This is a genomic window from Paenibacillus oryzae, from assembly GCF_001675045.1.
GTDB lineage: Bacteria > Bacillota > Bacilli > Paenibacillales > Paenibacillaceae > Pristimantibacillus > Pristimantibacillus oryzae.
Map to the genome: position 1 here is coordinate 1 of NZ_LYPA01000068.1, position 57,671 is coordinate 57,671.

Below are 57,671 nucleotides of genomic sequence, written 5' to 3' on the forward strand. Positions count from 1 at the left end.
ACATAAGTAGGAGGATGCTAATAATGATGGTTCAAGGAATCCCTTGTCCCATCTGCCTTGGCGAATGCCGAGAGGCTATTTAAATTTTAAGGAGGTTCTTCCATGCCAAAGGTAATCAGCGACACGAAATTTACCGAACTTAAAGAACAACTGAACCAGCTGCTATGTCACTATGGCCCAGAAAAAATGCGACAGGTAATGGAAACTTTCCCTGTTCAAGCACAGTCCACACCGTCAATAGCTCCAGAAGTGCGGGAGATTTCATTTCTCGAAGCCGTTGCTGCTTTCTATCAAAGCAGCAAATTTTCAGGACTAAGCAAGGCCACGCAAACAACCTATCGGTCAGAGATGAAGTTATTCCAGCAGTATGTAAAGGAAAAGTTTGGCGACGATCCGCCGTTTGAAAAGGTATCAAACGGTGAATTCTTGTCCGACTATATTAAGCTTAATGAAGATCCTAATACAAAAGCCAAGAAATCTTCCTTTCTTCGAACCTTTATAAAGACCATATACAAAATATTTTTTGGTCATCAGGATCTCGGGGACTTGAAGACTATACTACGCGTTCGATGGTCAAACGATGACGCACCAAAAGCCTTTACTAAAGTGCAGATTGCGGAAATCTTGCAGATCGCGCAATCTCGTAACCACGATAGCCTTTACACTGCAATTATCTGGACTTTCCTTGGGAGTGGAATTCGCATAAACGAGCTCTGCCATCTAAGGATCGGTGATATCAATCCTGATACTCAAACAATCAAGGTAACACCCAAAGGGGCTGAGAATACCAAGAAAGCCCGAAAAATCAACGAGCTCGCCTTACTGATGCTCACAGAATATATAGAGAAAAAATTCAGTCGGGCTCGCGAGATGATGCCCGATTCCGATTATCAAAGGCTCTATATCTTTTCAAGCACTGCCGGGGATAAACCCATCACCTCTAGAGCCATTCAGCAATTTATGAAACGTATTATTTGCGAGTCTCGGTCGATAAAAGAGGAAAACAAAGATCGTTTGGGTCCTCACTCTTTTCGTCATTCTTTTGCCGTTCAAGGCCTTGAAGCAGGGATCGATATATACACCCTCTCAAAACTTCTAGGTCACGAGTCGATCGATAGCACGATGAAGTACTTGCGGCTTTTTGATGATCAACTTCGTGACGCCATTAACAAACACCCATTTGCCCAAGAGATTATTCAAAAAATTAGAGAAAGGTTGGAGAACAAATGAAACGTTTGTTATTAGATTCCCCTTACTATGCCAACTGGGAAAAACATACCCATCTCAAGGATTCTGCAATTTACGCTTATAGTCGCCAGTTCATGAAATTTGAACAATATCTGAGCTTAGATTTTGAGGAAGAGCTGGATTTCGATAAATTTTATTATGATACTGTATCCGAGACTTATCGTCCGATCGATACTGAATGTATTGACGGTTATATCCAGTTTCTCAAGAATAGGTTTCAGGCAAGCAAGAATACTATCTTCAATAATATTGTTTACCTGAAACATTTTTTCACGTTACTTCACGGTCTTGGTATGATTAAACAAAACCCCATGAAGAATTTCCCGAATCCATATTATGAACGCCGAATAATTGATCGTTCCCTCTCCATAGGTGAATGTCAACGATTATTTCAAGCAGCGCTTAAAGCCGACCCATTTGTCCGGAAGTACTTCATCCTATTTTTGCTAATGACTACGACCGCTCTTCGAAACAGGGAGATCATACAGTTAACGCTTGAACAGATTGATTTTGAGCGTAGGGTTATTATGGTGAATAAAGGGCAGAAAACCACATCCGAAGTCGTTTACATTCCCGATTCCCTCGTTGATGAACTGGAACGTTATATTCATCATCTGGTTGTAGTAGAATGGCTGAAATCTGGACATTCGGAGGTTTTCTTCGAGAATAATCGTCCATTATCCAAGGAAGCATTAAACCGAATCATCAAGAATTTTTGCCTAGATGCCGGAATACAAAAGAAAGTCACAGCCCATAGTTTTCGACATACCACGGCATACTTAATGCAGACCAGCGGGATTGACATCATCGCTATAAAACGACAACTGCGCCATAAGCAGTTATCAACAACTCTGCGATATGTTCCTCCAGTTGACGCTGCGAAGCTGCTGAATGACGTGTGTTCCGATCTTCTTCAATAACAACAAAAAGAACCCGAAAAAAGCAAAGAAAAAATGCTTCATTCGGGTTCATTATTTGAACAAGTATTGTACACAAGAACAGACTAGTCCTGTGGTGTAACTAATCTCCACAAAGGGAATTGGATACCGTTAAGCTCTCGGCTCGTGGATAGGTATCAATCAGCTGTCCCGCGAGGACATAATTTGGGCCAGAGGATAGCCACTCATTAGGCTTCCGTTGGGAACAGAAGCTATAGAAGGAACAAATTTATTATATAGTGGATGTGCTTTGAAATCAATAATAGCCAAGGTCACTGTTGCTCGGCTAGTTCTCGTATCTCATAAAGACTAGCCTCATCCGGAAATTTCATCTCATGTTCCCTTCTTAACTCTCAAAAAAATGACATATTAAATTTATGAACTCTTTTTGTATCTGATCCAGGTCTTCGGAGGCAATATCAATATGAAGAGCTGATATCCGGATCACCTGATCTCCGTTATGTATCAAATAGGTTGCTAGCGGATTCTGGAAATATTTGTTCGCACGGAAAACTGGGTATACCAGAAACAACCTATTGCATTGATAACGGACTGCATAGGCCAACATTTGGTAAACATCCGACTCCGAAAGTCGAGTATTCTCTTCAGAAATGGGATTTTTATATTTCGCGTCTACAATCTTTTCTATCGGCGTTTCTGATCCTGCTCGTCTGCATGCGATTGTAATATCGGGTCTCAGCAACAAAGCATCTTTCTCAGCATCCAAGTAACGTTGTGGCGTCTGATAACGGACCACCCAATCATCCGAAGATAACCCCTTATCCAACCATTGATATAACGAGAATTCAAATAAATCATTTAGTGGGATCAGAAATGTAAAGGTACGCTCGTCACCTGCATGGACCCCAGGTTGTCGGTTAAAGTAAAACATCTTAGCAAGTTCAAACACGGGCCTGTAGTCTTCGTTTAACCGATTAAAACGTACTTTTTGGAATAGCGATTCGGTAAGGCGGAGCGGACGGATATCCTCTAATAGAATAAGCGCATGACTCAAACCGGTTTTATTTTCCTCGCTCTTTGTCAATGTTCTAAGTGAAATCATTGTGGCTTTAATGATTTGATTGAGCAAATTGTCTTCCGTGAATTCCTGATAGCTAACATAATGCTTATGCTTAAATCCCCCATTTCTGAGCAACTGTTGCTGAAATAGGATCCTTCCTCTGATGTAGGGGAGGTTGCCCTCAAAATCTTCATATTGACGATGAATTTGCTTCTGAAAGAGTTCCAAGAACCTCTTAATGAAAATGTTAATGAAAATCTCCAGCAAATCTCCGTTCATAGCCGCTATAAGTTGAGGTTCCGGAATATCTTTGACTGAAAGGAACCCGCTAGATGCCAGCAAACGGAACAGCATCCGAACGGACGAACGTTTTTCCTCTTCGAAGTCTTCAGCAGATGCCGCATCTTCATAAAGTTTGGGCAGAATCTGTAGCTGCAAGGAAGGAGTGGCGATAAATCCAACATACTTCCTTAGCAGCACTCGGTTATCTACACTGAAGCCAATATTTTGCCTTCCCCAAATGGACTCCAACGAAGATAATTCCATCCTATGTTCATTCGAGATTGGTTCCAACGAATACCTGTCTTCAAAGACAGTGATGAGTTTCGCCATCAATCTTCTGTTCCTTTATAGAGGGCCAACAAGGCCTTCTCGAAGTCGGAAACCGTATCTTGATCGGGAGGCTGCGTGCTTAAAACCCGAATACTTCCGGATTTCTCGAAAAACTTGGTTCCAACAACCGACTGAATAGCAGCGACATCGTTGTAGAAATATTCAGCGATTAATGGTAGAACTTTATAATACCAGCACTTAAAAAGATCATCGATCGTTAAAACATCCATCAAATAGGCATGGCCGATCCGATGGTCTCGATCCAGCTTCTCCGATATTTTTTCATTAAGGCTCCGCAATAGACTTGCAAGTTCCACCGCACCCGCTTTTGCTGTATTTTGTTCAAAAACCGCATAATCTGGTTCCATTTCCGCGAATACGAACCGTCTTCTTAGCGCGGTATCCAGCATCGCGATCGATCGATCGGAAGTATTCATCGTACCGATAATATACAGGTTCCTAGGCAACGAGAAAGGCTTTTTGGAATAGGGCAAGATCGTGCTGACCGTTTGCCTTTTGTCCTTTTCAATCAATGTTATCAGTTCGCCAAAGATTTTAGAGATGTTACCTCGGTTGATTTCATCGATGATCAAATAGTATGGTTTTTGCTGATGCTGCTGTGTCTTAACCGTTTTATTCATATCGTTGGAAATACCGATCAATTTCTGAACATCGGACATTTGAATGCGGGGAAGCTCGTATATCGTTTTGAGAGTAAGACTTACTCCGCCGTTCATATCGTAAATATCCGCGGGCTCCGTAAATTCTTTCAGCCATGCAACCGGTCTGACGTGCGGTGCCGCCTGTCCCTTTATGTAAGCATAATCCCCTGTTATTACACCAATATCCCGAATCGTCCGAGGACCATCATAGACAAAAACGATATCTCCTTGTTCCATTTGGTTAATGAGAGTATCTAACGTATTGGCATCCATAGTAGGCTTTTGAGCCCCATCATCCCGCTCATTCTCAAGTAAGGAGTATATTTCGTCATATGACTTGTCGGCTAAGTTGATGTGATCTAGAAAGTCGACCGCTATTTGTTTGCCCTCTTTACATTGGTTGTAAATTTGATCACTGTTGCGACGGCCGAGCGAAACTTTCCAGACCCGGGATCCCGAATGTATGGACTCGGCTCCCATAATACCGGAGGACTCAGATTCTGCTTTGATAATTTGTGCTGATGCGTCTTCCACCATCTTTTTCAGAACGCCAGGCTCCACACGATATCGAATCTCACCGCCTGCTTCTTCTTGCTTCGTGTCTTCTTCCAATTGGGGGCGAATGCCCTCAATAAATTCCTCATACGAGTACGACTGATGGAAAGTGATGAAACGTACCCGCTCTTCCCGTTCAACCTGGGAGAACGGGATATATCGTTTACGTAACGTATACTCAAATGCTTCTATAATATTCTTCGTGGCGAACGTTTTCCCTGTTCCTGGAGGTCCGTATAAAATCAAGTTAGGGTTAAAGTCTAATAACTCAGCATATGTACGGTATTGTTCAAACAATTCCGGCGTTTCCTCAATATCCGAAGTTTCCACGGTTTGCGTTATTGGTGTTTTTCCTTCAGTTCCAACTTCCATATTCGATTTGCTGATCGGCGTCTTTCGGCGGCCAACCAAGACATTATCATAGAGACGAATAGGATTTTCTACAGCAAAATACCCCTGCCTTTCCAATTCACTCAGGACGCTTTTCAAATAGTTACGTTTATTCGGCGCTTCTTCTTCCGCAAATTCAAGCAACTCAAACAATGCATACCTTTCAGTTTTGGAATTTTTGTCATCATACAACTTCTGTAAACTTGCATAAGGTTGGGATTGTCCATTCTTCCACTCCAATATCCCTATTATTCTTGATGTTTCGAGATTGTCGATTACAACCATGATGTCGTTTTCTGCAACTGGCGGGAGTTGAGAACTTAGTGTGACGTAATAACGACGAACCGAAGCAAAAGAGAGCTGATCCCAATTATCCATGGGAAAAGCCAAGGTTGTCTCAATGGGAAAGAATCCGTGACCTGGAGTAGCCTTGTTAATTTTATTAAGTAAGTTGAGGTCCAAATTAAAATATGGACTTTTAATAAATTGCACGACAGGTACAGGATGCGAGAGCCGCTTGATTTCGTCGAATAAAACAACACCCGTATCTGACGGATTAATAGGATTTACTTTTTGCCCATACTCCCTCACTTTCCATAACGCAATTACGTTTGCATTCGTCACCACAAAGACGTAATCCCCAGGTTCAATACCTCCGTACCAGGAACTCTCTTTGGCACCCGCAGCGTAATACTTCTCCTGGATTTGATGCGGTCTCTTACTGTCAAACTTGCCGAAATATACTTTGCTCATATTTGATCTCCTCGATTTCAGTTATCCATTTCTTCTCTTTCAGGGTGTTCGTTTCAAGATGCCACGTTCTGAAACTCGATCCCGCGTTCCACCAATAGTTAGCTAGACGATCGAAATCAACCTCATAATTCGGATGAATAGGATCTCTCTGATGAACTTCCTTGATTAGCTCCCAAGCGCCAAATCGTTCAAAATGTGCTCTTCTTTCCTCAATCTGTTCTTGGGGCATTATCCAATAAAGGGGCCGAAAACTTCTTCCACTTCGTCTTCCAACTCTTCCAGTAACTTAAACCGCGATTTGTATCCGAGTCTTTCCACCAAACCTTTATAGCACCATTCCTGGCTGTCACGCCCTCGTTTGAAACGGGTCCATGCCTCCTCACCGTACTGCTTCATATCCCTCTTAATAGAACGAATATTGTGTAGTTTGTCTGCACAGGATGTCTGCCGAATAGCAAGGTTTTTTTCTGCTCTGTTTTCGATGAGCAACGGCAGCAAATTCAATTGCCTTATCGATTAAATTCATAGGCACTGATTCCTCCCTTTATGTCAAAGCTCGGTTTCTCATGAATTGCCAAAATGAATATTTTTGCAGGTGATTAAGAATCATTAAAGCCCCAGCCTTGTGCAACGGCTCATTCTGCTTCTCACAATGAAACAGCTGTATGCAGGATGGACAGCCTTCCGAACAACCACAGCTGCTAATGATCTGTTGAGCTTTGTCCAAGAGAACCCCAAACTTTTCAGCGACAACCTCGACTATCCCCGAACCGCCTCCTGCTTGGCTGTCATAGAAGAACATTCCGGGCATTCCAAACAAGGCAGAGCCAGAATAAAAAGAGGTGTGCTGAAAATCAGCCATACTGCACCTTACAACCGCCGGTATCGCCGAAGCTATTGCATGTTCAACGGCATGAAGGCTTCCCTCAACCAATGTCTCCAAGTCAATGGATTCGCAATTCTGCACATCCTTGAGCAGACCTCTAAGTTCATCCCTTCCTTGGTGATCCCACATCAGCCAAAACGCCTCGGTTTGGAAACTGACAGGATATGTGTTTGTTAATTGTACGGTTTCGGGAGGCGTTGCGCTGTGATTGAAGATTTTTTTGTAGCCAAATGTGCTTCGTTTTACGATGATGTTGCCAAGATTGGATTTGATCGCCGCGTCACTTCTCAGTGGATTAATTACGTCATGGATTTCAATACTATCGCGAACGATTCCGCGAGTATGATAATCCGTTCTTACCTGCTCCACAACCACTTTGCGTTGCTTACCATTGACCCACTTGACCTTATAGAAGGTACGATTGTCAGGTCCCAGAAATACGGCGTCTACGTGATAATCTCTTATTAAGGAACGCTCTTCGACACTTTGAAACAAGATATCCTCATTCCAGCCGTTCTTGGATACAACCGTATAAGTAGCTCCCATTGTAAATAAAGTTTGATATCTTGGCGTTTCACCATGATACAGGAGTTTTCCTTCGATCTGCTGCCACTGGTCGCTTGCTTCTCCGACTACCCTGCGAAGCGCCGAAGATCGAACGTAATTCATAGCATTCGTCAACGTCCCTCCCAGTTCGTGAGCTGCGTATGCGAGATGCTCCTTTAATAGCTTGGGATTCGTTGTATTGATCGCCGCAGATTCAGGTGAAAGCGTAAAGAATTCTTCAGGGTTGCGTGCAAAGTATTGCTGCAATGGCTCTTCCTGAACCATCATAATCACCACACCGTCTCTGCTGCGCCCCACACGACCAGCCTGCTGCCAAAAGGAGGCCTGAGAACCTGGATACCCCAACAATATACTTACATCCAGACACTTCACATCAATTCCGACCTCTAGGGCGCTAGTAGTGACCACTCCAAGGATCTCGCCTTGCTCAAGTTTTTGTATGGTTCGTTCTTTAACTTCTTGCGTGAGGTACGCATGGTACGGCAGAAAAAAACCATATGGTTCGTCTGGCGAAAGCCCGCCATGATCATGAAGGTGGCTGCGCAATATCATGTTTAATTCACGACTTAATAGCTGGGCTTGCTGGCGATTGCTTGTGAAAATGATACTTCTTGGCCATCTTCCATCCTTGTAGATCGTGCGCAGAATCTCATAGAGATCGGAAACAACAGCCCTTTTCTTCTGCTCATCATCTGACAAGCCCGGATTCCACATCAGTACAGCTTTCTTCTTGACAGGAGCTTGTGCACCTGATATCTCATGAAATCCTTTCATTCCACGCATTCCTGTTAATTCTTCAGCCAGATACTTTGGATTAGCAATGGTAGCCGAGCAGGCAATAAACTGGACGTTCTTATTCCCCAATCTGTCACATAACATCCTTAATCTACGAAGGACCAAAGAAACCTTAGAACCTAACAAGCCTGAGTATTGATGAAGCTCATCAATAACGACAAACCGAAGATTTTGCAGAAAACGCAACAACTGGGGGCCTTTCCCCTTAGATGAACTTGCTCCTTGAAGAATTAAGTGCAAATAGTGAACGTTGGTCAGCCAATAACGTCCTTCAGAGAATACGAAGCTAGACGCCTGATCTTTTCTCATATGCTCTGGAACGTTACGTTGTCCGTGTAGAACCCCAACAGATAGTTGTTGTCCATTAACAGAAAATCTTGAAAACCCATTTAATGAGAAGTGATTTGCTTGTTCCTCTGCGTCATCAGCCCATTTCTGCAGATGGGCGTACTGGTCCTCGACCAAAGCTTTGAACGGTGCCAAATAAAGCGCACACGCATCCGGATCAGATACCAATTTTTCCATGATGGGAACATTGTAAGCCAATGATTTTCCCGATGCGGTTTTCGTACAGAGAACCACATTGCGTCCTTCCCGGATGTTCTGTATACCTTCTCCTTGATGCTCATACAGCTTATTGATCCCCAGAGAATGAAGCTTCCGTTGCAGCCAACTGGGCATAAGGATTTGTTCAGCATAAGCACCTTGATTAGCGTCAATTTGATGCACATGCACTTCGCTTCGGACACGAGTTCCTACTTCAAGCAAGTTCTGGACGAGCACATCACTATCGAATGCTTGTTGCACGGGAAGTCTTCGATCTGCTATCAATTCCATATCTTCCGGTGTTAACATCCCGTCCAAGATTGAACATCCATCATGCGTACAATAAACGCCGGCTTGTTTGTTTACATAGGACTCAAGATCGGGTTCTAGGGAACGCCACTCCGCAATTCGAATCCCGTTTGCCCGTTGATGGATATGACGGTAATAACCTTTCGGATCTGCTTTATAACCGATTTGGACAAAGTCTCCATATGGCCGTAGCCCCCCACAAGAAGAGCAGATTACAGGCATTCTTAATCGTTCCCTTCAATCAGTATCTTCAGCAGCATTTTGGCTCCAGGTTTGAACAATTCAATATTTCCTTTACCAGGGAGCTGCACGCAACTAGGACATCCTTCAGAACAAGGGCAGCTCTCAATAAGCTCAAGCGCTTTTCGCAGCACATGAGGGAGTTTCTCGTAAATCGCCTCGATGGTTCCGAGACCGGACCCGTTCTCGCCATAGAAGCCGATAACAGGTCGATTAGCAAAAGCCGTCATCGCACTCGCCGAAAAACCTGTAAAGTCATTCGCGTCACAAATAATGAGGTCTGGAATAACGGAAGTCATAGCGTGACCTGCGGCGTGAAGAGAGCCTTCGGCCAACAGATCAAGGGATCTGCTTTCATCTACCCACTCCTGAATGTTATTCTTCAACTGGCCCCATTGGGAATCCGTTAATGTAACCCACATTCCTTCGGGAGTAAATCGGGTGACGGACGGATGATCCAATTGAACCTGCTCCGATTCATGCTTCTGTCCGAAGTAAACTTTTTTATAACCGAAGACGCTCCGCTTGATCTCCAGTTCACCATAGGCCATATCGATTCCTTCGATATTTTGCTTCTGGTAAGTCTGCATAATATCAATGGCATCACGATAAGTAGATTGGGTGTAATAGGTTAGTTCTTGAATGGGCAATAGAATGATTTCGCCTTTTCTGCGATTGATAGAGTCTACTCGATAGCCTTTTTCTCCAGGAGTCCAATAGATCGCTCCTTCATGAAAGTCACGAAGAGCACTCCATTCATCCAGACCGTCAACGATCGTTTGATCCTGCCCCCGAATGGTGACGTTGTAGTTTTGCCCGGAGATGGATCGAAGGCTAAACTTATTATCAACGACTTCCTCTTGATTCGCTGATGCGGCAACTTGGAGAACAGTCTCGATATAGTCTTCAACTAACCCGGGGAACATGTTCTGCAAGTCTTCCTTCGTGACTTCTCTCCCGAGCTCTTCTCTCAGTAGAGGAATATGTAAAGCCAACAACTTGTAATTTGTTGGATTAATTCGAACTACTTCCGGAGCCTTGTGAATAAACTCCAGTGGGTTTCGCATGTAATACTGCTGAAGCGGTTCGTCCTGAAGGATCAAGACAGCGACTCCCTCGCCTTTGCGGCCTACGCGCCCAATCTGTTGGGAGAATGCCGCTTTCGATCCGGGATAACCGACAAGAACGGCGAGACTCAGATCACCGATATCAATCCCGACTTCAAGGGCATTGGTCGTAATAATGACATGAATATCGTGGGACTTGAGCCGCTCAATAATCCGTTTTCGGGTATCATTCGGTAGGATTCCAGTATAAAAAGCCGCGAGTTTCTCTCCGTCCACTTTCTCCTTAGGTAGTCGGAGAGGCTGGCGCAATACGTCCTTGATATAACGGGTAAATACCATCGTCTGGCTGCGAGATGGCTGAAAAATGATGCTCTTAATCACCTTCTGATCCACAGTCATAATTTGTTTCGCTATCGTAATCGCATCGGTAGAAGGCGCGCGGCGGACCTGTTCGTCGGCAGACATGCCAGGATTCCAGAGGACGATCCCCTTCTTCTGATGGGCGGAACCATCTGTATTGATGAGGGTAAAGCCACTAAGACCCGTAAGATCCTCTGCTAATCTAGCAGGGTTCTCAATCGTTGCTGAGCTCGTGATAATCTGGATATTGTGAGCATTACCAAGCTCTCGGCAAACCTTAAGCAGACGTCTGAGTACTAATGCGACATGACTTCCAAATGTGCCGCGGTACATATGCATCTCATCAAGCACAATAAATTTGAGGTTCCGCAAATAATTCCGAATGTGATGTGCGGTCGCATACTTCACCTTCTGTACTTGCCCAAGAATGGAGTAATGAATCATATCCGGATTCGTCATCCATATCTGTGCTTTTTCCATGATACGCTGCCGCGGCCCATTCTCGGTATCTCCATCCAGCCGGCCAATATGAATCAGACGATCTCCCAAATGCAACTGGGTTTCAAACCACTCATCCAGGGAAGAAGGATTCTCCGTCAGTTGCAAGCCAAAACGCCTAATTTGATCCAACTGATCATTTGCTAACGCTTTTGTTGGAAATATATATAACGCACGTTCTTCGGGATGGTTATATAAACGACTAAGAATCGGCAGGTTATAGGACAACGTCTTTCCGGATGACGTTGAAGTGACCAAGACAACATTAGAACCAGAATGGACTGCATCGGCCGTTTCTGCTTGGTGTGAATATAACTGCTTAATTCCCATTCGATATAAGGCGTCCTTAACGGGCTCCGGTGTAGAATCAGGAATATCTGCAAAAGTTGCTTCTTTGGCAGGAAGTGTGTGTACAAAAATCTCGGAGGCTTCCTCCTCGGCCAACTTCTTCAGCTTATCCAGTACATCTTCTGAGGAAAATTCATTACTCACTACGCCTGGAATTCGATTGTCCTCACATAGAATAAATTCTTCTTTCTCTAAAGGAACGCTAGCAAAACATGACGGACAATAAGTACCTTCTGCGAATCCTCGGAGGTTATCATTTAAGGGAGTCCAGTCTGAGCTTTTTATTCCCGTTGGCGAATATTCAAGCCATCGTTGCTCCCCGACTTGGCTGATCTTATTCGAAATTTGAATTGCCTTTAACATATTGGTGCATTCCGAGCATTTCAGAAATGCCATACCTAATCCCTCCATCGCTAATGTCTATTGATCATATTTAAACACAATGATTAGACAATAAGTTGTCATCGAATATACGTTCCCATGGAATAAAATCCATTTACTGATAAGGTTCGACAATATAGGCAGTAAGTCCTGTGAAAATGCAAAAAAACCCAAACAAAGCTGTAAAGAAACGTTTGTTTGGGTAAATATCACTGAAAAATTTTTATGAGAAAGACAGAAATGATCATGAAACTTGCGCTTGAGTAATATCATTTGCTTCCTCTATGCCCATCATCATTTTGTAATGTGCATGATGATTTGTAACCTTGAATATTTTCTCGAATATATTAAGGTACCTTGCATTTGTATCTAGCGGATGTTCAATATATATATCATCGCTTGCAAAATGGGATCCATCATTTGCCCAGGATAAAAGCGATTTACATAATACTTTTTCTTCTTCGTCGAATTTATTCAGAATATCAGCTTCACTAATATTACCAAATACTTTAAAATAGTTTTCTATAATTCTACGAATCAAGTTTTGAACCGATGTTGTGGAACTGCTTTGTGTTGCAGTTCTAAGTTCTTGCCACATTAATTCATATGAAGTTTTTATTGGATTTGTATCATAGGGCTGAGCATCTGTAACATTATTAACTTTTCTAATAATCCAGAAGGTTTCATCGTGTAATTTTACGCCTTTTGATCGCCTTTTATCAAAAGCTACTTCCTTATGAAAGTAAACATTATGGGTTAAAACAAATAATTAAACGATATTGTTTCTATTGTTCCTTATATCATCAATAAGTTTCAAGATGAGATTGCTAACGATAAATAGTACATTGCTATCTAAGCTAGAAATTGGATCATCAATCACAACAACTTTGTTCTCTGTAATAAGATCTCTGTTATTGCTTCCATTCAACAGATGCATAAAATATAGGAATGTTACGAATGTCTTTTCTCCTTCACTTAAAGTCTGATTTACATCTTCTCCAGTAGATCGTACCAATCGATAATTTCCCTGGTTTTGTGTATGCGCCAATTTAAAATTTGTAAAATTATATGCTTTTAACAGACGGTTCATCTCATTAACAGATGGAATTACACTAGTGATTTGAGCCTCCAAACCCTCAACTTCTGAAATTAATCTGTTTTTCTCAGATGTTTTTGACGTAATCCTATCTTTTATCCCCGTTATCGCATTCTTAATGTTAAATTCTTTGCGTACGTATTTTTCGTGATTATGCATATTCTCATTTGCTATGAATCTCCATATCTGATCTTTTAGCAGTTGTTCTTCCTGAGTCCGGTTATCAATCAACCTGTTATGTCCATGAATCTCCTGATTTACCCTCTCAATTTCAAGATTGATATTTTTTACAAATTCATCAACAGGAACTAGTGTCATTCCCTTACTCGGTTCTTTTAGTTTTTGTTCAATAAATTCGAGATTGATTTCATTTTTCGATCTTATTAATGCAAACTGTTGATTAATTTTCTCTTTATCGATATACGGTAATTCTTTTAACAATAGATCCTGTATCGAAGTTTCCAGATTCCTATAAGATTCCATATATTGATCAACACAATTTGCTAATCCCTTCATCTCATTTTCATAAGTTTCATTAAAATACTCTTCTAATTGATGTAGAAAACCATCCGGCAATGACTGTTGACAAAAAGGCATTTGCCTTCTGAATTATGTACATGATCATATCCTCTTTTTACCCAATCGCTTATAGCCAGTCTAGAAATGAGTGCGGCGATATCAACCTCCTGCTTACCAACAATTTGATTTTGGAATATCTGACTTGAACAAGCAGCGTTTAGTTCATCATTTTTTATTGATTGTATAGTTTGAATTTTCACTAAACTTCCATTGAATAATTTATTTGAACGAGCACGCAAATTTTCAACATCACATAACATACCTTCAAGTGAATTCGACTGTTTACATTTATTCATAAAGTTAATTTTATTATTTCGAACACCTGAAAAGGCTTGCAAAAACTCGTTATCATATTTTCTTTTCATTTCCCAACAATCATCTATAAATTCATTTTCATTCGAGGTATATTCTTCTTCTTTATTGGATAAGTTAGTGCGCATTCTCCGAATCTCTTCATCTATTTTATCAACTAGCCTCTTCTTTTCAGCAATTTCGTTTTTTATTTCAGTTGACTCCTTACCTAATGTGAAAATACCCTTTATGTTCGAATCCTGATGGAAATTTTCCTCAACGAATTTCTGGTTGTAAACCAATGTTTTTAATGGTTGTGATGCCCAATCAATATTACAATCCGGGAAGTTCTCAAAATTTTGCATAACATTTGATAATGAAGTTTTCCCACTTCCATTGGAACCGTAGAAAAAATTAATCTTCTTTAATCCATTAAGGACAACACCTGTATTATCATAAGTCGCAATCTTCTTAATAGTTATCTCTTTAATCATTACTTTTACACCCCTTAAACGTTAGTTAAAAAAGGCGCAACTAAAATAGATGTCCATTTTAGTTACGCCCAGATGCAAGAAATTAAATTAGTAGTGTCTTGATTCAGTAAAAACTAAGCCCCAACCTCAGTGTTCTTATTAATCGTATCAATGACACCGATAATTGCTCGTGCATCGTCCAGATTATTACTGAACAGATCCGTTATACTGCCAACCGAGCGGAACGGCTCCTCTTGGAGTACAGATTTTTCAATAATACCGTTTTTAACTACATATTCGATAATCAGCTTAACAAACCGAAGTTGATTGACACTCAATCGGTTCTCTTGCAAGAATACCATGAATGCTTCATTCGCAGCCTCGTGATCAAGCCCCACAACCGTTCGCACAAGCTTAGTTATTGGCAAATCTTTATATTCCCGTTCATAATCCTCTTTGGTTCCGAGTTCTCCCCACAGTATATGCTCGAGAGTCTTCAAATCCTGTTTTGTAATCGGCTTGTTGTTGCGCAGTTTATAGATTGCTAGTTGATCCTTATTAGTTTGCAAATATTGGCTAACCTTCTTGCGGTAATTTTGCAGGTCATTGGTATTATAAAAGCCGCGCCTCTCCTCTACAGCAAGCCATTCATCTTTGAAATTCGTATAGTAAATCTGCTGCGTTTCCCTTTCCAGGAACTTAATAAGCTTCCTTAAAGCTTCACGTACTTTCTCCATTTCGAAAATGTCCGCTTCTTCCCAGAATTCTGCCGCTAGGATCTTCTCTATTACTTCTCGCTGAGCGACGATTTGGGGTATCGTACCCAACTTGGAGAGTTTTTCTGCCGTCTCCATGACATTACGAATAGGTTTCACCGATTGTGTTCCCTGAAGCTTAGCCAATTCGATGATCAGCATCATATAGTCAAACCGTTTTGCTAATTCGTCACTGTCTAAAGAAACGATAAGAGGAGCTATATACTCTTTCAAATCCCCCATATCGGTATCGGCCAGGGAGCGCCATGCAGCGTCATTTTTATACTTATGGACATATTGGATGTGCTGCCTGATGCGAAAATGCTCCTCATTTAATGCACACACGCTATCCTTCAACCGATTCACCAATTCCGTACGATGTGCGATATACTCTGGTTCTTGATAACGCAGTTGCTGTAGTTCACGTACAATCTGTGTGCGAACATTGAACAATTTCTCCGATAAGGTCTCGGCAATATTGGTATCCTTCCCTTTTGGATTTGCCCGAAAAAACTCAAAGTTGCGACAAAAATCAAAGATCAAGAATTCCTTTTTGTCCTCACCAATACCATGAAGATCTTTACATAACCGCGTCCCACGACCAACCATCTGCCAAAACTTTGACTTCGAGCGTACTTTCTTGAAAAATACTAAATTGACAACCTCAGGGATGTCTACGCCCGTATCCAGCATATCTACAGAAACAGCTATTTGAGGAAGCTTGCTCCATATGGAAAAATCATCAATCAAAGATTGATAATAATTCGTTTTGATATCAATGACCCGTGCAAAATGCCCCTTCAATGTCGGATACAGGCTATCGAATCGCTCAACGATCGCAACCGCGTGCCGATGGTTTTTGGCAAAAATGATGGTCTTGCCCAGCTTGTCTCCGCCTTCAACCTTCAGACCTCGCTCCATAACTAACTGCAGTACCCGGTCTATCGTATCCTGGTTGAACAACCACTCATTGATCGCTGCACTGTCAATATCCCGCGGTTCCTCTTCTTCATCCTCCAGTAGCACTTCTTCGTATTGCTCTTTTTCCTCATCGGACAGATCATCGTAGCGGATGCCATCGTCCATAATCTTGGTCGTTGTTTCCATGGTACGGTAATCCACCAAGTGTCCTTCCTTAACTGCGTGCTCTAGTTCGTAGGCAAAAGTCGGAACACCATTTTCCAGACGGAACACGTCGTATGTATTTTTGTCAACTTCATCTTTAGGAGTTGCTGTCAACCCTAAGAGGATGGCATCAAAGTAATCGAATATAGCCTTATATTTCTTATAAACGCTTCGATGCGATTCATCAATGATAATCAAATCAAAATGACCAACCGTAAACAGCTTTTTGCCATCCTTTCGCTTGGCCTCATCGATTGCATTCATCATCGTTGGGTAAGTAGAGAAAACAATTCTCGCCGTTTCCGGATTATCCTTGCTGTCCAGCAAGTTGCACAGTGTCATGTCGGGCAAATATTGGCTGAAGCTGTTTTTTGCTTGACGAACAAGCGTTGTACGATCAGCAAGAAACAACACATTCTTCACCCAGTTATTTCGGCTAAGCACATCAACTATAGCACTCGCGGTACGTGTTTTACCGCTGCCTGTCGCCATGACAAGTAAAGCGGTCCTCTGTCCTTTGTTTAATGCATCACAAACCGAGAGGACTGCTTCATGCTGATAAGGACGATTTACAATGGAATTGTTGATTTGTACATCCTGTAGCGGCCTTCGGATCGAGCGCCGGTTCACGAGAAGCTGCAGCTCATCCTGACTGGCGAAACCCGATACTTGCCGACTGGCATAGTGTAGATCATCCCAGAAGGTCGTTATAAAACCGTTCGTATAATAAATGACCGGACGCTGTCCGTACCTTTGCTCCAAACAATCCGCATAAAGCTTTGCTTGCTGCTTGCCTATATTTGGATCAGAACTTGTTCGTTTCGCTTCCACAACGGCAAGGGGCTTCCCGTTCTCGCCGAATAACACATAGTCGGCATGACCGATCCCTTGTCCGTTTGGCATACCTTGGACTTCAAACTCTTCCAATACATTTTGCCGGAATGTCCATCCTGCAAGCTTTAGCTCGAGATCAATATAACGTTTGCGGGTCTCATACTCACTGATTTGATCCAGCGCAAAGTCATACTCCAGGGTGTTCTGAGCTTTGCGTTCTGTCAGCAGCTTCCGAAGCTCTTCGTTTTCTTTAATCAGATCTTCCAGCTTACGATCCTTTGAACCTAAACGGTCGTATAAATCCTGCAGTTCCTGAGGTCTCACTTTCTCTTGGTGCTTGTTCTCTTCCAACAGGAGTTGTTCATCAAAACTTCTCGCGGTATAATCGACCGAATAGCAATAATCAATCCAACAGATGAAGTTATGCAGGTTACGAAGTGACAGAATTGCTTCGCCGCGGCTGATCGTCGCATTCGAATGTACAGCGGCATTGCCTAGCTTCGTGATATATTTCAGCTGAGGTAACATGGATTGATCGATTACGCGGAGAAAAGTTACATCGTGAATCAAGCTTGACAGATTGTCTTGATAGGGAACCTTCAAGTCGCTATCATAGGTAAACAGCCATTTTACAGCAAGCTCCAAAGCCCGTCGGCACAGGATGGCACTGGTCGCCGGACTGACAACCAGTGCTTTCTCCGCCTCTACACATGCACCTGCAAAGCTGGCATATGTTTTATTTGCACTGAGAAATCCAAAATTTGATAATTGTACATCGCTCATCTAAACCACTACACCGTCCTTCACTTTCAATTCGCCCTTAAAGGCTTTTTGAAGCAGTGCTTGGAAGTTGGATTCTAGGTGTTGGAGAGATTTTAATTGTTTCTCTTTTTCTTGTTGTATCTTTTTTAAGTTTGCCTCAAATCTATTCTGCTCCTCAATTGGTGGTAGAATAACATTTAATGATTTTATTGCATTAAAGTTTAAGCCAGATTTAACACCAACTTGGTCTAAGGATGCAAATTGTATTTTCCCCCCCGCACTTTCAAGGTAATGAGCCATATAATAGGGGTTACATCTTTGGTTTAGTCTTAATATGGAAAGGTGTTGGTTAATATGCGCCCCTTTATCAGCTGTATACTCATCTACAACAGCAGTTCGACCTAGGTCAGCAGTAATTGAAAGTAATAAATCTCTATACTTAACTTTTGTTCGCTCTGCTTCTTTAGTATTCGGGGCTTTTACATATGTCATATCATCCAACCACAACCTCCCGTTTTTCACATTCTTTATTGTGATAAAAAGATCTCCTGAACTTGTAAAGTATTGGGCCCATCCCCTCGATCCACTTGTAAGAAAATCAAGTATTGAATCCATTTTTACAACTGTATAATTATGTAGATTCTTAACCGGATCACCAAACATATCCAAAAACACAGCTTGAACCAATTCATCAAGCTTGGATATTGCTTGTTTGCGTTTATCAATTAAAGCTTGGGCTTTATCTAGTAAATATGCAATTTCTTTTTGTTGATCATACGAAGGTAACGGGACTTCAATATCTTCTAAAACTTTCTTATTGATATGCGGAATTGTTGCCCCAGTGCAATTATCTCTTAGATAAGAATTCTTTGATCGAAGAAACATTGCTATATATGGAATATAATTATCGGAATCCCGTGGTCTTAATACAGCTAATGTACTGCCTATAATTCCCGTGAGATTATAGCCAATTGTTCCCGCATTGGCGCCGTCCCATGCAATCAATACATCATTACTTGTTACGTATACGCCATTTTCAATTTTGTTTACCATTTTAATGTTGTTGTCATTTCGTAGGTCTTCAATCTGTATATAACGAACCATCTCGTTCGCAGCATTTGCTTGAGTATCTTCATATTTTTTTCCTTTAGCAATTGTAAATAAATCTCCAATCCTTCTAACTCTCACCCTAGCAGCGCCTCCAGTTCCTCGAGACCTTCTACAATTTCTTCCTCTAGTTGCTTTACCGAAGCCAGAATAGCTTTCGGGTCCTCGTACTTAACTTCCTCATACTCTGTTGCCTTGTAGCGATTAATACTGAGATCATAGGCATTGGAGCGAATCTCATCGACTGGAACCAGGAACGATTTCTCCGTGCGTTTACGCTCCTTCTCAGCTTCCCATTTGCCAAACCGCTCCACAATGTCCGGAATGTCGTTCGCTTCAATCGGATTCCTCTTGTCATCAAGCGAATAACCATCTGCCTTCATGTCATAGAACCAAACGTCATCTGTTCCGCCGGCACCTGTTTTAGTGAAGATCATAATGGCTGTCGACACACCAGCATACGGCTTAAATACCCCGCTGGGCATCGAAATAATTGCTTCAAGTTTGTGATTTTCGACGATCTCCTTACGAATATCTTTATGGGCCGTACTGTTACCGAATAAGACACCGTCCGGCACAATGGAAGCGCAGCGTCCCCCAACTTTGAGCATACGTAGGAACAGAGCAAGGAACAGCAACTCCGTCTTTTTTGTACGGGTCACACGCAATAGATCCGCTGCTACCGCATCCGTATCAAGCGACCCTTTAAACGGCGGATTGGCTAAGATTAGTGTATATTTGTCTTTGTCGGTATTATTTTCATTCAGGGAATCGCGATATTCGATATTCGGGTTATCCACTCCATGAAGCAGCATATTCATGGCCCCGATGCGCAACATCGTACGGTCCATATCGAAACCGTAGAACATGTTATTATTAAAATGCTCCTTCAAAGCCTGAATCAGGAATAGATCGGCATGATGGTCACGCAAATATTCTCCTGCAGCAACTAGAAAACCTGCTGATCCTGCGGCCGGGTCACAAATGATATCTTCCGGTGTCGGCTTCATCAAAGCTACCATCATTTCGATAATGTGTCTTGGTGTACGAAATTGGCCGTTCGTTCCAGCCGTGGCCACTTTGGACAGCAAATACTCGTATAAATCCCCTTTGGTATCCCTATCCTTCATATCAATCGTATCAATGCCCTCGACAATGCGTACAAGCATATTGGGAGTCGGAATCATAAAGATGGCATCGCCCATATATTTGGCATAGGCTGAATCCTTGTCTCCATGTAGTGACTTAATGAACGGAAATACTTCATTGGAAACAACATCATACATACGCTGCGGATCAAGATTCTTAAAGTGATTCCAGCGCAAATACTGTTTATCACTTGGAAATAGTCCGGTAAACGGTACCGACAGCAGCATGGACTCATTTTCCTTACGTATCTCTGCTTCATCCAGACCTTTAATGAATAACATATATGTAAACTGTTCGATTACGCTTAAAGGATTGGTAATGCCACCGGTCCAGAATGTCTCCCAAATCCGGTCTACTTTTTGCCTTAATTCACCTGTAATCATAGCGTTCTCCTCTGTATGTAGATTCTTGTCTAATTATACAACAGACTGCCCTATTGTGACATGTTTCTGCAGACTAATAAAATACAACCCCGCTTCCTTCACCTTATAACCAAAAGTCTGCTCCCATTCCGACGCATAAGTCTGAACCTGCGGCCGGTAGAAGTCAATGAACGACTGCTGCTTTTCTTCTGTTACACTGTCTGTCTTGAAATCAACAATCACCCAGCCATCCTCTTCCTCGAAGAGGAAGTCAATGACCCCACGAACGTAGGCGTGCATAATGGAACCTGTACCTTCCGATGCGGCAGCAACCTCTGATGCTGCACTCCCAGCATGGCTAAATCCCCTGATTAGATCGGCATTCTTTCGAATCATCAGCGGCACCTCGAATAAGCGTCTACGAGCGCGCAGGCTGCGCTGCCAGAGTTCGCTTGAGACTACACTTCTTACAACTCGAACGGCTTCGCTATTGAGCTCCTCAGCCATTCCTTCCTCATCCGCTAAGAAGCGTATGGTGTCCTCAAGCTCCGACTCCGAAAATCCCTTGCCTAGCAGCTCAATGGTACGGTGAACGACGCTCCCGAATGCCCTGCCTTTGCCTTCCGCGGACCATTCCGGCGTATCGCCGCTTGCTTTAGCCAGGCCGGTAACGGATAAGACCGCGTATGTTGGCTCACTTATAGCCTCAACCCTTAGATGTCGATCTTCCGCGACCTTTTGCAAATCTGGACCTTCGGTCAACTCCATCTTCTTCTCTGGGTTCATCGTCAGCACATCTAGCTCGCGTGCGAGATCCATCCCATCTACAAGGGGAGTCCAAGGGCACTTTGTCGGTTGATCGGGATACAGGCTGATGACCAGCATCTGCTTCGGGCGTGTAGCCGCGACATAAAGTAACCGATCTTTCTCTGCATTGGAGAAAGCCCGCTCCCGTTCGTTCATCTCACTCCAGCCCAAAGGCTGAGCGATCACTTCTTTTTTGAATTCTCCGATTGATTTACTTATCGTAAAGTAACCTGAAGCCGAATCGGCGGAACGATCAATATACTGCGTCGCATCATAATCAGATTCCCCACAGGGACAGGCCAAGAACACTAAGGGTGCTTCAAGTCCTTTGGCTTTATGCAGATTCATTATCCGGACAGCCTGGTTGCCGCCAGCGTACAGGCTCGATGTCTCCATCCCTCGATCCGCGAGCATGTGCTCGATCAATCGACACAATTCCGACCAGCTTGAACTCGCTGCAGGATCTCCATGTAACAGCTGCAGCATTCTCACCAATGTCCCCGCACGAACAGAGCCCGCCGGCAGCGTCGACACGTAGGGTAGAATACCGAGATCATCCACGATTTGACTGAACGCGGCGGCCGCGCTTAACGTGCGAACCCACCCTTTATATATCTGAAGCCTTCCAAGCACCATAACCACTGCCTTAGCCTCATCACCGCAGGCCGCAAGCGTCGGTAAGTCAAATAACGAAACCGAATATCCGTCCTGCTTATAGACCCATAATTGCCGATCGCTCAGGCCAAACAGCATGCCACGCATAACCGCGAGCAGAGCCGGTTTATCAGAGGAATCCTCCAAATACCGAGCCAGCTGGTATAATGCCAGCAGCTCCTCATAGACCGTCGTACTGCCCGAAGTATCCGCCGGTACGCCGAACGAATCGAGCTGTTCTGCGTAGAGGTGGATGAACTCCCTCTTTTTCGTCAGAATCAGAAAATCACTCGGAACCGCATTTCGTGTTCCTCCATCGCGATCTACAATCTGTAAATTGCCATTATGACACGCCCACGCTATATATCGTGCGATCTGCTCAGCATCTGCTTGTGCGACGGCAGCTTTGCCTCCCGGCATTTTGGGATAAGGAAGAACGTATATCCCATGCGGCGTTTTACGAGCGCCTTTAGGATCGGTCGCACGTGTCTCCATCTTCACGAACGCAGCTTGTACCTCCGTTTCCGAAGACGGAAATTTACCGACAAACTGACCATTGATGAAATCGCCGATGGAGTGTACCGAACGAAAATTAGCTGTTAAACGACAAACTGCACCACACTCCTGAATGCGAGCCTTGACTTCGTTATAGATCGAAATATCCGCTCTGCGGAAACGATAGATGGACTGTTTCGGATCCCCCACCCTCAGTGCTCCCCGTGAGCAGAAACATCAGCTCCGCTTGAATCGGATCCGTGTCCTGAAATTCATCGACAAGCAGCCGTTGGTATCGTTCGGCGAAGTAAGCTCTTACTTCGCCATTTTCACGTACAAGCTTGGCAGCTTCCATGAGTAAGTCTTGGAAATTCAGTTTTCCCGCTACGTATCGGCGCGCCTTGTTATAATCAAGTACAGGCCGCACGAAGCGGATCAGCTTCGGATATAGATATTCCCGCCATGCTTGAAGGAACGGAAAAAGAACGTTGATCTGCCATTCGGGAAAGAGCTTCTTCATCTCGCCGGCATGTTCTTTGGAGGTCCATCGATTCAGCGTCACGTCGAGCTTGCGGTCAAACTCCTTTGCGATCTCGAGAATTCGCATATCATCCGACAAGTCGATGTAGCGCAGCTTCTGACGCGTCTGCCGGACAAGCTTCTGAACCGCATCCCAGCCTTTCTCAGGCTCCACCGTCGGAATATAGGGCGCTGCAGCATCGAGCAAAGGAAACAGCGTATCCCGAATCCGATCAAAGCTGGGCCGCTCCCGCTCCTCACAAGGCAGTTCAACATCCGTAAACAAAGACACGCGGTCAAAAACATCCCGCAGGGTGTTTACATCCACCCGCAGCGACACTAACTCTTCGAGTTGCAACCGCGCTTCCCCATCCAGCTCGGCCATGTATTCATCCCAACAGCTCGCACGGAAACCCTTATCGCTTTCTTCGTCCATTTCTTCAAATGAAGGGTCCAGCCCTGCCTCAATGGGACGCTCGCGCAATAACGATCCACAGAACGAATGGATGGTTCCGATGAAGATCAGATCCAGATTCCCCAACGCCTCGGATAATCGCTCACGAACGATAGAACCCTCCGATGATCTTCGATAGGCTTTCTCCAGCGCCAGCCGGAAGCGTTTCTTCATCTCGTCTGCAGCTTTGTTGGTGAACGTAATGGCAGCAATTTGGCCGATGTTCACACCGGACTCGATCAATGCCAGAAGTCTACCTACCAAGCTGGTCGTTTTACCCGATCCCGCTCCTGCCTCAATGAGCAAGGTCGTATCTAAATCCGTAAGGATCCGGTCACGGTCAGCTTGGTCTGCCGGTGCCGTAAGGCCGTACGATTCAGTCATGTTCCTCCACCTCCAGCAGCGCACTTAGAATATCCGCATTTACTGACGATTCACGTTTGCCCGCCATCCACTCCGCATGCGATCCGCACACGGCTTGGTAATCACACCATCCACATGTCCTCGATTCCTTAGCTGGGACATAGATCCCTCGATCCCGAGATTCAAGCAGCTTGGCAACAACAGAAGCAAGGTCTTCTCTCCGGTTCTGAAGTCGTGTTACCTTCTCGCCGCGTCCACGCTCCGTTGGAAAATAATATTCCGCCTCCGTCACCTTGGCTTCAGGATCAATCCCCGTCTTGCGAAGCCACTGCTCTACAGCAATGGAATAGATCGCATGCTGCAGCTGTGTTCCGCCGCTGAAATAGGCTGCAGCCTTGTACTTGCTGGTGCTGCCTGTTTTATAGTCGATAATGCGGTACTCGTGAGGTCCGATCCGATCGACCCGGTCTACGAAGCCTCTCAGCTTAAAATTGATGCCGCCGGGCAAGCGAATCTCTATAGGCTCTCCATCCTGTGCCGAGAGTTCTAATTCGAAGAAGCAGGGCTGATCCGTTCTGCCGACTTCATGAAGATAAAAGATTTCCGCATCCCGACGAATTTCCTCACATTCATTGTTGAATACATGCGGATTAGGGGCAGGAATAGTTAGCGCATTTTCCCGTATTACGGCTTCCGCGATCTCGACCAGTCGGCCTTTGTCATGCTGGGCCGGTTTTGTTCCTTTGTCCGTAATGTCCTCCAGATACCGTCTGAAAATATCGTGCAGCAAGGAGCCTCTCTCGCTTGCTTGCAACCAGCGGGTCCGGTCGAATTCCGAGACCTCCTTCGGACGAAGCTTCAAGACATAGTAGAAATAGTATTGCAGCCCGCAGCTCGCATACTTCTCTAACTGACTTACACTAATGGTATCGCGGCATTGAACGTCATCTAAGGTATGAGAACTTGTAGAAGTGTCGCTCTCCACCCAGCCGTCATAGGCTGATAACCGCTCATCTAATCGAGAAGCCTGAGCTTGATGACCCGCGGCAAGAGCAGGGTACGTTTCCATCGCAGCCTGCCATCCATCGTTGAATTTCCCATTTGGTCCCTGGAGCAGCCCCGCCCACGCATCGATTCCGTCAACCGGAGCAGATACACCGGTCGTATGCATGATATCCATCACACGGTAGGGTTCACCTAATGAGTGTTCCAATGCTCCAAAATCAAGTGACGAATCCCCTGTCTGCAGCCGCAGAACTTGAAGCATTTCAAAAGCGGGACCTTGGCTTTTCTGCTCCCCTGTATCATAAGAGGAGTAGCTTAGCCAGATCTCGCCCCGAATTTGAGACAGCCGGGACTCCCGTTCGCTCCTGACATATTTCGCACGTTCCTTGGCAGGCTTCAAGTGCTCAGACAGCGTAATCCGTTCTTGGTCCAGAAGAAGAGGGTCTTGGACCGCAGATATACTCCAGGTTCTCTCATCCATACCCAAGACCCAAGTCCGATCTCTCCCGCTCCACCCGCCGTTCTGTAGCGAGCTAATGTGAATCGTACCCGGTTTCGGTGTTGCCGCGGCGCGAATGCGAATCCCGGCTAACATCTCTTTCACGTACTGGACAGCCAAATCCATTGGCATGGGTTCAGATGGAATTGTGGCGTAATGTTTCGTCAGTTCTTTCAGCGCTGCTCCTACATGAGCGTCCTCCGGTGACCGAACCGGCACATGCTTCTGGACAAAATCCGTTACCCACTCTAACAAGATAAGTGGATTCCATTCATGGCCTTCGGGCAGCCGATCCAACCAATTTTTCACATAAATAAGTAAAGCAGTGCCTTGATCCCGCTCTTCCTCACTTAGTCGTTCTTGACTAAGGATAACAAAATACCGTTCTCTCCCCCAACCAATACCGGACTTCTCCAGCAAGCGAACCCAATCGGTGCGAGACCAGCATTCATCTGAGAACGATATATAGCCATGTCGCAGCATTTCCGCAAGCCTCTTTACCGGGAAACCTTCGACAATCCAATCAAGTATCCCTAAAACCGCTTTCCCCGCATCACAAAATACAAGCGGCAGCCCGTTCGAGAGCGTACATTCGACGCCCAGTGCTTCGGCATGCGAGTGAATAATGGGTGCATAATGCTCATAATCAGACAAAATGATTTCCATCCGATCAAGAGACGCAAGGTCCGATAAGATTCTTCGAAATCCCTCTCTGACCTCCGCTAAGCTTCCGGTTGCGCGGAACATCCTGAATTGATTCTTTGAAAACTCTTCATTTCTATAGAATGGAGCCTCCGAATCCAGGATGCAGAGACGCTCCCCCGACAACTTGTGGATCATGTTCCGCTCCAGCAACGACCAACCTGTTGGCGCAAGCGCCAGATAAACGGTTTCGTCCCTGCCTGGCTTCAAGTATTCAGCCAATCCAGCAGCATCCGTCACGTTATTTTTCCGCAGATATGTCTCATAGGCTGCAAGCAGTCGCTTCAAATATTCGCCTTTATGCAGATTCGTGAAACACTCCGCCTTCACTTTATCCGAACGAAGACCGGCCAAGCGCATATCGGATATAACACGATTCACTTGATTGACGATACCCGGCTTCAGCATGGACTCGTTTATATAAATCATCGGACTCTCAATGGCCAACTGCTTCATCAACTCACGGACAACCCAAACCGACTGCCCTTCATCAAGCAGACTGATATTTCTGCGGAACAGCTCTGACTTGGTATGTGCGGTTACGATTCCGCGAAGAGTCTGCACTTCTACATTAAAAACAGCTCCATAACGCTTGCATAACTGCTCAAGCAGTTGGTGCCCTTGTGCGTAGGATCTGGACAACAACACTTTCGGAGACAATGGAGCCTCGTTGATTTTCTGATACAACCGAGCGATCAGATCCATGTAAAAGCCTCCCTGCGAATTCATTTAATCTCATTTTACAAATTCGAATAGATAGCAGGATGTCAGCGAATGTATGTTCCGAAAAACGAAACACCTCGCTTGGGATCAAGCGAGGTTCGTTAACGCATCTGCAATCAGCCCGTAAATGTAAACTGAATTTACCGATTTACTCGTGACTTCTTGACTTACAGAGGTCCCTTTAAGCCGTACATGATAATAGGGATATATTCTTTCGAATTCTTTGAATGTAATGGTCCGGGGCATTTTCAGAATGGAGCTTGGTCCATTATCCTTTGCTTCACTGATGATAAGTTTAGATCCATCCGTATTGACTCGAAACCACAATGGTGCCCTTTTGTTTTGTGGGGCGATATGTATCTCGGAAGATTGGCTCTGGGCGCGTTCAATAATTCGATTCCATGTTTCAAGTGCTTGCAAGGTCTTCTTCCCCCTACTAAACTTGTCTTGTTTCTCTATGAATGATGAATTTATCCACTTATCTTGGAACCGCAGCAGGAACATCGCTTCTTTTCGTCATAGAGCAAATACTTCTTCATGGCATTTAACACTTACTTATTCTTCAAATTAACTGATTCTCCTTCTAAATTTAGACCAATATTCCCACTTTTCGACACTCCATTAGTCCAATAGGATCTGAATCGTCTGGCTTGGGGAACCATTCATTACTTACGTTTCATCCGGCGATACTTTTCTTGATGAAGCTCCTTACGCTTCTTGCTGGAATACTCGAAATTTACCAGCTGACTGTATAGCTTCGCTGACTCCTCGGCCATGACCGGGCTGCTCATGGTTACGGACATTTGAAGCATTTGATCCGCCTGGCCTTTCAGCAGTTTCTGACCATGTTCCATATCCCCTTGATCAAACGCTACCATGGCTTCTTCAATGACCTTCGCAGATTTGGTCAGCTCAACCTGCTGTACCACTTCGGGGTTTCCGGGCACGTTTAGCAAATTGATATCCGACGTGAAAACAGCCATTACATCAATGGTAATGCTGCAAGCTACAGCGTTCTCCGTGACATCAACGTACTCCCAGGATAATTGGAGCACATTATGCTCACCCTGTGTATGAGGATGAAAAGCCAATTCTACGAGAACGGACTTTACTTCATCCTGATAAAGGTCGCCGGCGTGGATAATGGGATGCCCTTCTTGATCATCCACCGGATACCCATAAAGTCCGACAATTTGTGTTCCACCCGATGGAATCAGCCTTAGCTTGAGATTCTGAGCGACTACGGATAGCAGCCCCTGCAACTCTTGTTGAAAAATCGAAGGAATGTCATCTGCCTTGTCAATATAGTAGAAGTTTCCGCCACCATGCTCCGCAATGCCTTCCATCAATTCTTCATCGAAACCGTCGCCGACGCCCATAGCACTGATCCCGACACCAGAAGAACGGTATTCCTTTGTAATTGCGAACAGCTTCTCACGATCCGTGATCCCTTCGTTGGCATGACCATCTGACAACAGAATTACACGGTACACCATTCCTTCGGCCTTGTTCTTCCGGACATGCTGCGCACCTTCGATCAAGCCTCCGCTGAGATTCGTTGTTCCACCAGCCTCAATTGTATCTATGCGCTGCTTGATCAGATCCTTATGCGTCACTTTTGCAGGCGGTAAAACGGTTCTAACCTGGTCATCAAATGCGACTAGACTGAGTAGATCATTGATATTCATTTGTTCTGCGACAAACCGACACGCTTTTTTGCTGTACATCAGTGGTTCTCCCGACATGGACCCGCTACGGTCCAATACCAGAGAAAGATTGATCGGAGCGCGGTCTTTGGCGGCATTCATCCTTCCAACCCCATGTGCTTCGATGAGGAGATAAATCTTCTCCGCTCCTCCAGTCGGCAAAAACGGCTTACTCCATGAATGGTTAAACAACACAGGTTGATTCATCTTGCATCTCCTTTCTCCGAATAGATTTCATTAACTTCTTTGCTGCGCGGCTGTTTTTGGCAGATACATAATTCCCCCATTTACGAATACCGATATATTCCAGAATTCCAAGGCACGTGATTAAAGTAATGGTATTTGTTTCTTCATCTCGCACATAACGCCAATAGGTCTTATCAAAGTAGACCGCAGGTTTTCCCTTCCACTCCAAAAAACAAAAATCTTTTCTCGATAACTTCCACAATTGATTTTGAAAATGATAGAAGTCGTCTTGACATGTCGCCGCTCTCTCACAATAACGTTCAAAAGCGTGTTTCGTTATGATGAGCTTCATTTGGCCAATGTCCTCCTTCATTTCATCCTTGTACTTGCTATCTTAAACTTTCCCTTGGGCACCTGTTTGTCAGCGAATAGATGTTCGTACAAAGAAACCCCGCTTCATAGCGAAGCGAGGCTGCTCTATTGGTTACTCCTATTGATACATCATGATCCACTGCGACAACTGCTGTTTTAACGATTCCCGGACGGCTTTGGGCTCCACAATTTCCGCCGACGGACCATACTGCAGGATCCATCTCAAAAACTCCTTTTCATTATTGACCGTGACTTCAAAAATAAGGCTGCCGTCCTTCTGGTCCTTCATTCGCGGGTGTACGAAAAGTTCTTCTTCCCTAATATAACGGGCGACTTCAGCATCGAATCGAACTTTGAACGTGACGTTCTTTTCCCCACGATCTATGGACCACGTGTTTTTCAAGTATTTTTTGATATTGAAATCGCCTTTGTCAAACTGCTGCCCGGTAAGCTCCACCTGCTGAAAACGGCTGATCCGAAAGGTCCGAATGTCCTGCGCTAAGTGACAATACCCGATCAAATAAAACCGCTGATCGCGTGGGACGAGAAAATAGGGATCGATTTTGCGTTCCGTCGTTTCATTGCGGTATTGCGTATGGTAGACGACGTCGATTGTTTTATGCTCCAAGATGGCTTGAATGATAGGCTGCAAAAAATTTGGACTTTCTTGACGGTATGCAGGTGTACCCATTTGAATGACACCGACGATATCCTCAATGATACTATTTTGTCGAGATTTCTCTTTAAGATGAGTGCCCATTACCTTATCATATGCTGTGTCGAAGCCTGGAGGCAGCTTATCCTTGTCCAGCATGGAAGGGAGCAGCGAAAACACGAGAGCTTCTTGTTCGGTAAAGTTAAGAGGATACAGGAAGAACTTACCCATAAACCGATATCCGGTTCCCCTGCCTTCTCTGGAAACCGGAGCAATCAGTTCAAGTATATCCATATCTCTATAAATTGTCCGGATATTCACATCACATTTGAAAGCAAGATCTTTTGCCGAGATTCCAGGGTTTGCCTGAATAGCGTTAATGATATTAAAAATGCGGATGACTTTATCAATCATATAATCCCCTCTGTTTTCCATAATAGGTTACACCCATAACAATAGAACAGCACAGTCACCGAACAATCTGATCTTCGTACAAAATCTCCATGGAATTATATCCGTCATGCGATATCTCCCATCTTGGCATATGCAATGTAAATTCTTATCATATTGGGGATTCTACACTTCACCTAGTTCTTCCTGCCTAAGAAGGGAAAATACGCAACCTCCTCTGTCGTTTTAATGGTATATACTTCCTCTATGCTCGGTGTAAGTTCGACAATGACTGTATCCTTCACGACAAATCGCAACGACCATAGATTGTCAGCGAATATACGTTCTGCCAATTAAAAAAAGCACCGCGAAATCTCATCTTGAGATCGCGGTACTGCATTCATTTTAGAAAATGGGCAAACTTATCCGGGGCATTCCGAATGTCTTGAGCCAGCTTCTCGTATTCCGCAGATAATTTGACAGAACGAACTCTTTTGGCGTCTTGATCGCGCGGCTCGATGAAACCTTCTTCTCTCCAATTGCTCACCTTTTCCCTTATTGAACGATCCGACAAGCGCAGCAGGTCTCTCATTTCACTTGTCGTCAAGGTGTCTTGTTTGAAGGTTAGTTGAGCGAACACCATTCTTTGCTGGGGATCTAACTTGCGAATCAGATCCGGTTCGATTTTGGTCATTTGGACGGATTTCTCTGTTACAATGGCAGCGGCTTCTTGAAAAACCTCCGCCAAACCATCAATAAAGAATTCCAGCCAGGGCGTCAAGTCAGCCTCGTTCCGCCCAAAATAATAATTGTGATGGAGACCCAACTGGAGTCGACGATAATACTCAGCTAAGTTGCGGTCGTAGAAATTCTCTAATACGAATAAACCCTTCAGTCCATGACCACCGCGACGTAAAAGATAGGTCGTAATCATCCGGGCTGTTCGACCATTACCGTCCAAATACGGATGAATCGTTAGAAATTGCCACATGAATATCCCAGCCTTGATCGGCACCGGAACCGAATAGGTTTCTGGCGAATTCACCCAAGCAACCAAATCTTCCATTAATACCGGAACATCTTGCCATTCTGGCGGTAAATAAAAACCAGAAGCATTGCGGCTGCCAACTTGATTTTGTTCTTCGCGATACTCGCTAACACGCGGTCTTCGTCCGTGGGATATTCGGATAATGGCATGCAGTTTTTTAATCAATTCCTCTGTGACAGGAAGCTGCCTTTTTTCTGCTGCATCCAGGTATTCTAAGGCTTTCATTAAGTTATAAACTTCCTGCTCTTCATTGTCATTGCTCGTTTGGTACAAGACTTTTCGCTTTGTCGCCTCATCAAGCGTGTTTCCTTCAATTTTCGTTGAAAGGATGACCGTCTTTTCCATCGATTCTTTCTTAAGCAAGTCCAGAATAGATGCGGGCAATGGAAGCAAATCCACCACAACGCTGGCGCGTTGTATATCCATTAGTCTGCGGGCAATGGCGTCCGTTATTGAATATTTGGGGGTAAACATAACATCACCTTCCTCAATAACATTATACCATTGCCGCTATTTTGCCGCAAAGTATTTTTATTTCATTGCATTTTCTACGTATATTTCAATTTCTAAATGTCATCTTATACAACGCTTTATTCTCCAGCCCTCGGATGGGCTGTGTCCACAACTCCTTGTCAGAAGTGGCACTTAGTGCATCCTCTGCCATCTGCAGCTTAGCATCCAGTGCGTCGATATGATGCAGCGCTACTGCTTCCGCCGTTTGCGGCTGTACCGGGCTTCCCCATTCCCCGAGGTTATGGTGTGAGAGAATAAGGTGCTGCAATCCGATCACTTGTTGCGAATCGAGTGGAAGCTCCAGCCGCAAAGCCGCTTCAGTGATCCAACTAGCCGCCATGGCAATATGACCGATCAACTTACCCTGGGTGCTGTAATCTGTCACGACCCCAAGCTGAGCGATCATTTCCTCTGGCTTTGCGATATCATGCAGGATAATTCCCGCTTTGATCATGTCCGCATTTAGAAATGGCCTCTGCTTGCAAAGGAACTCTCCAATCTCCAGCATACGAACGACATGATAGGCCAAGCCTGCGAAGTATGCATGATGGTGCATTTTGGCCGCTGGATAATGAGCTAGTTTCTCTCTCACCTTATCGACGCAAAAGCTTACAATATCGCGAATCACCGGATCCGAAATACTCTCAATGACTCTGTCTATGACTTCTAATAATTCCGTAGATCCCATTGGTGCAGCTCGAATAAAATCGGTTAGAGACACACCGTCTTCTTCCCTTATATTGCGAATCCTGATGATCTTAAGCTGCGGTTTTTCCCGATATAACTGAACAACTCCTTGAACCTTGATCAGCGTCATCGGAGAAAAGTTGTCTCTTTCCGTTTCTTTCACATCCCAATACTTGGCAGGCAACTGTCCACTGGAATCACACAGCACCAAATCAAAGTAGTCCTTTGCCGGCGATGTGTTGGTTTGCTTCAGTTCCAGCTCCTTCAATAAATAGAAGCCGACAAATTCATCATTTGTACTCAGGTCTTTAATCAACGTCATGCTATCACCCCCATCTACAACTCCAAAAACTCTGCCTCTGCCTCAGAAAACCCATATTCCTTGAATTGCAAATATTTCTTTAACGTCCCCGTCATTTTCAGAGGATAAGGCTGTGCAGTAGTCGATTCAAAGGTAATGCATACCTCACGTAAGCGATGCACCGTCCAAGCTAGACGCTCTCGGTCTTGCCTATCCATCGGACCTAATGGCATATATTCGACAACTCGAGGTTGTTGAAAAGCCGTTCCCAAGTTATCATACTTGGTCATGGCCTTGGCAATGTTCATCTGGGTCTTAGGTTTGTTCCCCACACCATAATACAATCCGGACTCGTGATCCGAATAAACGCCAATAGAGAAAGACATAGGGATAAAACCGTAGGCTGGAACATCATCGTTGGAATTAACACGAATAACAGTCATTCCGCGTTCGTTTTGAATCCATCCAGGTAATTCTGGGTCCTTCCCACGGACAATTTTGTTGTTTTGAATCCCATCCAGTCCTTTATATCGAAGCCCCGCTTCAACTAACACGATTGGCTCCTTACCGATCATTCGCTCCACTCTTAACTGCTCTCCGAACCAACGGGCCATCTCCTTCTTCTGCGCATCTGGAGCTTTGGGAAGCGGATCAAACTGATCTGTCTGCAACACAGCTTCCGACAAAGGCACCCATTCCTCAAGGCCTCGGCTCTTTACCATTAGTATACCGTTTTCGAATTTCGTCAGAATCGCATAGATTCCTTTATCACCCGAAACCAGATCATAGGCTATGATGGGACGTTGTTCATTGACATCCAGATATGCCTTGTAATCGATAACTCCCGTGTCCCCCAATAAATCCAAGATACAGTTGAAGACTTTGTGAATATAGTTTGACTCTGGTTTATCCTTCTTTCGTTTAGACTTCTTGGCCCCGCTTTCGGGATAGACAAATTGAGTCATCCTCCCCGTTAATTGAAACCCTTTACGAACAGCTTGCTTGGGGTCGGTTCCTTCGCCAAGCTTTTTCCATTCATCTTTAGGTAATATTTCAATCAATGAGCAAGTTAGGGCTTGATTCCCTTTAACATGTTCGATGCTTCGGAGGATTTTGTTGGTTCGATGTTCATCCGCCAGGTCCTTAAGTGCTCCACGATCCAAGCCATCTACATAGTCCTTCCTGTCACACTTGACCACAATGATGCGGTTTCGAGAGGAAGAGTTCAACCTAAAGACATCTCCGTCGACTTGTTCAGCCAGCAACTTTCCTTTATATTTCTTAGCTTTCAATGCTTCAATGACACATTGATATAAAGAGTCCGATCCCCACACTTCAAGTACAAAATCTTTATCATGCGCGCAGTAAACTGGTGGGATCAGTCCTTTCACTCGGCCCCCTGTCCCTTCTCGCTTCGGTTTCTGCACAAGTGGCAGCGGCGCAAGCGGTCTCCAGTCGGACAAACTTCCTCGCACCATCTCGTAGAAACCCATTTTTTCCTGAATACTAATGCCCGCTTCAATATAGGGGGAATGATTAAAAACTCTATTATTATGAACGATCCATATCTTAGAGGAACTACCTGTATGATAATTAGCTGGATTTGTTAAAATGTCCTCTGTTGATAATGAATTGCCCCACAAAACATCACAAAACAATTCGTCGAGCCCTTCAGACCAACGAGTATAAGACCCAATTCCACCTTCTCTTCGGAAGGATAAACTCGCATAGGAACGTAATCCCATTGCATTATCATTAATAAGGGGATTGTCCATGGAAATCAGTAACGTGCTATTAATACCGCCCTTCAGATATTTTGTCTCCTGAGGTTTTGTAATAAACCGCCTTATTCCAGCCGAAACCATCAAAAGAAGGCGTCCATGCTCCCCAGCTCGATACTGCAGCCGAAATCGGACGACATAAGAAAAAGTACCAGCTCTAGTGGTTATGGGCTCAGACATGCACTCTGCCCTTTGCGTAGCATATACTTGCGAGAACGTAAGCTCAACTAGCTCATCCTGTTGCTCAAGATGTAGTTGCTTCGGACTCAAGCAAAATTGATGGGCAACAAGAGCTGGCAGCAATTCATATTCTAACCTTGAATCACGATTCAAAATGGAATCTACCGCCTCGCTTCGCCAGTCCATTGTATTCATATCCAAATCATCCGGTGCAGCTACGCCCTGCCTCGTTGCTATTTGGTTCATCCATCCCTTAGCCAGCAATAAAATCATTCCCACCGGGACTGGCTGCGTTGCAATGAGCCACGGACGGTTTTCATCTTGATAAAATTGATTATTCACCGAGACGATCTGTGGAAATATACTTTGCAGTTTTTTACCTAATGGTTTAGTCGCAAAGGGCAGCTTAACGCCATTATAAAACTGACGAATAAATTCCCTCCAAACCGTTGGAATATCCAGTAGATAGATCTGCTTATTATTCCAAACATCTTGATCGCTCTCGAAAGCATACAGCTGCAGTTTTTTACCAGTCCGACTCATGAGCCTCATTCCTTTCCATCATGTCTTTCATACTGTCTATAAATGGTCCATATAAACTGCGAAATGCTGGATTCGATTCATGATCCACCATGATCTTCAGCCAGTAATCCAACATCGATTCCCCAACATCCGTGCGCATAGGCTGAGCTAGAAATTTACCATCGCAGTAGAACACTCTGGCCGGTGTGCCTTTACGAAGAAGCCTTCCAATCGTTTGCCAGACTGGGATAAACGTATACCAGGCTATGGTCTTTCTCTCCGCAGGATTCAGAACGGACCAATAGTCTGGTTTACGGTACATCCGGTGGAGCAAGCTATTACTTTCGCTGCGAATAAGGTCCAGTGCCTGTTTATAAAGCTTGCCTTCAAAATCGGCACGTTCAATGAAGTCAGGCAGTTTGGCATGCAGCAGTTGGATGAGATATTTCATGTCTTGCGGAATCGGATATGGCCGTATCATAAAAAACACAGATCCGAATAATGAACCTTTCGTATCATCCAGAATGTTATAACCACGACTTATCGCAAGTAAAGGTGCAATCAGCACATCAGCGTTTTCGTTAGCAAACCGCTCTAATTCTGCTCTTGAAAACTCGGCTTCGTAAAAAGGATCCGGGTCCCTCGTTAATAGGCGGTATCTATTTTTCCAAGAAGAATGTGATGCAAATACGGCTCCGACATCAGCAACGTCTTCATAGGAGTTAACAATCAACAATACTTTACGATTCACTCCCGAGTAACCCCACTCCATTAATTCTTGTTCAATCTTGGGCATTAACTTGGCGGATAACGTACGTAAATTTCGTTCTCTCCTATCCTCAATCTCACCGGATATTGAGATAGGTTTTTCCTTTCCATGCTCATAGATCGGATAATATTCCTGGTGAATGACTGGAACAGCCAGATTGGATTCCAACAGCCAGCCAGGCAACGATGCAATATGATAATGGGCTGATCCTGGCGCCAGACTTGTACCTGAAAGCAGAACAACCGCAGGACCTTCATATCCATCTATTCCAGCGTAGATCGATTGCCAGTCTTCAAGGAGAAGCCGACCGACACCTGAATACTGAACGGCTTTGAATGTACCCGTGTCATTCCCAGGTTTTACTTCATACAGATATCCGGTCATACGTCCTGTCATCGCATCTTTCATAATTGCTGAAAATTCACGTTGAATCGTGTAAAGCCCCTCGAATTCAGATAATTTCCCTAATTTGGCTTGTACTAGCGGATATAGATCCATGAACACTTGTATATCATGATCAATAAGTGCCAGACATAAATATAATTCCAACGAATGTACCGGGAATTTCAATCTTCCAACAGGGCTTGGCTCACAGCCCAACTTATGGAGAATGGTAGTTAGAGCTTGTTCCCGCTGCTTCTTCGTTCGAGCTTGCAGCATTTTCATTACATCTGGATAGATAAGGTGATCCAATGGGTGATCCGCATAGTTGCGTAATTCCTGTTCGATTCTCTCTCGATCCTGTTCATCCTTAGCAAAAGCACCACTAATACGATAAACTTCGGTAGAGAGTCGTAATAGCTTCCGGTACAAAAACTGAGCGAATTCAGGCGATAAATTCAATGTGCGATATACACCGCGGCGAATGGTGCTTTCAAGGCGATTCAGTACATCCATCCAGTCTTGTACAACCTCGTCATGTGCATACTTACCATAATAACCTATCGTTTTCCGAAAGGATTCTAACAGGGTCTTTTCAAAGAGATGCTGAGAGTTACCAAACAATGCAATCTCGGACACGAAGGAATCGTCGAATTGCTTCTGAACCGCATCGGCTTCATCAACGAAAATGATGTCTAACAAGTCATACATCGCTTCATAGATTGTTCTCTCATAAGGGTCCAGCATAACAGGTAGTTTTGTTTTCAATATGCTTGCTGAGGTTGTAACCCATACTTCCGCTTGGATCAGGGCTGCGAAATCACGATAGATTCCGCAACTGGCTGCATAAGGGCATATGCGCTTTTTCTCCTGCTGAATGATCTGACGACATGGATAATCGGTCGTATTTTCATGGTCGTTGGCAAGGGCATGGATGATGCAAAAATCGGATACATTTCGGAGTTCCAGATAAGAATCCTGCCCCCAATCCGTTACATCCCGAATCTGATGACGACGGGCGGATATATAATCTTTCTGATGTTTACGGCGGCCTGATCTCCCAATTACAGGAACAGCATGAATGCCCAATAAACGAAGTTCTTTAACTCGATTTAATACTTGAGGAACACTGCTCTCGATAAATCCGATGCGAGCCCCCTCTCGGACTAAGCGATCCGTCTCCAACACCATTAAAGTGGATTTTCCCGATCCCAGTCCCCCCACGATATGCTGTAGTCCCTTATACTCAAACTGTCGGATACTAGGGTTTGTCAGTGATTTTAGTTTAAGGCCAATTCCTGCCCGTTCCTTCCATTCCGATGCTGCCGAAGCTTCTCGCATCCCCTCAGTCTGATAAGTATGTTCGTCACCAAGCTGAAGTGCAAAATTCCCCTTCGGTCTATATCTCGGAAAGGTTGACGTATTATCCAACGGCGGTAGAATTTCTCCGCCATAACGAATGGGCTCTTGTTCCTGATTATATTTGTTGTAGTGGAACTTGCCCGCTGTAGCAAAGCGTATGTCCTTTGACTGATGCGCAACAGGCTGTTCTAATAATTGCTCGTACCATTTCCCGCGATCGGAAAATAAGGTAGGGGTCCGTAGTCTCCAATGACTACCGTCGTTTTCATATAATCTATAATCAACCGATAGTTCTTCATACTGTTCGAGTAAATGATCCCATGTCATCCTTGAGCGCAAGGCACTATATAAAACTCTTATCCGGTGCGCAATCTCCTTCCTAGCATGCTTGGGAAGTATAGGAGAATCATAGCCTGATAAAATCGAATATCCCTCACGAATGTCAATCGCAGGATCGACCATCAAACAGCCCGTGACGAACATTTCGACAGTATAAATGGTTTCAATGGATTGCCGCGGCAATCCAGACGGCAAGAGACGTGGAAGGAACTCCTCAAAATAGGTCCAATACGATACTCTCATTTCTTCGTTGCCTCCCCTGCTAAATGCTTCTGCACATCCTTCTCATTTATGACCTTTAGATGACTCGCATGGGTCATGAGTGCTTGTGTAACGAGTCTTGAATAACTGGGGTATATGTTTGTTCGGTATTGTGGAATGACGATATACACATGAGGGTCTCGATACTTCTCTAGTTGGTGTGGTTGCATATTATTAAAGAAGCTAGCCAAATGTAGGGGATGCTTAAAATCTTTCATATCCAGATAGACGATATGCGTATCCAATTCGACGGCTAAATCAAACCGATCAACTTGTGGAAATAGTGTAACCTTGTAGCCTTTCTTCGTTAACCAATCTTTAGCTGCAAGTTCAGCTAACCCTGGCAACATCGTGTACCGATAAATTCCATAACGCAATCGATGCATGGGCTCATGGGTTTCCCATTTCTTAAGCTCTCCGCGACTGGCCAGTTTCCCACAAAGATCTTCTGCCCCGCATTGCCAGTGATCGTTACGAAATTCCAGCGTCCATCCGCATCGTGGACATTTGCGATATCGTTCTACATCGTCAGAAATTTCTTCATAACAGCGACTAAGCTTTTTCATCAGTTCTGTATCCTTAAGCTCCAGCCCAAACTCCATTAAACGATAAGCAGATACAACCGGATTGGTAATAAGGAACTCTCGAAGTTTTCGGTACTTCTCCTCTAGCCTCGGCTTTGTCCCTCGGCAATAACGCAATATCTCTACTATTTCTTGTGTCTGAGCTTCTTCAGGCGAATCGTACATGATTTTAAATTCACGTGCGTCTGGTGACAGGCCCAGGTCCGGAATCAAGAGCGGCGCGTCCTCCGGATAGATGCCGGCTACTACAATTCCCCATTCTTCTGCCGGTTTTTGCAACAATTGAATAACTGAAGGCAAATCGATTGGCGCTTCCTTTCCCTCCAACATTAGTAGGCGAACAAACTGCATATGCCCTTGACGCAACAGAGCCGGCGGCTCACCGAGTTCATTCCCCCATTGTTCCAACCCGGAGATTACATTCAATAGACAATCTCTTACGGCTTGATCCTTTTCCATTTGAACACCACCTGGTTCAAGATTTATGGTTCTTATTCTTATACCACCTTAGAATTTCATCGCAGTCTTCTTTCGTAACCCCCGACATTTGGTATTCGCGTACGTTAGCAGGAGAATCGCTGTCCATTTCCAGCCGATAAATACGAAATAACCGCTGCCACCATGATTGTCTGGTACTTATGGACTCTATGGATTCACGCAAGAGGTACACAGTCGTCTGATTGAAGCTGGCTTTGCGCAAGATAAACAAGTTAGCAGCGATTTCCCATTTCGTATGAACATAGATGTGTGAAATATGTTTGTAGACGAAGTAAATAATCGGAACGATTGTCAGGAACCACATGGTAAAATAACAACCTATTAAGATACCGATTACGAGTAACAAGATAACTGAAGTCGCTATAGAAAACTTCGCGTTTCGATGTAGAGCTCGAGTGGGCGTTTGGAATTGGAACTCGGGAAGCAAACGGCCCAGCACTTCGGTCAGTTCCGATGTACGGATGGAAGGTATCAGCAATTTGACGCTCCGTTCTCCTGAATATCCAACGCAATCCATGCATAAGGATGCATATCCGTACAAGCTCCCAAACATCAGCTCTTTGATTCGTAGGGATTGGATACGTTTCATCTGAATCTGTATTGATTTCCGCTCCATCCAACCATGATGAATAGAAATGACATCTCCGGTTCTTACTAGATGCCAACCCTTGTAACGAAATCGTGCCATCCCTATGGAGAACAGCCAAGTAACCATTGTGCAGATCCCCAAGAATGCTACCAAATACAGTGACACTGCTATACTGTTTTCTAAGGTTACCCCGCTCCAAGTATCTTTGTTGAGAAGATCCATGAGACTGACTTGCTCCTCTTCAGGTGTAGGAAATAACCACCCCCACAAATGTTGAATGACAACGATCGTGAGAGGAAGTCCCAGCCAGAAGGTATTTGAACTCATGGAAAGCATCATGATTTCTTTACTACTCACATGGTGTTCTTTATTTAAAGGGATCGTACTTCGGTTTTCGATCAGCACGATAGATTTCTTGAGTAAGTCCGCCATCTTTCGGGTTATAACTTACCGGGCATCGGCATCCGCATTTGAATCACTCGTTTGAAGTTCAACATTAGCAATCCCTAGCAGCCTGTCACAGCACCGTAAACTATGGCTGCGAGATATACCCAATCAGGTTGTTGTCCGGTACCTTCCTGAATCTCGTTATAGAAAAACGCGGCAAGAGGAATAATCGAATACCGGATTTGACTGTAGATTTTATAGACGAGGGTAATGGGATGATGCCGCTTAATCATAATAAGCATCCTTGTTGTCTAATTTAGATAATTCAATGATTCGCCTGCGCAGCCAAGAGGCGACCTCTTCTGTCAGTCCCATAATAAAGTGATGATCTCCAGCCGTTGTAATGGTCAATTCCGATAATCCCCATCGTTTGGCAAGCATGTCTTGTTCTTTATCCACATGCTGCACCCGGCTAAGCGGAATAATGGACGAATTATCTGACCATACATTCCCCCATCGAATCATCAGCTCGTCGTCATTTAAGAGATAGCTTCTTTGTGAGTATTTTATGTAGACGCCGAAACAAATGAAGGCAAGTCCCTTGATGAAGAAAAAAGATACCGCCAGACAAGAAATCAAGGCTAACCAACCCCAGCCAGGTAACCAAAATATCCTGAGCATGACCGGGATGCAGCTGATCAGAATCCATTTGAACGTATGTAAGCCGTAACTAACTTGCCAATACCGAATGACATTCGGGTGAAGCTTTTGTTCCAATGTAATCAACTCCTATGGCAACTCTAATATTAATATATCAATGAGCATTGACCACAGTCTGTCAGCGAACGAATGTTCGAATCACAAAAAAACGACTAAGGAACTTAGCCGTTCTTTCACTCCACCATGATCGCCTGTTGTCCTCGTGTGTTTTAGATTAAACAACCCCCTAATCCACATCACTCAGCAACAATTCTCTTTTGCAAACATCGCACTGGATCTTGATTATAATTCCAAGGCCAGTCGGAATGAAGGTGTAGGCAAACTTGGCACCGGATACATCAACTGGGATACATTGATCCCATTCTCTAATTTCCCTCTCCATACTGCTTGTAATTTCAAATATCATGTTCTTCCTCGCTTTCGAATTAGCTCACTTTGATTGGGTAAGGTCAACCAGGTAATGAATCTGAACCGAAAGCTCGTCCACCCTCATCACCGGAATCCCTGCCAAAACAATTCTGTATTACTCGAGTATCAACTTCACAGGAATGGATTCCAACCAATCAAAAACACGTTTACGATTCTGTTCTTCAACAAACTGGTAATACTGCTCTAGCTGTTCGCTATCGGAAGATAAAGCATCCTTGAATCTTCGGAACATTCTTTTGCCACCGCTTATTATGTTCATCAAAGTGGAGTGAAGCTTTTTGTCTTCAATCGTTGCTGCAAACTCCATCATATTCGCGTACCCTTCATCCGTCACCCGTTCCGGGATCTGAAAGTATGTTTCATTGAAGCCTTCTTCAATAATCTCGCTTAATTCTTCATCCTCTTCATCCATGTCAAACGTCCGCAACATGATAACATCGCCCGTTTCGATATTCAGGAAGAATTCTATTCCTTCTACGTACATGTCGTAGGCATCTACGATCTCCTGAAGCTGCTGCTTGTTCAAGTTTAATTCTTTCATAGATTTGCCTCCAACTGCCGTCACTTTTTTCTCTTCTCCACGTTGTTCCGCCTCATATTCCTTCCACGTGATACCATAGGGGAAACCCAAATCCGTATATCCGGCGATAAAGTAGAAATTCTCGTCTTGTTCCAACAGCCCTGCGGACTCCGAATTAGCATTAGTCCGCATCTTTTGCTTCCTGACGCGCATAAAGCCCCTCACCTAAATCCAACGTATTTGAGCATGCAATTCAGCTAAGTTGTCATGAAAACCCCAGCCGATCCCTTCTGATTTCGAAACAACGGCTTCAAGACGCTCCTCGAATTCGTCGAACAAAACGGCCGTTTCATCTTCATTCACTTGATCGATGATATCGGCATACATGGACGCCATACTATAGTAAAAGCGTTCATCGATATCCCCGTAGCTTAGGGTGAAGTCGACTCCATTTTCCACGTAAATCAGCTTCAATTCCAGACTGAACGGGACGCTTTCGGTTAGTCTTTCGAATTCTGATATTGCTTGTTTCGCTTCTTGAAGTCTTAGCTTCCCATGACCACGTTCAGGGAAAAACTCTTGCTCCACCTTCTTGCGGTATTCTTGAAACAAGGATTCTACCGCTTCATCGCCCAGTATTCTTACAGCAAGGAACCTCTCCATATCTTTGCTGGCGCCATAACAAGCCTTAACCAAATCGATAAGCTGGTCGCTATTTAGCTGCTTCAGATGCTTATTCAGCGCCGATTTCGTCAGCTTTACAGGCTTATTTCCCTCCGGTCGCTTAAGCAGTGCTTTTGGGATCAGCTTGTCCTTCAACCGCTGGATTTCCCGATTCACTTCTTCGCTGGAGAAATGTTCGGGATCATAACCTTTGCGAACCCAGTCGATAAAATGTTCCCGCTCCGGATGATTGGGAGTGAGCAAGACTTCCAACAGATGCTGATGGCCCCAAACGCCTCCTACATCTTCCTGCGGACAGCTACGTGCTCCATCCAGACACAATGGAGCTGGATCGGATTTCGTTGAGTCGATTTTGATCAATGTAACGGTGTGCTGCCAATCATCGCCAAAATCATAGACGTAGGTAAATGAGCTGTTTTCCTCTTGAACATGCTTCTTAACGGTTTCCCTACGTGCGTTCAACACCTCACGGTCTTCCATATGCTCAAATGTCGGATCAGGCAGCCCGACAACTTGCCCATTCACATGGAATTCGTACAAATGATAATTTTCCCATCCCATGACTACTTGAATGAGTTTGTGAAGCTGGTGAAACGTCACGTCCGGATGAAATTGAAACTCCCTCCATATTTTCGGGGCGATCTCATTCAGTTCGATTCTGCATCTATAAACCATGATCGTCAGTTCTCCTTTGTGGTATTCCATGCATACAAAAACCCACTGTAACCCTGGCGGAATTACAATGGGTTGGCTATTAGATTCAATCCCATTCTTCTTCACGCATCCTTCTTTTTTCATCAGTCAAATGCGTAGCTTGTTCCGGAGTTAAAATTCCAGCCGATTCAAGGATATCGTCAATGGAGCAATCGTCCTCAGACATTTTTTGGTTCGGCTTATTTGGCAGGGGCATAGATAACTGTTTTCCTCCCAATTATACAATTTGAACATTCATTCTTCATTTCTCTCCGGGAAACAATAATGCAACAATCCAAACTTCATTCTCCTGTTGTTCAAAGAAAATCCTAAACCTCTTCACTACGATACGCGACAGTCCAACATAAGTGCCGCTTTCCTCTGTATATGCTTTGCCTATAATAGGATTGGTGAGTATAACTTCTGTTTCTAGAATGAAATGAGATATGAAATCGTACGTTTCCTCGGGGGTAAATCGCTCGCTGCGAAATTGAGAGAGCTTGTATCTTACTGTCGGAGACCATAAAACTACACGGTTCATGACCGAAAATTCTCTGGAGATAAGGAGTTCAGTAACTCCGATGTACTCATCGCTTTGCCAAGCTTGAATTCCTTCCTGCTTTGTTCAATCATGGCCTTCAATTCCAGACTAGCCTCAACATCAGCTTGAATGGACCTCTGCTCTTCCTCTTGCAAAACGAGAGTGAACTTTCCTTTCCCTGGAATATGAAATTGGTAAACGGAATTGTCGCGGCTCATATTCGATATGTTCTCCATCAAATCTTCCAGTGAATTGACCTTTTCCATTCGATGTCACCCCTTGTCATAAGCTTTCCCGCTCTTTTATCATCAGTATAACACACACCGCCCCGAACCTAGAAGAAGCAGATAAGCCGGCCCTACCAGACCGGCTTATCCCCCATATGACTCGTCCACCCTCACCTTACAAACCGCCCGCTGCACACAAACCGTGCCGTTTCCTGACGTTGGTTCGTGTTCACAACGTGTTGACGATATGCGCGACTAAACGAAGGTTGTGCTCAATGAGAAGGTTGCGCGAATTGGCGTTTCCTTCCGCCATCAGCGCCAAATGTTTTGCTTCCTCCTCTTCCTTCAATGGTTGAGGAAACGCATTATTTTTGACATAAGAAACGAGCAGTGACAACTGCTTGATAAACAAAGCAATCGTTGCAAACAATCCCATCGTCCGGCCACCCCCATGCTGAATTGGCGAGGACGCATCACAGTCCCCGCGTAGAAGAACATCAGTTTTATAGTGTATGTGGGCGACCGCCTATACGTGCTTGTATCCTTTAAAAATTGACGATTCTATTACAACGCAACCTAAATTCAACCAATTCCGTCAATTACTATAGTTGTGTTATTTTTTCCAATTGGGAAAAGCATATATTTGATCATTTTTGAAGAGGAGTAGATTTGTGATGCGCAAGTTTTTATTAGGCGCTGTCGGGGTGGGGATTGCACTGCTGGTATTGAGCGGCTGCTCATTTATGCCGAAGCCCAATGATGACTCACCGTACCGGCTGTCCCAAACCAATCTGGACAAGGTAGACATTGCTTTATATGAAGGAGAACGCGCGGCGGAGTCCTATATTCAATATGGCGATGGAAGTATCGAAGATATTAGCGAGGAGTCTATAGGCCTGTTTATTAACGGATCCATTATTAAGAATGCGAAAGTATTGCTTGTTGATGAGCAATTTTTTGCACCTTTATCTAAATTATCCGGCCCATTGGAGTTTCAAACGTTATGGGAAAGAGATATAGAGCAGGCAATCATTACGGGTAACGGTATGCGGGCTGTAATAACAGCAGGCAATCCCGTTATCCAATCCGGGAAACAGAACATTCAATTGGAGAGCGCTCCTGCTATTATAAACAATCAGTTGTATATGCCCGTCAGCTTTGTGGAAACGCTGCTTCAGGGGTCGGTGAGCTATTTTGACGGGACTGACAGCCGTTTGGCGCATATCGTGGACCGCATGCCTCATATCATGATCAGCTATTATCCCAAGCAATTCGACTATCTTTCTAAAGACAATGCCGTTGAAATAGCAAAAAGCCTGCTTATAAAAGCCTATGAAAAAAAATTCGGAGCTTTTTCTTCGCCAACAGAGGACAAAAAAACCGATAGCTCCGACGAAAAGGAAAACTTGCGTTACCTTATTGCCAATATGGCCGTTCAGGCCGAGAATGACCGATATTACGTCATGCATCTTATGTACGATGTGTGGGTAGACAAATATACCGGTGATGTTTACACGTATTATAATGGCATTTCGATGGGTATTCGAAAATTTGATGCTGATGATGAAAACGTCTTGGCTTTCCCGGGGTAAACGTTTTTTAATTGACCAATCCATGAAGCAAGCACCGGAACATGCCATTTAATAAACCAGTGCTTGCCGCCGGATCAGAGAAAAGGCTCCAATGCTTGTCCGACTTTTTCATTCAGCAGCAAGTCGGCATAACGATCCATAGGCGTTGGCGCTTTGTTAATCAGCACAAGCCTGTCGCCCCGGTATAGCTTGACCAGTCCGGCAGCCGGCTGAACCGACAACGAAGTGCCGGCGACGATCAGCATGTCGGCTTTCGCCATATATTGGGCTGCGCTCTCCAACAATGCCATATCCAGACTTTCCTGATAAAGCACAACATCCGGTTTGATGATGCCCCCGCATAACGTACAGCGAGGCACCTCTCCCCTGCTTTCTACAATGAGGGACAAGGGATACGGCTCCCGGCAGTCCATGCAATAATTCCGCTGGACAGAACCATGCAGCTCCAGCACGTTAACGCTCCCGGCCATCCCGTGCAAGCCATCAATATTTTGAGTAATAACAGCCTTTAGCTTGCCTTGCTTCTCCAGCTCGGCGAGTGCAAGATGAGCGGCATTGGGACGAGCCTCCGCATGGATCAGGCTGGAGGTATAAAAACTATAAAATTCCTCTGGATACCTTCTGAAAAAATCGCGGCTCAATATTTCCTCCGGCGATACACGCCGATTATCCACCTTCCGAAAGAGCCCTTCCGCAGACCGAAAATCCGGAATACCGCTTTCCGTCGATACGCCGGCTCCGCCAAAAAACACAATATATCGGCTATGCTCCACCATTTCTTTTAGCTTGGCAGCGCCGCTTGCCTTATTCATAGATGCCCCTCCTGAACCGCAAATTAGCTTAAGCTCATTCAACAGCCGTCCGCGCAATAATCGCAGCCCTGTCTTAATGTCTATTATAGATAGGTAAAAATGTAATGAAAAGCCGCATCATTCGCTGCTAATAAAAAAAAGCATTCCCCGCTGGTCAACCTGCGGAAAATGCTTCTGTGTAGAGCTTTTCAATTATTGAGCTTTTACTTCGGTTACGCCGGTAACCTTGCCTTCGTTGGAAGCATCAAACGATGCTTTGTATTCGTCATTCGCGAAATATACATTGCCTTCAACGGTTGCTTTTGTTACAACAAAGCCGTTAGCTTCCACATAGACGTCGCCTACAAACGTACCGCCTTGCAGACGTGTGTTTTCGCTTTTAATAACAAGCTTTGGAGCGGTCAGCTTAAACGATGCCGTAATGTTGTGATCGGCATCTTGTGTGTACAGCGCGATTTTACGGGCAATAGCATCTTTATTCGTAAATTCGCCTTCAACCACAAGCTCTTTGTCAAACGTCAGATCGTTCAGCGTAGCGGCAATCCATGTACCGTCCTTGCTGATTGCTTTCACAAATGCCTCGTTGTTGTCAACAACAGATGCGCTTGTTACCACATCAGGCGCGTCTTTGCCTTTGTTTCCGTCCTCTTTGCCGCCGCAGCCTGTTACCAAACCAGCCGCCAGCAGAAAAGCCATACCCAATACAGCGATTTTTTTCATGTTGTCTCTCTCCCTTTTTCATATAAAGATTACATCATTATCATATATAAAAGCGGGACAAAACTATGTGATTGAATTCACAAATTTTTATGAAATAATTATAATTTTTAACTGTTTGTGGTGTCTTTTCCCTCTGAGCATGTACTGCCTTTTTACAAAACAGCGTCTTGCTTCAATTCACCGGTATGAATGCTTGCAGACGCTTCAGCCTTCGCGCTTTTTTGTTGCTTTTTCCTGAACGCCGCATAATAAAGGCCTGCAACAAAAATACCTCCGCCTACCGCGTTGCCTAAAAATACGGGAACAAAATTAGTGAAATACCCCGCCCATGTTGCATGTCCGGCAAAAATGGCGGCTGGAATAACAAACATGTTCGCCACGATATGCTGAAAACCAAGCGCCACAAACGTCATGGTCGGAAACCAAACGCCCAGTACTTTGCCTGCTCCGTCTTTGGCCCCGTAAGCCAGCCAAACCCCAAGCGATACAAGCCAGTTGCAGCCAATCCCCGAAATAAACGCATGAAGAAAAGAATCCTCCATTTTATGCTCCGCTGTTGCAATCATTTTATCCAGATAAGGTCCGCTCTCCAGCATGCCAAGCACATGAGAAAACAGGTAAGCTACAAATATAGCTCCGGCAAAATTGCAAAGCGTAATGATGGTCCAGTTTTTGACTAGCTGCAAAACGGATGCTTTTTTGTGGAAAACGGCCATCGACAACCCCATCATATTGCCTGTCAATAATTCGCCGCCCGCAATCATAACCAGAATCAGCCCGATTGGAAAAACGGCTCCCGCTATCAAAGAGGACAACCCTTCCCAGCCTGGCGGCAGCGCTGCCGTGGAGCGGAGCGCCAGCATATAACCTATCGCAACAAAAGCGCCTGCGGCAAAACCAAGCGGTATTTGCTCGGACAATCCCATATTGGCTTTCTTGTATCCGGCCTGCAGCGCGGCCAACGCGGTTTCCTCCGGTTTTAAAAATCCCATTGTGTGTCACCTTTCCCCTCGTCTTTACTTCAATAAGCGCTACTCCGTTTCTTGCTTCATTCCATCTTCTCGATGCTGAAAACCGCCTTTTTCATCTCACATTTACAGTGTATCAGCTAATAAATGACCGGAAAAATGATAATTCTCACAGGCATTTTTTCATCGCTATGCTAATGTACATGGGTATCTATCCACAAGGGAAGTGAGACTATGCAAGCTGTTGTTGTAAATAATGAGCCATTAATGGAAGGAATCTATAGATTGACCCTGGAAGGCAGGCACGGAGGCAAGGCCGGACAGTTTTACATGCTTCGCTGCTGGGACAGCTTCCCGCTTCTCTCGCGTCCAATCAGTATTCATGACTTGAGTGAAGACAGCATAACCTTTCTTTATCGGGTTCACGGCGGAGGCACCGAGCTGTTATCGAAGCTGCTGCCGGGGAATAGCCTGACGCTTGAAGGCCCCTACGGCAATGGATTTCCGTCTCCTCAGGGCCGAACAGCGCTAGTTGGCGGGGGCATGGGCATTGCGCCGCTGCTGCTGGCGGCCAAAGAAATGCCGGAAGCGGACGTTTATCTGGGGTATTCCGGAGAAGCCTTCGCCGAGTCCTCCTTCCGCAGCATTCGCAGCAGCGGCGGACTCACCATCATCAGCGGAGGTACCATTCTGGACAGCCTGGAGCCGCATCGATACGATACAATCATGACCTGCGGTCCCGTGCCGATGATGGAGGAGCTGGCACGGCGCTGTGCCGGAAGCGGCGCTTCCCTCTACGTATCCGTGGAAAAAAGAATGGCCTGCGGCATCGGGGCATGCAACGGCTGCGCCGTGGAAACGCCAAGCGGAATCAAAAAGGCTTGCGTGGACGGTCCTGTATTTCCGGTGGAGGAGGTGAATTTCCATGACCTCGCTTTGTTGTAAGGTAGGCACGCTGAACCTGAGAAATCCCATCATAATGGCTTCCGGCACCTTTGCCTTTGGCGCGCCGTACGCCAAGCTTTATCCGCTCGACTCGCTAGGCGGCATTTCCACCAAAGGCTTGACCGTGGAGCCGCGCACCGGAAACCGCGGCACTCGCCTGATCGAGACGGCCTCCGGCCTAATGAACAGCATCGGCCTTGAAAATCCGGGTCTCTCCCATTTTCTCCAGTTTGAGCTGGATAGAATGTGTCAATACGATACCGCCATCATCGTCAATCTTGGCGGAGGTTCGCTGGAGGAATACGAAAAAGGCGCGTCCATGCTTCAACAGGCCGCCGCAACTCGTGCCGCCGAAGGAAAACGCGGCATTGATATGGTGGAGCTTAATATTTCCTGTCCCAATGTCAAGCAAGGCGGCATGCAGTTCGGCTTGCATACAGAGAAGGCTCGCGAAGCGGTGCGTATCGTAAGGCGGATTACGGATTTACCGCTAATGATCAAGCTCTCGCCTAACGCATACGACTTGACCGGAATGGCGGCCATGTGCGAAGAGGAAGGCGCGGATGCCATTTCCCTGGTCAATACCTTTCTTGCCATGTCCGTCGATCTCAAATCAAGACGAAGCTCCTTCCAGCAAACCTATGCCGGATTATCCGGCCCCGCAATTAAACCAATTGCGCTGCGAATGGTGCATCAGGTATGCCGGAGCACCTCGCTTCCCGTTGTTGGCATGGGCGGCATCACAACAGCGCAAGACGTGCTTGAGTTTATTATGGTCGGCGCTTCCGCCGTTCAGATTGGAACCGGCAACTTTATGAATCCGCGCACAGGAGCATCCTTGGCCGGAGAGGTAACCCAATTAATGAAGAAAGAGCGTATTGAATCGCTGGAGGAAATCCGTGGAGTTATATAGGGACTACCCTGGTGTGATAAATGTCACGTACAACTCTTTTCCAATACGTTATTATTAAATCAGGATTAGTAAGTGATAGGATTCACAAAACAGAATGCTCAGGAGGAATTTGTAATGAAGAAAACAGCCATGATTTTATCCACTCTTGCTCTGCTTATGGGTCTGCTTGCAGGTTGCGGCGGAGGAAACAGCGCCACTCCTTCTCCAAGCGCATCGGCTCCCGCACAAACAGAAGCGGCTGCTACTCAAGATCCGGGGGTTTCTCAAGGCGCTGAAAATGGCTATGCAGACGGCGTTTATTATGCCGAAGGCGAAATGAATGAAAAATCCGGCTGGAAAGAAATCGTTGCCCTGAAGGTTGAAGGCGGAAAAATCGTAAGTGCAAACTGGAACGGCTTGAACAAGGATGGCGGACTCGACAAAAAAGCATCTTCTGAAGCCGGCAAATACGGCATGGTTGCAGGCGGCGCTAAAGCCGAATGGCATGTGCAAGCAGCCGATATGGAGAAATATTTGGTTGAGAAGCAATCCCTTGATGAACTGACGCTTTCCGACGACGGAAAAACCGATGCGGTAAGCAGCGTTTCCATCGGCGTAGGCGGCTTTGTAGAACTGGTCAAAAAAGCTCTGGATGCAGGTCCTGTAGAAGCCGGCCCTTACAAAGACGGTACTTACAAGGCAGAAGAAGCTGACTTTGACGCCAAAACCGGCTTCAAATACAACGTTACTATTACAGTAGCTAACGGCAATATCATCGCTGCGCAATGGAACGCAACAAACAAAGACGGCGGCGACGACAAGCTTACCTTGTCCAAAAATGGCGAATACGGCATGAAGGAAAAAGGCGGAGCGATCGACGAGTGGCACGTTCAGGCTGCACGCGCCGAGCAGTTCCTCATCGAGAAAAATGATCCGGCCGCAATTGTATTCGATCAAGAAAAACAAACAACTGACGCCATTTCCGGCGTAACGATTAAAGTAGCTCCTTTTGCAACATTGGCTGCCAAAGCACTTGAAGGCGCGAAATAATAACGGACTTAAAACGGGTGTCCCATCATTTCTGCGAGTCCTTCCTGCAACGGACGGCCTCGCAGAAACGGAGCACCTGCACTATAAAAAATGTGGGAATAAAACCCTAAAGGGGACATGAACATGAAACGCATCATCGTACTTGGGGGCGGCTACGGCGGAGTACTAACAGCCAAAAAGCTGGGCAACAAGCTAAAAAAACAAACCGATTACAAAATTACGCTGATTGACCGCAAGCCCTACCATACACTGCTGACCGAGCTGCACGAAGTGGCGGCAAACCGTGTTGAAGAGGATTCCATCAAGATCGACCTTAAAAAGATTTTTTCCGGCTTCAAAAACGTTGATGTCGTCATTGACGATATCTCCAACATTGACTTTAACGCTCGCAAGCTGCAAGGCGACAAAACCTACGACTATGACTACCTGGTAATCGGAACGGGCAGCAAACCTACCTTCTTCGGTATTCCTGGAGCCGACGAGCATGCCTTTACGCTCTGGTCCTACGACGACGCCGTCCGTCTGAAAAACCATACGCAAGAAATGTTCCGCAAGGCAGCCAAAGAGCGCGATGCCGCTATCCGCAAGGAATTGCTGACTTTCGTAGTTGTAGGCGGCGGTTTTACAGGCGTCGAGATGATTGGCGAGCTGGCCGAATATACCGAGGAATTGGCTAAGGAGCACTATATCGATCGTTCCGAGGTTTCCCTGCACGTAGCCGATATGGTTGACAAGATCCTCCCGATTCTTCCTGAAAAGTTAATCCGCAAGGCGGAGAAACGCCTTCGCAAAATGAACGTAAACATTATTACGAGCTCCAAAATTACGGAGGTTAAAGAAAGCGGCGTTGTATTAAACGGCAAAGAAATTGCCTCCAAAACCGTCATCTGGACCGCCGGCGTCGAAGGCTCCGATCTTGCAGGCAACGTGGATGTTGAGCAAAAAGGGCGCAAACGCATTCTGACCAACGATAAGCTGCAGGTTCCGGCTCACGAAGAGGTTTATGTCGTAGGCGACAACATCTTCTTTATTCCAGAGGGCGCAACGGCTCCCGTGCCACAAATGGTTGAAAACGCCGAGCTGGCAGCACCGCTTATCGCCCATAACATTGTGGCCGACATTCGCAAAACAGAGAAAAAATCGTATAAGCCGACCTTCCACGGCACCATGGTTTGCATCGGCAGCCGCTACGGCGTAGCTAACGTAGGCATGCCGGGCAAAATGTTCCAAATGAGCGGAATTTTCGCCATGGCGGTTAAACATCTCATCAATATGGTTTATTTGTTCCAGGTTTGCGGCTTCAACAAAGTGTACCATTATTTGCTTCATGAAATCTTCCATGTCCATAATAATCGCAGCTTGGTTGGCGGCCATTTCGCCAAACGTTCGCCGAACTTCTGGCTTTTCCCGCTTCGCGTTATGGCAGGCTGGCTGTGGTTCAAGCAAGGATGGGACAAAATTCATAAAATCATCGAAAATCCGGATCACATCTTCCTGATTCCAGCAAAAGCGGCTGACGGCGTATCCGGCGCATCGGTAGCGGCAGAAGGCGCTGCGGATGCGGTAACAGCAGCATCGGATTATACAGCAAGCGCCGTAACTGCGCTTCCCGTGCCTGACTTTATGAAGTCGATGGTTGACTGGTCCATGGATCTTATGTTCTACAATAGCGACGGCGGCTATACCTGGATGGCGTATGTGTTCCAAGGCGGCATGGTCTGCGCCGAGCTGATAGTAGGCGCATTGCTCATCCTCGGTCTGTTCACCGCTCCTGCCGCGGTTGTTTCCGTAGCGATGGCTATTATGGTTTGGGTGTCCGGCATGGCGCCAAGCGATATGATCTGGTACATGGCTGGCGGCGTGGCATTGATCGGCGGATCGGGCAGCACGCTTGGTCTGGACTACTACGTTTATCCTAGACTCAAAAAGATCTGGAAAAAGCTTCCGATCGTTAAACGCTGGTACCTGTATACGGACTAAAGGCACATTTCAATTGTCCGGTTTGCAATAAAACTGGATTTTCAACCAGGATTACGAGATAATGGGGAGTGGTATAGATGACAGCCAAGATAACGCTTCTGAATGATACGATCGCCATGCTGCGACAGCATATCGACAGAGGAACGTCAATCGCAATGGAAGACGGCACCATGGACGAGTTGGTGCAGGAAGCCGTCGCCCTGGTAGAATCGTATCGTCTTGCCGCTTCCCGCAAAGTGACCGTTCTTGGCTGCTACATGCTGATCAGGCACGCTGTCAGAAAACATCGGGATTTGGCGCTGCTTGACAACGAAGCATTAACGCGGAGCATTCTTGAAGGCGATTATTTGTACGGCATGCTGTATCGTTTGGCGTCGGGACGCAAGGAGCTGATGCTCATGCAGCATTTGACTCCCTTCTACAAGAAGCTGCAGCTGGCGCTGCTGGAGGGTCAGCATCCCCGTCAATTGATGGCCGAGCTTAACGAGATGCTTCGTCTCTATCTCAACAAGCAATGTGCATAAGGAGGACGGTCATATGAAGCTGTACGATCAGCTTGGAATCAACCTGGACGAGATTGACCGTACGCTGTGCAATGTATTGGAGAGCGATTCCTCGCTCTCCTTTTCTGCGTCTTCGGTCAAAGAGCACGGACTTTCTCTCGTGCAGGCAGGCGGCAAAAGACTGCGGCCCGTTATGGCGATTATCGGCGGCCGTTTTGGCCAGGCGGAGCGTTACCCATACGTCCTGAAGGCAGCAGCCGTGCTGGAATACATCCATACGGCTTCGCTCATTCATGACGATATTATCGACCAGTCTCCCCTGCGCCGCGGCCAGCCTACGCTACACACCTTGACAGGCGTGCCCAAGGCGGTGCTGATTGCCAATTATATGATGGCGCGCGCGGTTGAATGGGCTACCGAAACGCCAGAGCTTGATTCCTCGGGACAAGCCCGTTCGGAGGAAGAGCTTGAACGGATCTCCTCCCTCGCCTCCGTCATTACGGAGCTTTGTTTAGGCGAATACAGTCAGCTTAGAGATCGTTTTAACTTCGATCTTTCACTTGACGACTACTTGGCCAAAACCAGAAACAAAACCGCTCTGTTAATGGCTCATTGCCTGAAAGCCGGCGCCGATGCCGCTTATGCGGACGCCGGGCATTCGGAGCTGCTGTTTCAATTCGGGGAAGCATTGGGCATGGCGTTTCAGATCAAGGACGATGTGCTCGATTTTGCCGAAAAAAAAGAAGCTATTGGCAAGCCCGCAGGAGCCGATCTGCGAAACGGCATCATCACGCTGCCGGTGCTCTACGCGATGGAAGACCCCGCTTTGCGCCAGGAGATTGTTGCTTTAAGCGCGGAATGTCCGCAGGAAGACTTTGACAGGGTTATAGCCGCCATCAATGGCACCGATGCGCTGGAGCGCTCGCTAAAGCTGGCGCAGGACTATACGGACAAAGCAGCTCAAGCCGCTGAGCGCCTTGCACCGCATCCCGCAGCAGTCCATTTGACGACACTCATTCACTATTTTGCAAAATAAAACGGAATTACTTATCATTACTGCAAACTTGCTTCGGACAAGTTGAACTAAAAGGTCAACGAAAAGGGCTACAACAAAAAGCAAACTCCGGGAATGCCATATGATTGGCGTTCCTTGAGTTTGCTTTTTAGTTTGGTTTTTTAGGTTGCCGGGGCGCAATGTCCCTCTATAGCAAAATGCCTGCCGTTACGGGAAGAGCAAAGGATAGCAGGAACAACGTATCCCTGGAGGACCATTGAAGCGCCCGGTACGAGGTTCGGGCCACGCCCAGCCGATAGCCGCGGGCCTCCATAGAGTCTGCCAGATCTACCGCCCTCCTGAACGAGCCTGCCAGAACAGGCACAAGCAGCGACAATAGCAGCATCGCCCGTTTGACCAGCGGTTTTTCCGACAGGTTCAAGCCGCGCGCCAGCTGAGCCTTCCAGATTCGCTCCGCTTCCTCGAAGACGGTTGGAATAAACCGCAGCGCGATTCCGACCATCAGCGCGATTTTTCCCGGTGAAAGCCCTATAAAGCGCAATGGCATTAGCAAGCTGCCCAAACCTTGAACCAGTGACTCCGGCCTTGTCGTAAAGGTCAAAATCGCCGCAAATGCAATAAACAAAATCATCCGGGAAGCGGATACGATACCCCGCTCCAGTCCCCCCGCATACAACGTAAACGGCCCCAGATCAATAAAGCTTTGACCGCTTGTTTCAAACAAAACATGAAATAAAAAAATAAATACGATAATGAACAATAACGGCTTGATCGCCCTTGCAAACATAGCCAGCGGAATACGGGTGCTCATAATGACGACGGCGGCAAAAAGCAGTAGCGCCAGTATGGAGGCGTAGGAATCCGTTACGAAGACGGCGGCCATGAACAAAAGCATGGACGCTGTTTTAGCGCGCGGGTCCAGCCGGTGCACCCAGGAGCTGCCTTCTATATATTTACCGAACACGATTCTGGATCGCATACCCATTCTCCTCTCTATACGGGCTTACCTGGAGCCGGACAGCGTTTCCGCTATCCAGCGGGCAGCCTCCTTAGGAGACAGCGCGTCCATCGGGAGCGGCACCTTCATACTCCGCGCCAGCTCCTCCAGCATGGATAGGTATGGCGGCACGACGATGCCCGCTTCCTCCAGCACATCGCGGCGTCCAAGCAGCTCTCCCGCCGAACCTTGAAAAACATGCCGGCCTTTGCTAATGACGACAAAATCATCGCCATAAGGCAACACTTCCTCCAGCCGATGCGTCACTATCAAAATCGTTTTTCCTTCGTCCCGGCAAAGCGCCTTCAGCAAAAGCAGCAGCTCCTCGCGGCTTTGCTGATCCAGCGATGCCGTGGGTTCATCCAGCGCAATGACTTGCGGACCCGAAGCCAGCACTGACGCAATGGCCGCTTTTCTCATCTGGCCTCCGCTAAGCTGAAACGGGCTTTTGTCCAGCAGCCCGGCGTCCAGATCAACCTCCTTGGCCGCGTTTCGTGCGGCAGCCTCGGCTTCTTGCGGATTACACCCGAAATTAAGCGGGCCAAAGGACAAATCCTGAAGAACCGTTTCTTCAAAAAGCTGCTTCTCCGGAAATTGAAAAACAAGCCCCGTTTTTTTGCGCAGCTTCAGCAATGAGGCATCCAGCTCCTTTTTTTCTGCTTTGGTGCGCTTTCGAGGTGTGGTTCCCTCCGGCAAGCCGCCGTTTTCTGCGGCCGCCGCGCCCAGCGTCACGTCACCGCTTGCCACCTTGCCCTCCATCGGCAGGAGCAAGCCGTTCAAATGCTGGAGCAGCGTAGACTTGCCGGAGCCCGGCGCTCCCAGCACGACGGTAAAGCTGCCTCGTTTTACAGTCAAATTGAATTGCTCCAGCCCTACGGCCGGCTTGCCGCCGGCATCGGCGTAGCGGTAGGAGACGTTTTCCAGCCTAATGTCCATAGTTGCTCCAGCACCTCTCTCTCTGTCAGCGCTTCCTTGATTGGAAGGCCAAGCGCCTTCAGCTCCCGGCTTAATTGCAGCAGATAAGGCGTTCCAAGGCGGCAGGCCTGCAGCAGCTCAGCATCGCGGAATAGCTCCTCCGGCTCGCCATCGCCAATTATAGCCCCGCCGCCAAGTGCAATTAGCCGCTCCGCAGCCAGCAGCTCATCCGTATCATGGCTGACGCATACCATCGTATAACGCTTGCTGCTGTGCATCTCTTTCATAAGCGCCAGCAGCTCGTTTTTGGAGCCTTCATCCAGCATGGAGGTTGCCTCGTCGAACAAAATAAGGCTAGGCTCCATCGCCAGCACGGAAGCCAGCGCAACACGCTGCTTCTGTCCGCCTGACAGCATTGCGGGGTGGCGGTCCAATAGCGGCGTTACATGCAGCATATCGGCGTAATGCTCGACCCGCTGCACCATCTCGTCCCTGGCAAGCTGGCGATTCTCAAGGCCAAAAGCAATATCGTCGCGGACGGTTGCCCCGACAAACTGATTATCCGGATTGGCAAAAACCGTTCCGATGTCCATCCGGATTTCCCATGAGCGATCAGAAGCAAGCGCATGGCCGTTTATGGCAATGTCGCCGGATGTTGGCTTCAGCAATCCGTTAACGAGACGAAGCAGCGTCGACTTGCCGCAGCCGTTTGCGCCAGCAATCGCAACCCATTGCCCGGCGGGAATGGTCAAATCAATGCCGCTCAAAACGGGGTTTTCCTCCCCGCTCCGGCCAAAAGCAACCTGCCGCAGCGCAATAGCGGGCGGCTTGCCTTGCACATCGTTCATGACGCATTCCCCTCCGCTTCCGCCCCTGTCTCTCCTCTTGTCCCCTTCATCGCAGTCAGCCATTGCACTCTGCTTAACGAATCAATCAGCTTGCCGCAAACCACGCCAACAAATACGCCTGTAACGACGCCGGAAACCAGCAGGAAAGGCAAATAATAAAAGATTTTTGTTGTGCCAAG

42 protein-coding genes and 2 pseudogenes (1 of these 44 running past the window's edge) are annotated in these 57,671 nt (G+C 45.8%); 9 read left to right on the plus strand and 35 right to left on the minus strand.

The annotated features are described in order from the left end of the window. Positions 1–102: 102 nt before the first annotated feature. The gene (locus A7K91_RS18690; RefSeq protein WP_068685571.1) at positions 103–1,230 is read left to right on the plus strand and encodes a tyrosine-type recombinase/integrase; all 1,128 of its coding nucleotides are present in this window, start codon (positions 103–105) and stop codon (positions 1,228–1,230) included. After that, on the plus strand, positions 1,227–2,168 hold the full coding sequence (locus tag A7K91_RS18695) for a tyrosine-type recombinase/integrase (protein ID WP_068685573.1): 942 nt from the start codon (positions 1,227–1,229) through the stop codon (positions 2,166–2,168). The genes A7K91_RS18690 and A7K91_RS18695 overlap by 4 nt, the downstream gene beginning before the upstream one ends. Before the next feature lie 364 nt (positions 2,169–2,532). Here the strand turns inward: A7K91_RS18695 and A7K91_RS18700 are convergent, their stop codons facing one another. The 28 genes and pseudogenes from A7K91_RS18700 to A7K91_RS18845 all read right to left on the minus strand — a co-directional run. Further along, complete coding sequence (locus tag A7K91_RS18700) at positions 2,533–3,819, minus strand: McrC family protein (RefSeq protein ID WP_068685575.1); 1,287 nt, start codon at positions 3,817–3,819, stop codon at positions 2,533–2,535. Then, positions 3,819–6,179 carry an AAA family ATPase gene (locus tag A7K91_RS18705; protein WP_068685577.1) on the minus strand — a complete coding sequence of 787 codons (2,361 nt, stop codon included), beginning with the start codon at positions 6,177–6,179 and terminating at the stop codon, positions 3,819–3,821. The genes A7K91_RS18700 and A7K91_RS18705 overlap by 1 nt, the downstream gene beginning before the upstream one ends. 228 nt (positions 6,180–6,407) lie before the next feature. After that, on the minus strand, positions 6,408–6,677 hold the full coding sequence (locus tag A7K91_RS18715) for a hypothetical protein (RefSeq protein ID WP_156739659.1): 270 nt from the start codon (positions 6,675–6,677) through the stop codon (positions 6,408–6,410). Positions 6,678–6,723: 46 nt separating this feature from the next. Further along, a complete protein-coding gene (locus tag A7K91_RS18720) occupies positions 6,724–9,282 on the minus strand; it encodes a DEAD/DEAH box helicase (RefSeq protein WP_245697660.1) in 2,559 nt (852 codons plus the stop codon). A gap of 224 nt (positions 9,283–9,506) precedes the next feature. Next, positions 9,507–12,191 carry a DEAD/DEAH box helicase gene (locus A7K91_RS18725; RefSeq protein ID WP_068685585.1) on the minus strand — a complete coding sequence of 895 codons (2,685 nt, stop codon included), beginning with the start codon at positions 12,189–12,191 and terminating at the stop codon, positions 9,507–9,509. Positions 12,192–12,420: 229 nt separating this feature from the next. Next, positions 12,421–14,636: pseudogene (locus A7K91_RS27140) on the minus strand (AAA family ATPase). Positions 14,637–14,749: 113 nt separating this feature from the next. Next, the gene (locus tag A7K91_RS18735) at positions 14,750–18,112 is read right to left on the minus strand and encodes a DEAD/DEAH box helicase family protein (RefSeq protein ID WP_068685586.1); all 3,363 of its coding nucleotides are present in this window, start codon (positions 18,110–18,112) and stop codon (positions 14,750–14,752) included. Continuing rightward, the gene (locus tag A7K91_RS18740; protein WP_068685588.1) at positions 18,113–19,279 is read right to left on the minus strand and encodes a restriction endonuclease subunit S; all 1,167 of its coding nucleotides are present in this window, start codon (positions 19,277–19,279) and stop codon (positions 18,113–18,115) included. Next, a complete protein-coding gene (locus tag A7K91_RS18745; RefSeq protein WP_068685589.1) occupies positions 19,276–20,730 on the minus strand; it encodes a type I restriction-modification system subunit M in 1,455 nt (484 codons plus the stop codon). The genes A7K91_RS18740 and A7K91_RS18745 overlap by 4 nt, the downstream gene beginning before the upstream one ends. Positions 20,731–20,763: 33 nt before the next feature. Further along, positions 20,764–22,875 (minus strand): UvrD-helicase domain-containing protein, encoded by a 2,112-nt coding sequence (locus tag A7K91_RS27305; RefSeq protein WP_068685590.1) that lies wholly within the window; start codon positions 22,873–22,875, stop codon positions 20,764–20,766. Next, a complete protein-coding gene (locus A7K91_RS18755) occupies positions 22,817–24,022 on the minus strand; it encodes a UvrD-helicase domain-containing protein (protein ID WP_068685591.1) in 1,206 nt (401 codons plus the stop codon). The genes A7K91_RS27305 and A7K91_RS18755 overlap by 59 nt, the downstream gene beginning before the upstream one ends. Further along, positions 24,015–26,912 carry a PD-(D/E)XK nuclease family protein gene (locus A7K91_RS18760; RefSeq protein WP_068685593.1) on the minus strand — a complete coding sequence of 966 codons (2,898 nt, stop codon included), beginning with the start codon at positions 26,910–26,912 and terminating at the stop codon, positions 24,015–24,017. Before A7K91_RS18760 ends, A7K91_RS18755 begins: the two co-directional genes overlap by 8 nt. Positions 26,913–27,595: 683 nt before the next feature. Beyond that, the gene (locus A7K91_RS18770) at positions 27,596–28,843 is read right to left on the minus strand and encodes a vWA domain-containing protein (RefSeq protein WP_068685597.1); all 1,248 of its coding nucleotides are present in this window, start codon (positions 28,841–28,843) and stop codon (positions 27,596–27,598) included. Beyond that, positions 28,821–29,174: a hypothetical protein gene (locus A7K91_RS18775; RefSeq protein ID WP_068685600.1), complete on the minus strand. Its 354-nt coding sequence runs from the start codon at positions 29,172–29,174 to the stop codon at positions 28,821–28,823. Before A7K91_RS18775 ends, A7K91_RS18770 begins: the two co-directional genes overlap by 23 nt. A gap of 138 nt (positions 29,175–29,312) precedes the next feature. Next, positions 29,313–30,263: a helix-turn-helix transcriptional regulator gene (locus tag A7K91_RS18780; protein ID WP_068685670.1), complete on the minus strand. Its 951-nt coding sequence runs from the start codon at positions 30,261–30,263 to the stop codon at positions 29,313–29,315. A 376-nt stretch (positions 30,264–30,639) separates the two neighbouring features. Further along, positions 30,640–31,761, minus strand: a complete 1,122-nt coding sequence (locus tag A7K91_RS18785) for a Fic family protein (RefSeq protein ID WP_068685601.1) — start codon at positions 31,759–31,761, stop codon at positions 30,640–30,642. Between the two features lie 85 nt (positions 31,762–31,846). Next, positions 31,847–32,809, minus strand: a complete 963-nt coding sequence (locus A7K91_RS18790; protein ID WP_068685602.1) for a 3'-5' exoribonuclease YhaM family protein — start codon at positions 32,807–32,809, stop codon at positions 31,847–31,849. Between the two features lie 14 nt (positions 32,810–32,823). Further along, positions 32,824–35,292 (minus strand): pPIWI_RE module domain-containing protein, encoded by a 2,469-nt coding sequence (locus tag A7K91_RS18795; protein WP_068685603.1) that lies wholly within the window; start codon positions 35,290–35,292, stop codon positions 32,824–32,826. After that, entirely contained in the window at positions 35,276–38,365 is a 3,090-nt protein-coding gene (locus A7K91_RS18800; RefSeq protein ID WP_068685605.1) for a pPIWI_RE_Z domain-containing protein, read from the minus strand. The genes A7K91_RS18795 and A7K91_RS18800 overlap by 17 nt, the downstream gene beginning before the upstream one ends. Next, a complete protein-coding gene (locus A7K91_RS18805; protein WP_068685607.1) occupies positions 38,362–39,426 on the minus strand; it encodes a restriction endonuclease-related protein in 1,065 nt (354 codons plus the stop codon). Before A7K91_RS18805 ends, A7K91_RS18800 begins: the two co-directional genes overlap by 4 nt. A 16-nt stretch (positions 39,427–39,442) precedes the next feature. Continuing rightward, positions 39,443–40,459 carry a PH domain-containing protein gene (locus A7K91_RS18810; protein WP_169833431.1) on the minus strand — a complete coding sequence of 339 codons (1,017 nt, stop codon included), beginning with the start codon at positions 40,457–40,459 and terminating at the stop codon, positions 39,443–39,445. Positions 40,460–40,560: 101 nt separating this feature from the next. Beyond that, the gene (locus A7K91_RS26540) at positions 40,561–40,734 is read right to left on the minus strand and encodes a hypothetical protein (protein ID WP_156739663.1); all 174 of its coding nucleotides are present in this window, start codon (positions 40,732–40,734) and stop codon (positions 40,561–40,563) included. Next, positions 40,727–41,218: a PH domain-containing protein gene (locus tag A7K91_RS18815; protein WP_068685611.1), complete on the minus strand. Its 492-nt coding sequence runs from the start codon at positions 41,216–41,218 to the stop codon at positions 40,727–40,729. The genes A7K91_RS26540 and A7K91_RS18815 overlap by 8 nt, the downstream gene beginning before the upstream one ends. A 466-nt stretch (positions 41,219–41,684) precedes the next feature. Continuing rightward, complete coding sequence (locus A7K91_RS18825; protein ID WP_068685613.1) at positions 41,685–42,323, minus strand: UPF0158 family protein; 639 nt, start codon at positions 42,321–42,323, stop codon at positions 41,685–41,687. 12 nt (positions 42,324–42,335) lie between these two features. Next, on the minus strand, positions 42,336–43,499 hold the full coding sequence (locus A7K91_RS18830) for a DUF6155 family protein (RefSeq protein WP_245697654.1): 1,164 nt from the start codon (positions 43,497–43,499) through the stop codon (positions 42,336–42,338). A 55-nt stretch (positions 43,500–43,554) separates the two neighbouring features. After that, positions 43,555–43,704, minus strand: a complete 150-nt coding sequence (locus tag A7K91_RS26545; protein WP_156739664.1) for a hypothetical protein — start codon at positions 43,702–43,704, stop codon at positions 43,555–43,557. Positions 43,705–44,024: 320 nt separating this feature from the next. Further along, positions 44,025–44,294, minus strand: coding sequence for a hypothetical protein (locus A7K91_RS18840; protein ID WP_068685620.1), 270 nt, complete (start codon positions 44,292–44,294; stop codon positions 44,025–44,027). Between the two features lie 202 nt (positions 44,295–44,496). Further along, positions 44,497–44,691: pseudogene (locus tag A7K91_RS18845) on the minus strand (RNA polymerase subunit sigma-70); the annotation flags it as partial. 238 nt (positions 44,692–44,929) lie between these two features. Here A7K91_RS18845 and A7K91_RS18850 point away from each other — a divergent pair. Next, positions 44,930–45,847 (plus strand): stalk domain-containing protein, encoded by a 918-nt coding sequence (locus A7K91_RS18850; protein ID WP_068685624.1) that lies wholly within the window; start codon positions 44,930–44,932, stop codon positions 45,845–45,847. Between the two features lie 74 nt (positions 45,848–45,921). Here A7K91_RS18850 and A7K91_RS18855 read toward each other — a convergent pair whose 3' ends face one another. The 3 genes from A7K91_RS18855 to A7K91_RS18865 all read right to left on the minus strand — a co-directional run bounded on the left by A7K91_RS18855 (position 45,922) and on the right by A7K91_RS18865 (position 48,371). Next, on the minus strand, positions 45,922–46,659 hold the full coding sequence (locus tag A7K91_RS18855; RefSeq protein WP_068685626.1) for an NAD-dependent protein deacylase: 738 nt from the start codon (positions 46,657–46,659) through the stop codon (positions 45,922–45,924). A gap of 192 nt (positions 46,660–46,851) precedes the next feature. After that, complete coding sequence (locus A7K91_RS18860) at positions 46,852–47,379, minus strand: hypothetical protein (RefSeq protein ID WP_068685628.1); 528 nt, start codon at positions 47,377–47,379, stop codon at positions 46,852–46,854. Positions 47,380–47,531: 152 nt separating this feature from the next. Then, positions 47,532–48,371, minus strand: a complete 840-nt coding sequence (locus tag A7K91_RS18865) for a formate/nitrite transporter family protein (RefSeq protein ID WP_068685630.1) — start codon at positions 48,369–48,371, stop codon at positions 47,532–47,534. Positions 48,372–48,581: 210 nt separating this feature from the next. Between A7K91_RS18865 and A7K91_RS18870 the strand changes: the two genes are divergently transcribed. From A7K91_RS18870 to A7K91_RS18895, 6 genes are all read left to right on the plus strand, one after another. Next, positions 48,582–49,292 carry a dihydroorotate dehydrogenase electron transfer subunit gene (locus A7K91_RS18870; protein ID WP_068685631.1) on the plus strand — a complete coding sequence of 237 codons (711 nt, stop codon included), beginning with the start codon at positions 48,582–48,584 and terminating at the stop codon, positions 49,290–49,292. Beyond that, positions 49,273–50,205: a dihydroorotate dehydrogenase gene (locus A7K91_RS18875; protein ID WP_068685633.1), complete on the plus strand. Its 933-nt coding sequence runs from the start codon at positions 49,273–49,275 to the stop codon at positions 50,203–50,205. Before A7K91_RS18870 ends, A7K91_RS18875 begins: the two co-directional genes overlap by 20 nt. Before the next feature lie 114 nt (positions 50,206–50,319). Further along, on the plus strand, positions 50,320–51,234 hold the full coding sequence (locus A7K91_RS18880) for an FMN-binding protein (RefSeq protein WP_068685635.1): 915 nt from the start codon (positions 50,320–50,322) through the stop codon (positions 51,232–51,234). A gap of 123 nt (positions 51,235–51,357) precedes the next feature. Further along, on the plus strand, positions 51,358–53,214 hold the full coding sequence (locus A7K91_RS18885; RefSeq protein WP_068685637.1) for an FAD-dependent oxidoreductase: 1,857 nt from the start codon (positions 51,358–51,360) through the stop codon (positions 53,212–53,214). 77 nt (positions 53,215–53,291) lie between these two features. Next, positions 53,292–53,738 (plus strand): hypothetical protein, encoded by a 447-nt coding sequence (locus tag A7K91_RS18890; RefSeq protein ID WP_068685638.1) that lies wholly within the window; start codon positions 53,292–53,294, stop codon positions 53,736–53,738. A gap of 13 nt (positions 53,739–53,751) precedes the next feature. Continuing rightward, a complete protein-coding gene (locus A7K91_RS18895; protein ID WP_068685639.1) occupies positions 53,752–54,753 on the plus strand; it encodes a polyprenyl synthetase family protein in 1,002 nt (333 codons plus the stop codon). 166 nt (positions 54,754–54,919) lie between these two features. On the opposite strand, the gene A7K91_RS18900 is transcribed toward A7K91_RS18895, so the two are convergent. The 4 genes in view from A7K91_RS18900 to A7K91_RS18915 are tightly spaced (at most 24 nt apart) and all read right to left on the minus strand, a layout consistent with a single transcriptional unit that may run on beyond the window. Then, complete coding sequence (locus A7K91_RS18900) at positions 54,920–55,711, minus strand: energy-coupling factor transporter transmembrane component T family protein (RefSeq protein WP_068685641.1); 792 nt, start codon at positions 55,709–55,711, stop codon at positions 54,920–54,922. A gap of 24 nt (positions 55,712–55,735) precedes the next feature. After that, on the minus strand, positions 55,736–56,665 hold the full coding sequence (locus A7K91_RS18905; RefSeq protein WP_068685643.1) for an ATP-binding cassette domain-containing protein: 930 nt from the start codon (positions 56,663–56,665) through the stop codon (positions 55,736–55,738). Further along, positions 56,602–57,492, minus strand: coding sequence for an ATP-binding cassette domain-containing protein (locus A7K91_RS18910; protein WP_068685645.1), 891 nt, complete (start codon positions 57,490–57,492; stop codon positions 56,602–56,604). The genes A7K91_RS18905 and A7K91_RS18910 overlap by 64 nt, the downstream gene beginning before the upstream one ends. After that, positions 57,489–57,671: the end of a Gx transporter family protein gene (locus A7K91_RS18915; protein WP_245697656.1), read on the minus strand. The gene runs 408 nt beyond the window's last position; only the last 183 of its 591 coding nucleotides appear in the window; its start codon lies beyond the right edge, outside the window; it ends in the stop codon at positions 57,489–57,491. The genes A7K91_RS18910 and A7K91_RS18915 overlap by 4 nt, the downstream gene beginning before the upstream one ends.

Bases quoted from the DNA above. Each gene is read 5' to 3' on its own strand.
- A7K91_RS18790 (WP_068685602.1), bottom strand. From the start codon at position 32,809: ATGACGTTGATTAAAGACCTGAGTACAAATGATGAATTTGTCGGCTTC.
- A7K91_RS18910 (WP_068685645.1), bottom strand. From the start codon at position 57,492: ATGAACGATGTGCAAGGCAAGCCGCCCGCTATTGCGCTGCGGCAGGTT.
- A7K91_RS18690 (WP_068685571.1), top strand. From the start codon at position 103: ATGCCAAAGGTAATCAGCGACACGAAATTTACCGAACTTAAAGAACAA.
- A7K91_RS18735 (WP_068685586.1), bottom strand. From the start codon at position 18,112: ATGAGCGATGTACAATTATCAAATTTTGGATTTCTCAGTGCAAATAAA.
- A7K91_RS18720 (WP_245697660.1), bottom strand. From the start codon at position 9,282: ATGTTAACACCGGAAGATATGGAATTGATAGCAGATCGAAGACTTCCC.
- A7K91_RS18865 (WP_068685630.1), bottom strand. From the start codon at position 48,371: ATGGGATTTTTAAAACCGGAGGAAACCGCGTTGGCCGCGCTGCAGGCC.
- A7K91_RS18885 (WP_068685637.1), top strand. From the start codon at position 51,358: ATGAAACGCATCATCGTACTTGGGGGCGGCTACGGCGGAGTACTAACA.
- A7K91_RS18780 (WP_068685670.1), bottom strand. From the start codon at position 30,263: ATGATTGATAAAGTCATCCGCATTTTTAATATCATTAACGCTATTCAG.
- A7K91_RS18800 (WP_068685605.1), bottom strand. From the start codon at position 38,365: ATGAGAGTATCGTATTGGACCTATTTTGAGGAGTTCCTTCCACGTCTC.
- A7K91_RS18775 (WP_068685600.1), bottom strand. From the start codon at position 29,174: ATGAAGCTCATCATAACGAAACACGCTTTTGAACGTTATTGTGAGAGA.
- A7K91_RS26540 (WP_156739663.1), bottom strand. From the start codon at position 40,734: ATGATTAAGCGGCATCATCCCATTACCCTCGTCTATAAAATCTACAGT.
- A7K91_RS18880 (WP_068685635.1), top strand. From the start codon at position 50,320: ATGAAGAAAACAGCCATGATTTTATCCACTCTTGCTCTGCTTATGGGT.
- A7K91_RS18725 (WP_068685585.1), bottom strand. From the start codon at position 12,191: ATGGCATTTCTGAAATGCTCGGAATGCACCAATATGTTAAAGGCAATT.
- A7K91_RS18760 (WP_068685593.1), bottom strand. From the start codon at position 26,912: ATGGATCTGATCGCTCGGTTGTATCAGAAAATCAACGAGGCTCCATTG.
- A7K91_RS18755 (WP_068685591.1), bottom strand. From the start codon at position 24,022: ATGACTGAATCGTACGGCCTTACGGCACCGGCAGACCAAGCTGACCGT.
- A7K91_RS18895 (WP_068685639.1), top strand. From the start codon at position 53,752: ATGAAGCTGTACGATCAGCTTGGAATCAACCTGGACGAGATTGACCGT.
- A7K91_RS18855 (WP_068685626.1), bottom strand. From the start codon at position 46,659: ATGAATAAGGCAAGCGGCGCTGCCAAGCTAAAAGAAATGGTGGAGCAT.
- A7K91_RS18825 (WP_068685613.1), bottom strand. From the start codon at position 42,323: ATGCGCGTCAGGAAGCAAAAGATGCGGACTAATGCTAATTCGGAGTCC.
- A7K91_RS18770 (WP_068685597.1), bottom strand. From the start codon at position 28,843: ATGAATCAACCTGTGTTGTTTAACCATTCATGGAGTAAGCCGTTTTTG.
- A7K91_RS18700 (WP_068685575.1), bottom strand. From the start codon at position 3,819: ATGGCGAAACTCATCACTGTCTTTGAAGACAGGTATTCGTTGGAACCA.
- A7K91_RS18870 (WP_068685631.1), top strand. From the start codon at position 48,582: ATGCAAGCTGTTGTTGTAAATAATGAGCCATTAATGGAAGGAATCTAT.
- A7K91_RS18830 (WP_245697654.1), bottom strand. From the start codon at position 43,499: ATGGAATACCACAAAGGAGAACTGACGATCATGGTTTATAGATGCAGA.
- A7K91_RS18695 (WP_068685573.1), top strand. From the start codon at position 1,227: ATGAAACGTTTGTTATTAGATTCCCCTTACTATGCCAACTGGGAAAAA.
- A7K91_RS18900 (WP_068685641.1), bottom strand. From the start codon at position 55,711: ATGCGATCCAGAATCGTGTTCGGTAAATATATAGAAGGCAGCTCCTGG.
- A7K91_RS18875 (WP_068685633.1), top strand. From the start codon at position 49,273: ATGACCTCGCTTTGTTGTAAGGTAGGCACGCTGAACCTGAGAAATCCC.
- A7K91_RS18850 (WP_068685624.1), top strand. From the start codon at position 44,930: ATGCGCAAGTTTTTATTAGGCGCTGTCGGGGTGGGGATTGCACTGCTG.
- A7K91_RS18795 (WP_068685603.1), bottom strand. From the start codon at position 35,292: ATGAGTCGGACTGGTAAAAAACTGCAGCTGTATGCTTTCGAGAGCGAT.
- A7K91_RS18860 (WP_068685628.1), bottom strand. From the start codon at position 47,379: ATGAAAAAAATCGCTGTATTGGGTATGGCTTTTCTGCTGGCGGCTGGT.
- A7K91_RS18745 (WP_068685589.1), bottom strand. From the start codon at position 20,730: ATGATTACAGGTGAATTAAGGCAAAAAGTAGACCGGATTTGGGAGACA.
- A7K91_RS18785 (WP_068685601.1), bottom strand. From the start codon at position 31,761: ATGTTTACCCCCAAATATTCAATAACGGACGCCATTGCCCGCAGACTA.
- A7K91_RS18890 (WP_068685638.1), top strand. From the start codon at position 53,292: ATGACAGCCAAGATAACGCTTCTGAATGATACGATCGCCATGCTGCGA.
- A7K91_RS18840 (WP_068685620.1), bottom strand. From the start codon at position 44,294: ATGGAAAAGGTCAATTCACTGGAAGATTTGATGGAGAACATATCGAAT.
- A7K91_RS18705 (WP_068685577.1), bottom strand. From the start codon at position 6,179: ATGAGCAAAGTATATTTCGGCAAGTTTGACAGTAAGAGACCGCATCAA.
- A7K91_RS26545 (WP_156739664.1), bottom strand. From the start codon at position 43,704: ATGCCCCTGCCAAATAAGCCGAACCAAAAAATGTCTGAGGACGATTGC.
- A7K91_RS18805 (WP_068685607.1), bottom strand. From the start codon at position 39,426: ATGGAAAAGGATCAAGCCGTAAGAGATTGTCTATTGAATGTAATCTCC.
- A7K91_RS18905 (WP_068685643.1), bottom strand. From the start codon at position 56,665: ATGGACATTAGGCTGGAAAACGTCTCCTACCGCTACGCCGATGCCGGC.